General features: G+C 61.4%; 54 protein-coding genes (1 of these 54 only partly in view). 35 read left to right on the top strand and 19 right to left on the bottom strand.

The window, feature by feature from the left end; translation table 11 throughout:
* Positions 1-168: 168 nt before the first annotated feature.
* Positions 169-465, bottom strand: a complete 297-nt coding sequence (gene groES / locus BN1800_RS13245; RefSeq protein ID WP_004675403.1) for a co-chaperone GroES — start codon at positions 463-465, stop codon at positions 169-171.
* Between the two features lie 350 nt (positions 466-815).
* Between groES and BN1800_RS13240 the strand changes: the two genes are divergently transcribed.
* The 4 genes from BN1800_RS13240 (at position 816) to BN1800_RS13225 (ending at position 6569) form a co-directional block, all read left to right on the top strand.
* Positions 816-1664 carry a TIGR01459 family HAD-type hydrolase gene (locus BN1800_RS13240; RefSeq protein WP_086998084.1) on the top strand — a complete coding sequence of 283 codons (849 nt, stop codon included), beginning with the start codon at positions 816-818 and terminating at the stop codon, positions 1662-1664.
* Positions 1665-1678: 14 nt separating this feature from the next.
* Positions 1679-2662: a bifunctional riboflavin kinase/FAD synthetase gene (locus BN1800_RS13235; protein ID WP_086998081.1), complete on the top strand. Its 984-nt coding sequence runs from the start codon at positions 1679-1681 to the stop codon at positions 2660-2662.
* A 243-nt stretch (positions 2663-2905) separates the two neighbouring features.
* Positions 2906-5806, top strand: a complete 2901-nt coding sequence (ileS, locus tag BN1800_RS13230) for an isoleucine--tRNA ligase (RefSeq protein ID WP_027507821.1) — start codon at positions 2906-2908, stop codon at positions 5804-5806.
* A gap of 139 nt (positions 5807-5945) precedes the next feature.
* Positions 5946-6569, top strand: a complete 624-nt coding sequence (locus tag BN1800_RS13225) for a hypothetical protein (protein WP_086998078.1) — start codon at positions 5946-5948, stop codon at positions 6567-6569.
* 313 nt (positions 6570-6882) lie between these two features.
* Here BN1800_RS13225 and BN1800_RS13215 read toward each other — a convergent pair whose 3' ends face one another.
* Positions 6883-7320, bottom strand: a complete 438-nt coding sequence (locus tag BN1800_RS13215) for a nucleoside deaminase (protein ID WP_027507819.1) — start codon at positions 7318-7320, stop codon at positions 6883-6885.
* A 91-nt stretch (positions 7321-7411) separates the two neighbouring features.
* Here BN1800_RS13215 and BN1800_RS13210 point away from each other — a divergent pair, with 91 nt between their 5' ends.
* The 3 genes from BN1800_RS13210 to BN1800_RS13200 are packed head-to-tail and all read left to right on the top strand — an operon-like array spanning position 7412 to position 10750.
* A complete protein-coding gene (locus BN1800_RS13210; protein ID WP_027507818.1) occupies positions 7412-9301 on the top strand; it encodes a pseudouridine synthase in 1890 nt (629 codons plus the stop codon).
* A complete protein-coding gene (gene rsmD, locus BN1800_RS13205; protein WP_027507817.1) occupies positions 9282-9842 on the top strand; it encodes a 16S rRNA (guanine(966)-N(2))-methyltransferase RsmD in 561 nt (186 codons plus the stop codon). Before BN1800_RS13210 ends, rsmD begins: the two co-directional genes overlap by 20 nt.
* Before the next feature lie 26 nt (positions 9843-9868).
* Positions 9869-10750, top strand: coding sequence for a patatin-like phospholipase family protein (locus tag BN1800_RS13200; protein WP_027507816.1), 882 nt, complete (start codon positions 9869-9871; stop codon positions 10748-10750).
* Here BN1800_RS13200 and BN1800_RS13195 read toward each other — a convergent pair.
* Positions 10747-12555 carry a monovalent cation:proton antiporter-2 (CPA2) family protein gene (locus tag BN1800_RS13195; RefSeq protein ID WP_027507815.1) on the bottom strand — a complete coding sequence of 603 codons (1809 nt, stop codon included), beginning with the start codon at positions 12553-12555 and terminating at the stop codon, positions 10747-10749. The two genes, BN1800_RS13200 and BN1800_RS13195, sit on opposite strands and share 4 nt — an antisense overlap.
* A gap of 119 nt (positions 12556-12674) precedes the next feature.
* Between BN1800_RS13195 and BN1800_RS13190 the strand changes: the two genes are divergently transcribed.
* The 6 genes from BN1800_RS13190 (at position 12675) to lpxK (ending at position 18537) form a co-directional block, all read left to right on the top strand.
* The gene (locus BN1800_RS13190; RefSeq protein ID WP_086998071.1) at positions 12675-14021 is read left to right on the top strand and encodes a TldD/PmbA family protein; all 1347 of its coding nucleotides are present in this window, start codon (positions 12675-12677) and stop codon (positions 14019-14021) included.
* Positions 14022-14050: 29 nt separating this feature from the next.
* Complete coding sequence (locus BN1800_RS13185) at positions 14051-14860, top strand: 3'(2'),5'-bisphosphate nucleotidase CysQ (protein ID WP_027507813.1); 810 nt, start codon at positions 14051-14053, stop codon at positions 14858-14860.
* 61 nt (positions 14861-14921) lie between these two features.
* Entirely contained in the window at positions 14922-15170 is a 249-nt protein-coding gene (locus tag BN1800_RS13180) for a DUF4170 domain-containing protein (RefSeq protein WP_027507812.1), read from the top strand.
* Positions 15171-15342: 172 nt separating this feature from the next.
* Entirely contained in the window at positions 15343-16662 is a 1320-nt protein-coding gene (gene waaA, locus BN1800_RS13175; protein WP_086998068.1) for a lipid IV(A) 3-deoxy-D-manno-octulosonic acid transferase, read from the top strand.
* Positions 16663-16670: 8 nt separating this feature from the next.
* A complete protein-coding gene (locus BN1800_RS13170; protein ID WP_027507810.1) occupies positions 16671-17390 on the top strand; it encodes an HAD family hydrolase in 720 nt (239 codons plus the stop codon).
* A 103-nt stretch (positions 17391-17493) separates the two neighbouring features.
* Complete coding sequence (gene lpxK, locus BN1800_RS13165) at positions 17494-18537, top strand: tetraacyldisaccharide 4'-kinase (RefSeq protein WP_086998065.1); 1044 nt, start codon at positions 17494-17496, stop codon at positions 18535-18537.
* 2 nt (positions 18538-18539) lie between these two features.
* Here the strand turns inward: lpxK and BN1800_RS13160 are convergent, their stop codons facing one another.
* From BN1800_RS13160 to mutL, 3 genes are all read right to left on the bottom strand, one after another.
* On the bottom strand, positions 18540-18818 hold the full coding sequence (locus BN1800_RS13160) for a GNAT family N-acetyltransferase (protein ID WP_086998062.1): 279 nt from the start codon (positions 18816-18818) through the stop codon (positions 18540-18542).
* A gap of 136 nt (positions 18819-18954) precedes the next feature.
* Positions 18955-19185 (bottom strand): DUF2093 domain-containing protein, encoded by a 231-nt coding sequence (locus BN1800_RS13155; RefSeq protein ID WP_022716573.1) that lies wholly within the window; start codon positions 19183-19185, stop codon positions 18955-18957.
* A 64-nt stretch (positions 19186-19249) separates the two neighbouring features.
* Positions 19250-21091, bottom strand: coding sequence for a DNA mismatch repair endonuclease MutL (gene mutL / locus BN1800_RS13150; RefSeq protein ID WP_086998059.1), 1842 nt, complete (start codon positions 21089-21091; stop codon positions 19250-19252).
* A gap of 179 nt (positions 21092-21270) precedes the next feature.
* On the opposite strand from mutL, the gene BN1800_RS13145 reads away from it, so the two are divergent.
* Together BN1800_RS13145 and BN1800_RS13140 are read left to right on the top strand one after the other, a co-directional pair.
* Entirely contained in the window at positions 21271-22995 is a 1725-nt protein-coding gene (locus tag BN1800_RS13145) for a response regulator (RefSeq protein WP_086998056.1), read from the top strand.
* A 116-nt stretch (positions 22996-23111) separates the two neighbouring features.
* Positions 23112-24473: a putative bifunctional diguanylate cyclase/phosphodiesterase gene (locus BN1800_RS13140; protein WP_086998053.1), complete on the top strand. Its 1362-nt coding sequence runs from the start codon at positions 23112-23114 to the stop codon at positions 24471-24473.
* Positions 24474-24640: 167 nt separating this feature from the next.
* Here the strand turns inward: BN1800_RS13140 and BN1800_RS13135 are convergent, their stop codons facing one another.
* The 5 genes from BN1800_RS13135 to BN1800_RS13115 all read right to left on the bottom strand — a co-directional run bounded on the left by BN1800_RS13135 (position 24641) and on the right by BN1800_RS13115 (position 28721).
* Positions 24641-25252 (bottom strand): PRC-barrel domain-containing protein, encoded by a 612-nt coding sequence (locus BN1800_RS13135; protein WP_027507805.1) that lies wholly within the window; start codon positions 25250-25252, stop codon positions 24641-24643.
* A gap of 243 nt (positions 25253-25495) precedes the next feature.
* The gene (locus BN1800_RS13130) at positions 25496-26383 is read right to left on the bottom strand and encodes an SMP-30/gluconolactonase/LRE family protein (RefSeq protein WP_027507804.1); all 888 of its coding nucleotides are present in this window, start codon (positions 26381-26383) and stop codon (positions 25496-25498) included.
* Positions 26384-26387: 4 nt separating this feature from the next.
* Entirely contained in the window at positions 26388-27020 is a 633-nt protein-coding gene (locus tag BN1800_RS13125) for a 2-dehydro-3-deoxy-6-phosphogalactonate aldolase (RefSeq protein ID WP_086998130.1), read from the bottom strand.
* 13 nt (positions 27021-27033) lie between these two features.
* Complete coding sequence (locus BN1800_RS13120) at positions 27034-27951, bottom strand: 2-dehydro-3-deoxygalactonokinase (protein WP_086998050.1); 918 nt, start codon at positions 27949-27951, stop codon at positions 27034-27036.
* A complete protein-coding gene (locus tag BN1800_RS13115) occupies positions 27951-28721 on the bottom strand; it encodes an SDR family NAD(P)-dependent oxidoreductase (protein ID WP_086998048.1) in 771 nt (256 codons plus the stop codon). Before BN1800_RS13115 ends, BN1800_RS13120 begins: the two co-directional genes overlap by 1 nt.
* A gap of 97 nt (positions 28722-28818) precedes the next feature.
* Between BN1800_RS13115 and BN1800_RS13110 the strand changes: the two genes are divergently transcribed.
* Complete coding sequence (locus BN1800_RS13110) at positions 28819-29613, top strand: IclR family transcriptional regulator (protein WP_027507800.1); 795 nt, start codon at positions 28819-28821, stop codon at positions 29611-29613.
* A gap of 233 nt (positions 29614-29846) precedes the next feature.
* The gene (locus BN1800_RS13105) at positions 29847-30578 is read left to right on the top strand and encodes a helix-turn-helix transcriptional regulator (protein ID WP_086998045.1); all 732 of its coding nucleotides are present in this window, start codon (positions 29847-29849) and stop codon (positions 30576-30578) included.
* 63 nt (positions 30579-30641) lie between these two features.
* Here the strand turns inward: BN1800_RS13105 and BN1800_RS13100 are convergent, their stop codons facing one another.
* On the bottom strand, positions 30642-31616 hold the full coding sequence (locus BN1800_RS13100) for a small ribosomal subunit Rsm22 family protein (protein WP_086998042.1): 975 nt from the start codon (positions 31614-31616) through the stop codon (positions 30642-30644).
* Between the two features lie 512 nt (positions 31617-32128).
* On the opposite strand from BN1800_RS13100, the gene apbC reads away from it, so the two are divergent.
* From apbC to BN1800_RS13040, 11 genes are all read left to right on the top strand, one after another.
* Entirely contained in the window at positions 32129-33289 is a 1161-nt protein-coding gene (gene apbC, locus BN1800_RS13095) for an iron-sulfur cluster carrier protein ApbC (protein ID WP_086998039.1), read from the top strand.
* 410 nt (positions 33290-33699) lie between these two features.
* Positions 33700-34677, top strand: coding sequence for a magnesium transporter CorA family protein (locus BN1800_RS13085; protein ID WP_086998036.1), 978 nt, complete (start codon positions 33700-33702; stop codon positions 34675-34677).
* A 17-nt stretch (positions 34678-34694) separates the two neighbouring features.
* Positions 34695-36593 (top strand): potassium transporter Kup, encoded by a 1899-nt coding sequence (locus tag BN1800_RS13080; RefSeq protein WP_027507795.1) that lies wholly within the window; start codon positions 34695-34697, stop codon positions 36591-36593.
* Positions 36594-36741: 148 nt separating this feature from the next.
* Positions 36742-37920: a cell wall hydrolase gene (locus BN1800_RS13075; protein ID WP_086998033.1), complete on the top strand. Its 1179-nt coding sequence runs from the start codon at positions 36742-36744 to the stop codon at positions 37918-37920.
* A 282-nt stretch (positions 37921-38202) separates the two neighbouring features.
* Positions 38203-38547, top strand: coding sequence for an AtpZ/AtpI family protein (locus BN1800_RS13070; RefSeq protein ID WP_027507793.1), 345 nt, complete (start codon positions 38203-38205; stop codon positions 38545-38547).
* Positions 38548-38617: 70 nt separating this feature from the next.
* Positions 38618-39370, top strand: coding sequence for a F0F1 ATP synthase subunit A (locus BN1800_RS13065; RefSeq protein ID WP_027507792.1), 753 nt, complete (start codon positions 38618-38620; stop codon positions 39368-39370).
* Positions 39371-39438: 68 nt separating this feature from the next.
* On the top strand, positions 39439-39666 hold the full coding sequence (locus BN1800_RS13060) for a F0F1 ATP synthase subunit C (RefSeq protein WP_027507791.1): 228 nt from the start codon (positions 39439-39441) through the stop codon (positions 39664-39666).
* A 79-nt stretch (positions 39667-39745) separates the two neighbouring features.
* The gene (locus BN1800_RS13055; protein ID WP_027507790.1) at positions 39746-40390 is read left to right on the top strand and encodes a F0F1 ATP synthase subunit B; all 645 of its coding nucleotides are present in this window, start codon (positions 39746-39748) and stop codon (positions 40388-40390) included.
* 3 nt (positions 40391-40393) lie between these two features.
* Positions 40394-40885: a F0F1 ATP synthase subunit B gene (locus BN1800_RS13050; protein ID WP_027507789.1), complete on the top strand. Its 492-nt coding sequence runs from the start codon at positions 40394-40396 to the stop codon at positions 40883-40885.
* Between the two features lie 82 nt (positions 40886-40967).
* Positions 40968-41729 carry an aminoglycoside phosphotransferase family protein gene (locus tag BN1800_RS13045; protein ID WP_086998030.1) on the top strand — a complete coding sequence of 254 codons (762 nt, stop codon included), beginning with the start codon at positions 40968-40970 and terminating at the stop codon, positions 41727-41729.
* Positions 41730-41907: 178 nt separating this feature from the next.
* Positions 41908-42351 carry a DUF4168 domain-containing protein gene (locus BN1800_RS13040; protein ID WP_037140688.1) on the top strand — a complete coding sequence of 148 codons (444 nt, stop codon included), beginning with the start codon at positions 41908-41910 and terminating at the stop codon, positions 42349-42351.
* Between the two features lie 154 nt (positions 42352-42505).
* On the opposite strand, the gene BN1800_RS13035 is transcribed toward BN1800_RS13040, so the two are convergent.
* The gene (locus tag BN1800_RS13035; protein WP_027507786.1) at positions 42506-43198 is read right to left on the bottom strand and encodes a ribonuclease HII; all 693 of its coding nucleotides are present in this window, start codon (positions 43196-43198) and stop codon (positions 42506-42508) included.
* Between the two features lie 188 nt (positions 43199-43386).
* Positions 43387-44544, bottom strand: coding sequence for a PA0069 family radical SAM protein (locus tag BN1800_RS13030; protein WP_086998027.1), 1158 nt, complete (start codon positions 44542-44544; stop codon positions 43387-43389).
* Positions 44545-44682: 138 nt separating this feature from the next.
* On the opposite strand from BN1800_RS13030, the gene BN1800_RS13025 reads away from it, so the two are divergent.
* Both BN1800_RS13025 and BN1800_RS13020 read left to right on the top strand, forming a co-directional pair.
* On the top strand, positions 44683-45201 hold the full coding sequence (locus BN1800_RS13025; RefSeq protein ID WP_027507784.1) for a glycosyltransferase family 2 protein: 519 nt from the start codon (positions 44683-44685) through the stop codon (positions 45199-45201).
* 185 nt (positions 45202-45386) lie between these two features.
* A complete protein-coding gene (locus tag BN1800_RS13020) occupies positions 45387-45701 on the top strand; it encodes a hypothetical protein (RefSeq protein WP_027507783.1) in 315 nt (104 codons plus the stop codon).
* Positions 45702-45745: 44 nt separating this feature from the next.
* Here BN1800_RS13020 and moaB read toward each other — a convergent pair whose 3' ends face one another.
* From moaB to BN1800_RS13000, 4 genes are all read right to left on the bottom strand, one after another.
* Entirely contained in the window at positions 45746-46297 is a 552-nt protein-coding gene (gene moaB / locus BN1800_RS13015) for a molybdenum cofactor biosynthesis protein B (protein WP_086998024.1), read from the bottom strand.
* Positions 46297-47184, bottom strand: a complete 888-nt coding sequence (locus BN1800_RS13010; RefSeq protein WP_027507781.1) for a 4-(cytidine 5'-diphospho)-2-C-methyl-D-erythritol kinase — start codon at positions 47182-47184, stop codon at positions 46297-46299. The genes moaB and BN1800_RS13010 overlap by 1 nt, the downstream gene beginning before the upstream one ends.
* A 6-nt stretch (positions 47185-47190) precedes the next feature.
* Positions 47191-49023 carry a tetratricopeptide repeat protein gene (locus BN1800_RS13005; RefSeq protein WP_086998021.1) on the bottom strand — a complete coding sequence of 611 codons (1833 nt, stop codon included), beginning with the start codon at positions 49021-49023 and terminating at the stop codon, positions 47191-47193.
* A gap of 132 nt (positions 49024-49155) precedes the next feature.
* Positions 49156-50172 (bottom strand): polyprenyl synthetase family protein, encoded by a 1017-nt coding sequence (locus BN1800_RS13000; protein ID WP_027507779.1) that lies wholly within the window; start codon positions 50170-50172, stop codon positions 49156-49158.
* Between the two features lie 108 nt (positions 50173-50280).
* On the opposite strand from BN1800_RS13000, the gene BN1800_RS12995 reads away from it, so the two are divergent.
* Both BN1800_RS12995 and BN1800_RS12990 read left to right on the top strand, forming a co-directional pair.
* Positions 50281-50508, top strand: coding sequence for a putative signal transducing protein (locus BN1800_RS12995; RefSeq protein ID WP_086998018.1), 228 nt, complete (start codon positions 50281-50283; stop codon positions 50506-50508).
* A gap of 7 nt (positions 50509-50515) precedes the next feature.
* A complete protein-coding gene (locus BN1800_RS12990; RefSeq protein ID WP_027507777.1) occupies positions 50516-51307 on the top strand; it encodes a tRNA1(Val) (adenine(37)-N6)-methyltransferase in 792 nt (263 codons plus the stop codon).
* Here BN1800_RS12990 and BN1800_RS12985 read toward each other — a convergent pair.
* Positions 51285-52625, bottom strand: a complete 1341-nt coding sequence (locus BN1800_RS12985) for an Nramp family divalent metal transporter (protein WP_086998015.1) — start codon at positions 52623-52625, stop codon at positions 51285-51287. The genes BN1800_RS12990 and BN1800_RS12985 overlap by 23 nt on opposite strands.
* 163 nt (positions 52626-52788) lie before the next feature.
* On the opposite strand from BN1800_RS12985, the gene BN1800_RS12980 reads away from it, so the two are divergent.
* The 3 genes from BN1800_RS12980 to BN1800_RS12970 all read left to right on the top strand — a co-directional run.
* Positions 52789-53649 carry a S49 family peptidase gene (locus BN1800_RS12980; protein WP_027507775.1) on the top strand — a complete coding sequence of 287 codons (861 nt, stop codon included), beginning with the start codon at positions 52789-52791 and terminating at the stop codon, positions 53647-53649.
* A gap of 18 nt (positions 53650-53667) precedes the next feature.
* A complete protein-coding gene (locus BN1800_RS12975; RefSeq protein WP_027507774.1) occupies positions 53668-53859 on the top strand; it encodes a membrane protein in 192 nt (63 codons plus the stop codon).
* Between the two features lie 95 nt (positions 53860-53954).
* Positions 53955-54264 carry the beginning of a glycine--tRNA ligase subunit alpha gene (locus tag BN1800_RS12970; RefSeq protein ID WP_086998011.1) on the top strand. It continues 650 nt past the right edge of the window, so only the first 310 of its 960 coding nucleotides appear in the window; the start codon lies at positions 53955-53957; its stop codon lies off the right edge, out of view.

Below are 54264 nucleotides of genomic sequence, written 5' to 3'. Positions count from 1 at the left end.
GCGGTGCGGCCGAATTTAATTTCTTTAGCTGCCATTTTGAAAACTCCAGAATAGGGTTGTCAGCAATTTCGGGAAAAAGCGATCGGCTGGATCAGCCGATGATGCCCATGATGTCGGCTTCCTTCATGATCAGCAGATCTTCGCCGTTGATNAAAGCGATCGGCTGGATCAGCCGATGATGCCCATGATGTCGGCTTCCTTCATGATCAGCAGATCTTCGCCGTTGATCTTGACTTCGGTGCCGGACCACTTGCCGAACAGAACGCGGTCGCCAGCCTTGACGTCGAGAGCGACGACCTTGCCGGACTCGTCGCGAGCGCCGGAACCGACGGCGACGATTTCGCCTTCCTGCGGCTTTTCCTTGGCGGTGTCGGGAATGATGATGCCGCCTTTAGTCTTTTCTTCGGATTCAACGCGGCGAACGACGACGCGGTCGTGAAGGGGGCGGAAGTTGGTGCTTGCCATTGTCTAATCCCTCGATCAAATGACATTCGCAGGCCGGGCGGCCCACATGGATGAGTGCTAGCACTCTCCGTTGAGGAGTGCTAACGCCGAGCATTTAGGGATGGCTCCAGAAGGAGTCAAGAAGACCCATCACGGAATTTTGTGCCGGAATTGTGAAGAGCGTGGGAATTGTCTGAAGCATTGGCCGATTCGATGCCTTTGACTGCCTGAGCTTCGGCGGGCTTGCGGAAGCCGTCGCGTTTCTCTGGCAATCCTCCCGCGGTTTTTGCCGGCGATCGTCTGAAAATCCCTTGCCATCGCCGCATGCCTTTGCAATGTCACGCCTGACTGAAAGCAAATCGGGAAATCGGATGGCCAAGCGGATTGGAAGTTTTGCGGAGATCACCAGTCAGTATGATGCGGTGTTCTGCGATGTCTGGGGTGTGCTTCACAATGGCGTCGATCCTTTCCCGAAGGCCGCCGCCGCACTGGAGGCCGCACGCGGCGAGGGGCTAGCTGTCATCCTCATCACCAATTCCCCGCGCATCGCCCCGCAGGTGGTCGCCCAGCTTCGCCAGATCGGCATCCAAGACGGTGCCTATGACCGGATCGTCACCTCCGGCGATGTTACCCGGCGCCTGATTGCCGAAGGCCCGAAAAAGGTCTTCCTGCTCGGCCCTGACCGCGATCTGGCCCTCATCGAAGGCCTCGGTGTTGAGCGCGTCGATGCGAAGGAGGCTGAAGCCGTGGTCTGCACTGGCTTCTTCGACGACGAGACGGAAAAGCCGGAAGACTATACGGAGATGCTCAAGTATTTTCAGGCGCGCAACGTGCCGATGATCTGCGCCAATCCCGATCTCGTCGTCGAGCGCGGCCATCGCATCATACCTTGCGCCGGCGCCATGGCTGCCTACTACCACCAGCTTGGCGGCGAGATCCGCATTGCAGGCAAGCCGCACGCGCCGATCTACGACGCCGTGCTGGCAACCGCGCACGAACTCCATGGCGATTTCCCGAAGAGCCGCATTCTCGCCATCGGCGACGGCATGCCGACGGATGTGCGCGGCGCTCTCGATTACGGCCTCGATCTTCTCTATATCAGCGGCGGTATCCACGCGAAAGAATACACGTTGAACGGCGAGACCGACGAGGCGATCCTGCATGCCTATCTAGAACGCGAGAGGGCCGCGCCCAAGTGGTGGATGCCGCGCCTCGCATAAGAAGAAGCCCGCCGATGACCGTTTTCCACCGCAATGAAACCCGCGAACCCTTGCCCGCTCATCTGAAGGGCGGGGTGATTGCCATCGGCAATTTCGACGGCGTGCATCGCGGCCATCAATCGGTGCTGAACCGCGCACTGGAAATCGCCAAGGAGCGTGGCATCCCGGCGCTAGTGCTGACCTTCGAGCCGCATCCCCGCACCGTCTTCAGGCCGGAAACGCCGGTTTTCCGTCTTACGCCGGCGCCGTTGAAAGCTCGCATCCTGGAGACGCTCGGCTTCAACGCCGTCATCGAATATCCCTTCGACCGCGAATTCTCGCAGCGCTCGCCGGACGATTTCATCCACGGCATCCTGAAGGATTGGCTCGGCGCCTCCGAAGTCGTCACCGGCTTCGATTTCCATTTCGGCAAGAACCGCGAGGGCGGCCCGGCCTTCCTCATGGATGCCGGTCACAAATACGGCTTCGGCGTCACGCTGATCGACGCCTTCCGCGACGAGAATGCCGAGGTCGTCTCCTCAAGCTATATCCGCACGCTCCTGAAGGATGGCAATGTCAGCGAAGCCGCAGCGGAGCTTGGCTACCGCTACACAGTGGAGGCGGAGGTGATCGGCGGCGAAAAGCTTGGCCGCCAGCTTGGTTTCCCAACCGCCAACATGCAGCTTCCGCCGGAGGCCGAACTTGCCGCCGGCATCTATGCAGTTCGCTTCCGCCTGGACGACGGCAGGCTTTACGATGGGGTTGGGAGCTACGGCCGCCGCCCGACGGTGATCGAAAACGGAACGCCGCTACTGGAGACCTACCTCTTCGATTTCGGTGGCGACCTCTACGGCCGGACCTGTTCCGTCTCCTTCTTCGGCTACCTGCGGCCCGAACTGAAGTTCGAGGGGTTGGAGCCGCTCGTTGAGCAGATCAAGCGCGACGAGCAGGAGGCGAGGGCGCTGCTTGCGGGTGTCCGGCCGCTTGGCGAACTCGACCTCAAGCTTTGTTTCGTCTGATGCCGCGACGCTGGTTCGCGCGGGCTCAAATCCCTCTTCCTTTTCCCGGTAAAAACGCCTATGAACCGGCGCTATGAATAACGTCCGGCTGCCGAGTGCGATGCGAATTATCGGCCCGGCCTTCCGCGCGCGCTAAGCCGCCGGAAGGTCCGGGTTTTTGGCGCTTGGGCAAACGAGCGCTTCCGTCACCAGACATTTTTGAAGCCGTCGCGCCTTGAAGGCGCCTAGAAACGATTGCTGAACATGACCGACACAGCCGAAAAGATCGACTACTCGAAGACTCTCTACCTGCCCGAAACCGACTTCCCGATGCGTGCCGGCCTGCCGCAGAAGGAGCCGGAAATCGTCGCCCGCTGGCAGCAGATGGGCCTCTACAAGAAGCTGCGCGCATCTGCCGCCGGGCGCGAAAAATTCGTCCTCCACGACGGCCCGCCCTATGCCAACGGCAACATCCATATCGGCCACGCGCTGAACAAGATCCTCAAGGACGTCATTAACCGCTCGTTCCAGATGCGCGGCTTTGACGCCAACTATGTTCCCGGCTGGGACTGCCACGGCCTTCCGATCGAATGGAAGATCGAGGAGAAGTACCGCGAGAGGGGCAAGAACAAGGACGAGGTCCCGGTCAACGAATTCCGCAAGGAATGCCGCGACTTCGCCGCCGGCTGGATCAAGGTGCAGTCCGAGGAGTTCAAGCGCCTCGGAATCGAAGGCGACTTCGACAATCCCTATACGACGATGAACTTCCACGCGGAGTCCCGCATCGCCGGCGAGCTTCTGAAGATCGCGAGAAGCGGCCAGCTCTACCGCGGCTCCAAGCCCGTCATGTGGTCAGTCGTCGAGCGCACGGCGCTGGCGGAAGCCGAGGTCGAATATGCCGATGTCGAAAGCGACATGATCTGGGTGAAGTTTCCGGTCGCGGAAGGCCCTGCCGCCCTGGCCGGCGCCTTCGTGGTCATCTGGACGACGACTCCCTGGACGATCCCCGGGAACCGCGCGATCGCGTTCTCGTCGCGCTACCCCTACGGTCTCTATGAAGTTGCGACCGCCGAGAACGACTTCGGTCCGCAGCCGGGCGAGAAGCTGATCTTTGCCAAGCGCTTGGCTGAGGAATCCGCAGCCAAGGCGAAGGTGACCTTCAATTTCGTTCGCGATATCAAAGCGGATGAACTTGCCGCCGTAACCTGCGCGCACCCGCTGCATGGCCTGGGCGGCGGCTATGATTTCCATGTGCCGCTGCTTGATGGCGAGCATGTGACCGATGATGCCGGCACCGGTTTCGTCCATACGGCCCCCAGCCACGGCCGCGAAGACTTCGATGCCTGGATGGACAATGTACGGGAGCTCGAAGCACGCGGCATCTCCTCCACGATCCCGTTCCCGGTCGACGACGCGGGCTTCTTCACCGTCGATGCGCCAGGATTTGGTCCGGATGCGGAAGGCGGCGCGGCGCGCGTCATCGACGACAGCGGCAAGAAGGGCGATGCCAACGAGCGCGTCATCAAGGCGTTGATCGCCCGTCACGCGCTCTTCGCGCGCGGCCGCCTCAAACATTCCTATCCGCATTCGTGGCGCTCGAAGAAGCCGGTCATCTTCCGCAACACGCCGCAGTGGTTCGTCTATATGGACAAGGAACTCGGCGACGGCACGACGCTGCGCTCCCGCGCGCTGAACGCGATCGACGAAACCCGCTTCGTGCCGGCCGCCGGCCAGAACCGCCTGCGCGCCATGATCGAACAGCGCCCCGACTGGGTGCTTTCGCGTCAGCGCGCCTGGGGCGTGCCGATCTGCGTCTTCGTCGATGAGCAGGGCCAGATCCTGCAGGACGACGAGGTCAACGCCCGCATCCTCGAAGCCTTCGAAAAGGAAGGTGCCGACGCCTGGTTCGCCGAAGGCGCGCGTGAGCGCTTCCTCGGAAAGAAGGCGAACGAGCCGTGGAAGCAGGTCATGGATATCCTCGACGTCTGGTTCGACTCGGGCTCGACGCATACCTTCACGCTGGAAGACCGACCGGACCTCAAGTGGCCGGCCGACCTCTACCTTGAAGGCTCGGACCAGCATCGCGGCTGGTTCCACTCCTCACTCTTGGAATCGGCCGCCACCCGCGGCCGCGCGCCCTACAATGCCGTCCTCACCCATGGCTTCACCATGGACGAGAAGGGCGAGAAGATGTCGAAGTCCAAGGGCAACGTGACTGCGCCGCAGGAAGTCATGAAGGATGCAGGTGCGGATATCCTCCGCCTCTGGGTCATGACCTCCGACTATGCGGACGACCTGCGCGTCGGCAAGACGATCATCCAGACGAACGTCGATGCCTACCGCAAGCTCCGCAACACGATCCGCTGGATGCTCGGCACGCTTGCCCACGACAAGGGCGAGGTGATCGCGCTCGCCGACCTGCCGGAGCTGGAGCAGCTAATGCTCCACCGCCTGGCGGAACTCGACGAGCTCGTCCGCGAAAATTACGATGCCTTCGACTTCAAGAAGATCGCCCGCGCGCTGATCGACTTCGCCAATGTCGAACTCTCGGCCTTCTACTTCGACATCCGCAAGGACGCGCTCTACTGCGACGCGCCGTCGAGCCTGCGCCGCCGTGCGGCCCTCCATGTCATCCGCAACATCTTCGATTGCATGGTGACCTGGATGGCGCCGATGCTGCCCTTCACGATGGAAGAGGCATGGCTATCGCGCGATCCATCGGCGGTCTCGGTTCATCTCGAACAGTTCCCGGCAATCCCGGCGGAATGGAGGAACGAGGCGCTGGCTGCCAAGTGGAAGAAGGTCCGTGCGATCCGTTCGGTTGTCACCGGCGCTCTGGAGATCGAGCGCAAGGACAAGCGGATAGGCTCGTCGCTGGAAGCGGCACCCGTCGTGCATGTCACTGACGGCGCGCTTCGTGCCGCTCTCGGCGGCCTGGATTTCTCGGAAATCTGCATCACCTCGGACATCGGCGTTGACGGCGGCGAAGGTCCGGTTGAAGCCTTCCGGCTACCGGAAGTTCCAGGCGTCAGTGTCGAGCCAAAGCTTGCCGAGGGCACCAAATGCGCCCGTTCCTGGCGTATCACCAAGGATGTCGGCTCCGATCCGCAGTATCCGGATGTATCGGCACGCGATGCTGCTGCATTGCGTGAACTCGGATTGTGATACGGAAGAAAATTGCCGGATGAATTGCTCTTTTGCAGTTCATCCGGTAGAAGCTGCCTGAAAATGGCCGGATTTTTACGTCAGGGGGACGATTATCCGGTAGGGCGATGATTGCACCGGCATGGCTGGAAGGGTTTTCATGTTCGCAACGCGTTGGTTCCGTGTAGGCGCTTGCCTGACTGTTGTTGTGGCGGCTGGCTCGATAGCGTCCGGCTGCAGCCCGACCTACGGCACCGGCACGACGGCGATGTCGCAGCTCGGCGACGATCTCGGCCAGTCCGTGTCCTTGGCTCCCCGGGAGCCGAAGAACAAGGGCGTCAAGTACACGCCGCGCCCGACGCTGGTCCTGCCGGCCCAAGCGTCGAAGGAAACGCTGGTCGAGCCGCAGCAGACGATCGCCAGCAAGGAAAATCCTCAGTGGGTCGAGTCGCCGGAAGAAACCCGTGCGCGCCTCGTTAAGGAAGCGGACGACAACGAGGACAAGTACACCTACGTCTCGCCGCTCGCCAAGAACGGTGTGGAAGGCGGCCGCCAGACGACGGAAGCGCAGACCAAGGCCTATCGCGAAGCCCGCGCCCTGCAGAAGGGTGCCTATCTCGATCAGCGCCGCTACATTTCCGATCCGCCGACGGCCTATCGTCAGGTTGACGATCCCGCCAAGCTGGAAGATCTCGGCGAGCCCGAACTCAAGAAGGCGAAGCAGCGCAAGAAGGATGCCGCCGTCGCCGGTACCGGCAAGAAGTGGTGGAACTTCCTTCAGTAAGTTCAGGCCATCTCAGGTTTGCCGCGCCGCGGACCAGCGGCGCACGAGTACGATGTGCAGCAACTGACATCCGAAGAGAATGCAGGCGGGGATCAGAAGTGCATTTGCGCCGATCAGGCCGCTCGCAGTTATTGGGATGCTAATGGCGATGGCGAGCACCGGCACAAAGCCGAAAGCGATAAGCCGCGGCGCCGACCAATTCACATTGCCCCGCAAAGACCATTGCATCGGGATTTTTCGGCACCCGGCGCGACGCCCCAGTAAGCCCAGGCAGCGGGCGCAATCATGGCGGCGAGGACAAGGATGGCCGGTGTCATGGCAGCTGCCTCTTTTCGGCGAAGAACGTCCTGAGAATATCTGCTGATTCCGTTTCGTTCAAACCGGAATAGACCTCCGGCGCATGATGGCATGTTGGCTGTGCGTAGAACCGCACGCCGTTGTCGACCGCCCCGCCCTTCGGATCTTCTGCGCCGTAGTAAAGCCTGCGGATGCGCGCGAACGAGATGGCCGCCGCGCACATGGTGCAAGGTTCCAGCGACACATAGAGATCGGCTCCAACCAGACGCTCCTGCCCTAGGGCCTCGCAGGCCATCCGGATCGCAACGACCTCGGCATGCGCCGTGACATCGTTGAGTTCCCGCGTCCGGTTGCCCGCGCGCGCGACGACGGCGCCATCAAGCACCACCACGGCGCCGATAGGCACTTCGCCGCGCTCGCCCGCCGCCCGCGCTTCGTCGAGCGCCATCTCCATAAACCAATTTGTCTTCACGATCCGGCAAATTCCCACTTAACCGCAGGGGCGCGACCTGATAGACAGGCCCCAAAAGGCAGGCAAACAACAAATGACATTCAAAGACAAGCCAAAACGGCCGGGCGGCAAGCCCTTCGAGCGCGATGCGCGGCCGAAAACCGAAGGCAAACCGGCAAGAAGCGTGCCCACGAAGGCTGCAGCCGTAGAGGCCGAAGGCGAGACCAAGGCGGAACGCATCTCCAAGGTCATGGCGCGCGCAGGCGTTGCCTCGCGCCGCGACATCGAGCGCATGATCATGGAAGGCCGCGTCACGCTGAATGGCAAGACGCTCGACACGCCAGTCGTCAACGTGACGCTCGCCGACAAGATCGAAGTGGACGGCGTTCCGATCCGCGGCATCGAGCGCACGCGCCTCTGGCTCTACCACAAGCCGGCCGGCCTCGTGACCACCAATTCCGACCCGGAAGGCCGTCCGACGGTTTTCGACAATCTTCCGGAAGAGCTGCCGCGCGTCATGTCGATCGGCCGGCTCGACATCAATACCGAAGGTTTGCTGCTGCTGACCAATGACGGCGGTCTTGCCCGCGCGCTCGAACTGCCGACCACCGGCTGGCTGCGCCGCTACCGCGTCCGTGCCCACGGTGAGATCGATCAGGAGGCGCTCGACAAGCTGAAGGACGGCATTGCCGTCGACGGTGTGCTTTACGGCGCGATCGAAGCGACGCTCGACCGTACGCAAGGTTCGAATGTCTGGCTGACGATGGGCCTGCGCGAAGGCAAGAATCGCGAAATCAAGAACGTTCTCGGCGCGCTCGGCCTCGACGTAAACCGCCTCATTCGCATTTCCTACGGCCCGTTCCAGCTCGGCGACCTGCCCGAGCGCGAGGTTGTCGAAGTGCGCGGACGCACCCTCCGCGACCAGCTTGGTCCGCGCCTGATCGAGGACGCCAAGGCGAATTTCGACGCGCCGATCTACAATAGCCCCGCTGTTGCTGCCGAAGAAGAGGCCGAAGCAAGACCGGAGCGCCGCGAACGTTCGTGGAAGCCGGAAGACAAGCGCGAGCGTGCACTGAGCCGCCTCGACACCAAGCGTGACGATCGGCGCGACGATCGCCGGGATGACCGTCGTGAAGGCGGCCGCGATGGTGGCAGAAAGGAAGACGACCGGCCCAAGCGCCCCCCAGTTGGCAGCCGCAGGAACGCCAACGTGTGGATGGCACCCGGCGCCCGTCCGCTCGGCGAAAAGGCGGCCGCCAAGGCTGCGAAGAATGCCGAGACCGCCCGCAAGCGTGGCGAGAAGCCGGGCGGCAGTAAGCCGCAGCCCTCCAGCTACGGCGACGACCGGCCACGTGTGCAGATCAACCGCGCCCGCGACGAAGAAGGCGAGTGGATCCGCTCCAGCGAAGTTTCGCCGAAGTCCAAGGATGACGGGGAGGGTTTTGGCCGCAAGCGCTCATTCGGCGATCGTCCTGCACGCCCGGATCGCGGTTTTGGCGACCGCCCGGCTCGTGGCGACCGCCCGTCCGGTGACCGTCCTCCGCGTGGGGCTCGGCCTTTCGGCGACAAGCCTCGCGGCGATCGCCGACCACGTGCTGAGGGTGACGAACGTCCCCGTTCTTTCGGTGACCGTCCCGCGCGTGGTGACCGTCCTTTTGGCGACAAGCCCCGTGTTGACCGCAGACCACGCGAAGAGGGTGAGGAGCGTCCCCGTTCCTTCGGCGATCGTCCGCGCACTGCCCGCAGCGCTCCCGGCGAGGGTCGCTCCGAACGTCCGCGCGGCGAAAGGCCGTTTGGCGATAAACCTGCGGGCGACAAACCGCGTGGCAAGAGCTTCGGCGGCAAGCCGGGCGGCGGCTCCAAGAATTTCTCCGGCAAGCCCAAGGGCGATCGGCCGGGCGGTGGCGGCAAGCCTTCGGGTGGGCCTTCGCGGGGTGGACCAAAAGGAAAGGGAATGACGCGCGGTGCGGATCGTCGGCGGTGAGTTTCGCGGACGGTCGCTCGCCGTACCGAAGTCGAATGATATCAGGCCGACTGCCGACCGGACGCGGGAGAGCCTATTCAACATCCTGAGTCACGCCTATCCGGAATGCATCGACGGCACCCGGATTCTCGATCTTTTTGCCGGCACCGGCGCCGTTGGCCTTGAAGCCGTCTCGCGCGGCTGCCGTCATGCGCTCTTCGTCGAAAACAGCGTAGAGGGAAGGGGGCTTCTCTGGGAGAATATCGACGCCCTCGGTCTTCACGGCCGCACCCGCATCCTGCGGCGTGACGCCACGGATCTGGGCTCCGTTGGCAATCTCGAGCCGTTCAACATGCTTTTCGCCGATCCGCCCTATGGCAAGGGTCTTGGCGAAAAGGCGATGGCCGCTGCCGCCAAGGGCGGCTGGCTCGCGCCGGGCGCGATCGCCATTCTGGAAGAGCGTTCGGATGTTGCCGTTTCCGCCGATCCTTCCTATCTCTTTCTGGAAGACCGTGTCTTCGGCGATACAAGGGTACATTTCTTCCGCTACCAGCCTCTGTAGGCGGCGGGTCATCCGGAGTTGAGTTCGTGCGGCAGGCGGTTATTGCGAGTAACGACATGCCTGTTCCAAGCGGCATGCCGACCGTGGCCATCGCCTTCGGCGGCGGCGGCGCCCGTGGGCTTGCCCATATACACGTGATTGAGGCGCTGGATGAGCTCGGTATCCGCCCTGTCGCGATTTCCGGCGCGTCGATCGGCGCGATCATGGGTGTCGGCATGGCGGCCGGCATGACGGGCGAAGCGATCCGCGAGCACGCGCTGATGACGGTCGGCAACAAGACAGCTGTCGTCAGCCGCATCTGGGGTCTTCGGCCGCAGACGGTCCGGGATGCCGTCGCAAAGGGCATCCGTATCGGCCAGTTCAATCTCGAGCGCATCCTCAAGGCCTTCTTGCCGGCCGGCCTGCCCGATCGCTTCGAAGATTTGCCTATTCCGATGAACGTCATCACGACCGATTACTACGGCCAGAGCGAAGTCATCATCGGCGAAGGAGCGCTGTTTCCGGCGCTCGCCGCATCGTCTTCCATCCCAGCAGTCTTCATGCCCGTGCGCCTCCACGGCCGGGTGATGATCGATGGCGGCATCAGCAATCCGGTTCCCTACGAGTGCCTGATGGATATCGCCGATATCATCATCGGCGTCGATGTCGTCGGCGCGCCGGAAGGCGACGGCACGCATATTCCAAACCGCATGGAAAGCATTTTCGGTTCCGGCCAGCTGATGATGCAGACGGCAATCACGCTGAAACTCAAGCTTCAGTCGCCGCATATCTTCCTGCGCCCCGCCGTCGGCCGCACCGGCGTCATGGATTTTCTCAAGGCGCGCGAAGTGCTGGCGATGTCGGCGGGCGTCAAGGACGAACTGAAGCGCGCACTCGATCAGGAATTCGAAGCCCGCCTCAGGGCTTAGGCGTCTGCCGTGACCTCCGCCGTGCCCGCCAGCGGGTCTTCGTCGAAATCCATGGCTCGCTTCGGCTTCACCAGCGGCTCCGGCCGGACCGGCTGCGAGAAGAGCATGTCGCGCCCGGCCTGCAGCCCGCCGGTTACCTGAAGCGCCAGCCGCTCCTCATCGCGCTTGCGGATATCCTCGCCGATCTCAAAAGCGGCCGCCTCGTCGACCCCAAGTGCTTCAAGCGTGCGGCGGCCGAACAGCAGGCCGGATTCCAGCGTTTCGCGCAATTCATAATCGACGTTCTTGTTGCGAAGCGCGATCGAATGGACGCGGTCATAGGCGCGCACGAACAGCTTCGCATGCGGATATTCGGCTTGCACGAGGTCCACGACCTTGTCGGTGATTTCCCGCTTCTGCGTGCAGACGATGACGATTTTCGCCCTTTCGATGCCGGCCGAGCGCAGCACGTCCTTTCGTGTCCCGTCGCCGAAGTAGATACGGAAGCCGAAGGACGAAGCTTGGCGGATACGGTCTGCGGAGAAATCGATGACGGTTACGTCCCGCCCGCCCGCGAGCAGGATCTGCGCGGCGATCTGGCCGAAACGCGAGAAGCCGATCATCAGCACATCGGCGCCCGCGCCCTCGAAATCCTCATCGAGCTCCTCCTGCTCGTCGCCTTTCAGCATGCGCTTCGAAAGTGCTGCCCCGAGCGGCGTCAGCGCCATCGAGAGGGTCACGATCGCCACGAGAAGCGATGCGGTGCTAAAGGGCATAAGGCCTGCGGCACCCGCGGTCGTGAACAGCACGAAACCGAACTCGCCTCCCTGCGGCAGCAGGAAAGCAATGCGGATAGCATCGTCGTGCGAAGAGCCGCTCACCCGGCAGAGGCCGTAGATGATCAGCGCCTTGACGGCCATCACGATCGGCACGGCGGCGACGATGAAGAGCGCGTTGTCGATCAGCACCTCAAGTTCCAGCGACAGGCCGACCGCCATGAAGAAGATAGCAAGCAGCACGCCGCGGAAAGGTTCAATATCCGCCTCAAGTTCGTGCCGGTAGGAGGATTCGGCGAGCATGACGCCGGAGAGGAACGCGCCCATGGCCATGGAAAGCCCGGCGAACTGCATCAGACTTGCCGATCCCATAACGACGAAGAGGGCGGCGACGATCATCGCCTCGCGTGCGCCAGTCCTTGCGATCACTTGGAAAAGCGGCGTCAGCAGGTAGCGTCCCATGACGATCATCGCGCCGACCGCGCCGACCGCGATAGCAAAATCCAGAAGCGGCGCATTGCTGCCGGTTTCGCCGTCGAGGATGGTGATCAGCGCGAGCAGCGGAACGATCGCCAGGTCCTGGAAGAGCAGCATCGAAAAGGCGCGCTGCCCGTATTTTGTGTTCACCTCGCCCTCATCGTCGAGAATCTGCATCGCAAAGGCAGTGGAGGAAAGCGCCAGCCCGAAGCCCGCAACGATGCTCCCCCGCCAATCGAGTGCGCCGGAGAGATAAGCAAGCGCCGTCAGTGCCAATCCCGTCAGCATTACCTGAGCGGTGCCGAGACCGAAGATATCCCGGCGCATCTGCCAGAGCCGCGACGGCTTCAGCTCGAGGCCGATGATGAAGAGCAGGAAGACGACACCGAGCTCGGCAACGCTCAAAATCTGTTCGCCGTCGGTAATGCCGTGAAATATCGGGCCGATGACGACGCCCGCGGCAAGATAGCCGAGCACCGTGCCGAGCCCGAGCTTCTTGAAAATGGGCGCGGCGACGACCGCACCGCCGAGCAGCAGGATCGTTTCGGAAAAGAGGGCATTGGAGGCGGACATGTCGCGGAGTTTCTTTCAATGGCAGGATGCGCGCAAGCCGCGCGAAAAAGAATCGGCGGCCGCGGCCTTGATGCTTTCGGAAGTGCACAATAAATGGAAGCCCAAGGAAAGGCCAACTCATGTCCTCAGAAATAGACTCCTCGACACTTCTTTCCCGTGCAAGCCAGTTGATCGATCTCGCCAGAAAGGCTGGTGCCGATGCCGCCGATGCGGTTGTCGTGCGCTCGCGCTCGCAATCCGTCAGCGTCCGCCTCGGCAAAGTCGAAGGCACCGAATCGTCTGAAAGCGACGATTTCTCGCTGCGCGTCTTCGTTGGCAGGAAGGTCGCGAGCGTCTCCGCCAATCCCGGTTTCGATCTGCAGGCGCTCGCCGAACGTGCTGTCGCGATGGCGAAAGTCTCGCCCGAAGATCCCTTCGCCTGCCTTGCGGACGAGCAGCGGCTTGCGAAATCCTATCCCGATCTGGAGCTGTTCGATCCGGCGGAGGTTTCCGCCGGCATGTTGCGCGAGGCAGCCCTTGCGACGGAGGCAGCGGCACTTGAGGTCAAGGGTGTCACCAACTCGTCCGGCGGCGGGGCTTCCGCCGGCTACGGCGGAATGGTCCTCGTCACTTCGCACGGCTTCGAGGGCAGCTATATGGGCTCGCGCTTCGGCCGCTCCGTCAGCGTCATTGCCGGAGAAGGCACCGGCATGGAGCGCGATTACGATTACGACAGCCGTCTTTATTATTCCGAGCTCGACGATGCCGCCGAGATCGGCCGCCGCGCCGGCGAGCGCGTGGTCAAGCGCCTCAATCCGCGCCAGGTCGATACCGGCAAGGACGTTACCGTCGTCTTCGATCCGCGCATCGCTCGCGGTTTTGTCGGCCATATCGCCGGCGCCATCAATGGCGCGTCGGTTGCACGCAAATCCAGCTTCCTGCGCGACAAGATGGGCCAGCAGGTCTTGAAATATGGCCTTTCGATTACCGATGATCCGCTGATCGTCCGCGGCCCATCCTCGCGTCCTTTCGACGGTGAAGGCGTTTCGGGCGAGCGGCTGGTGATGATCGAGGACGGCGTCCTGAATCATTGGTTCCTTTCGACTGCGACGGCGCGTGAAATCGGCATGGAAACCAACGGCCGCGGCGTGCGCAGCGGCAATTCGGTGACGCCCGCTTCGACGAACCTCGCTCTGGAGCCGGGTGATATCTCGCCCGAGGAACTGATCCGGAGCGTCGGGAACGGCTTCTATGTGACAGAGCTGATCGGCCAGGGCGTCAACATGCTCACCGGCGAATACAGCCGTGGCGCGACCGGCTTCTGGGTCGAAAACGGTGAATTGACGTTCCCTGTCTCCGAAGTGACGATCGCTTCGAACCTCAAGGAGATGTTCATGCACGTGACGCCCGCAAACGACATCGACCGCAAGTACGGCGTTGCGTCTCCCACGCTGGCGATCGAGGGTATGACGCTGGCGGGACGCTAAGCGCCCTGACCTTGAATTGGATTGATGCAATGAGTGACGTTCAAACGGCCCGCTGGCGGAGCGATCTCGAATTGATCGCCGATGCCGCGAAGCAGGCAGGTGATGTCGCTCTCGGCTTCTTCAATCAGTCGCCGGAAGTCTGGTGGAAGAATGGGGGGCGCTCGCCCGTCAGCGCTGCCGATTTCGCCGCCAACGAAAAGCTTGAATCCATCCTGCGCCTCGCCAGGCCGGATTACGGCTGGCTCTCAGAAGAGACTGAAGACAGCGCCGCCCGTCTGTCGGCTGAGACGCTTTTCGTCATTGATCCGATCGACGGCACGCGCGCTTTCCTTGGCGGCCTGGATCTCTGGTGTGTCAGCGTCGCCGTCGTCCACCGCGGCCGGCCGGTTGCCGGAGTGCTTTACGCACCCGCCCTAGGCGAGCTTTTCGAGGCGGTCGAAGCCGGTGCCGCGACGAAGAACGGCAAGCCAATAGCGGTATCCGCCAAGGGACCGGATACCGTCAGCCGTTTTGCGATCGGCGAAGACATCCTGAAGGCGTTCCCCGATCCTTTCCGGCGGAAGATCGAAAGGGTGAAGCATGTGCCCTCGCTCGCCTATCGCATCGCGATGGTTGCAGACGGCCGTCTCGAAGGCACCTTCGTCAAGCGCAATTCGCATGATTGGGATCTTGCGGCCGCCGATCTCATCCTCGAACGCGCCGGCGGCCGGCTGACCGATCTCGATGGGCGCGCGGTGCTCTACAACCGTCCTGAGGTCAGTCATGCCGAGCTTTGCGGCGCTGCCGGCCCTCGCGTTGTGGAGTTTCTCGAAGGGCTTGCTGGCATACGAAGCAGTTGACGTTTGCGTCAAAATCCCGCAGATGAAAGCGCGGAGGAGACCAGAAAAGAAAGAGAAGAAAATGACGGAATCTGGCGGCAAAAAGCAGCTCTTGCATCTCGTATTTGGCGGCGAACTGGAAAGCCTGACCGACGTTCAATTCCGCGATCTGAACGATCTCGATATCGTTGGCATTTTCCCGGATTATGCCTCTGCGCTGACGGCCTGGAAGGCCAAGGCGCAGTCGACGGTGGACAACGCGCATATGCGCTATTTCATTGTTCATATGCACCGCTTGCTCGATCCGCAGGATCAGTCCGGAACCAACTGATTTTTAAGCGTTTTATGCATCGATGGCCGCTCTATCGGCAGCGCCGTCCTGCGCATTGCCAGATGCGCGCTATCGATTGACGCATTCTGAACAAATTACTCGGTCATTCCGGCCGCAACAATAATTGGGGAATGGGTTTGATGTCGATCATTGCTGATCGGAGGCATTTTAGATGAGTTCGCCGAGAGCGCGGTTCGCGCTGGGCGTCTACCGGACCGCGGGGGTAGTCGCTTCGCCGCTGGTCGGTGCCTATCTCGCCTACCGGACCGCGAAGGGCAAGGAAGAGCGTGCGCGCCGCACGGAGCGCTTTGGTTATGCTAGCGCAAACCGGCCGCAGGGGCCGCTTGTCTGGTTCCATGCCGCAAGCGTCGGTGAGACCAACGCTGTCATTCCGCTCATCCGCGAAATCCGCCGCCGCGATATTCATGTGATCCTGACGACCGGCACGATAACCTCGGCAAAGCTCGCCGCCGAGCGCATCGGCAACGAGGCGATCCACCAATATGTGCCGCTCGACCTGAAACCTGCCGTCAGCCGCTTCCTGGAATACTGGCAGCCCGATTGCGCCATCATCGCGGAATCCGAGATCTGGCCGGCCACCGTCATGGAGCTCGGCCGCCGCCGCATTCCGCAGATCCTCGTCAATGCGCGCATGTCGGATCGCTCCTTCGCGCGCTGGCAGCGGCGCGTGTCCATTGCCGAAGCGCTCTTTGAAAATCTCGCGCTCGTCATCGCGCAGTCGGATATTGATGCCGAGCGGTTTCGCGATCTCGGCGCCAGGCATGTGACGACCTCCGGCAATCTCAAGGTCGATACCGACGCACCGCCTTATGACGCATCCGTCCTCGCCCGCTACAAGAAGCAGATCGGGGACCGCAAAACCTGGGCCGCGATCTCGACCTTCGAGGGCGAGGAGAATGCCGCGGCAGTCGTCCATCGAACGCTGAAGGAGCGCAACGGCCAGCTGACGATCATCGTGCCGCGCCATCCCGAGCGCTCCGATGAGATCGAGGAAATGCTCGTCAAGCAGGGCCTCAAGGTTGCCCGCCGCACGCGTAACGACGTGCTGTCGCCGGATATCGACATCTTTCTCGGTGATACGATCGGCGAAATGGGTCTTTACCTGCGACTGACGGAAGTTGCCTTCGTCGGCCGTTCGCTCTTTGCCGAAGGCGGGCAAAACCCGCTGGAGCCAGCCATGCTCGGCTGTGCGGTGCTTTCCGGCAGCAACGTCCAGAATTTCCGCGAGACCTATCAGAGGCTCGCCCGCCGCGGCAGCGCCCGCATGGTGCGCGATACCGAGATGCTGGCCAAGGGCGTGCATTATCTGCTTATTAATGACGAGGCGCGGCGCAATATGATCGAGGCTGGTATCATGGCCGTGCAGGAAATGCGCGGCGCGCTGACGGCGACGGTGAAGTCTCTCGAGCCTTACATCAACCCGCTCACGGTGAAGGCAAGACTGCTGCCGAAGACCATGGCAGAGGGCTGAAGGAAAAGATGACGGCTGCGAACATCAAGGGAATTCTCTTCGACAAGGATGGCACGCTGCTCGACTACGATGAAAGCTGGCTGCCGGTGAACCGCGAATTGGCGCGCATCGCCTCGCAAGACGATCCGGCCCTGGCCGACCATCTGCTGAAAGCGACCGGGATGGACCCGGTGAGCGGCCATATCGTACCCGACAGTCTGTTGGCCGCCGGCAACACCAGGCAGATCGCCGAGGGGCTGGTCGCGGCGGGTTCCAGGCTCGATGTCGCGGAAATGACGATCAAGCTCGACGCACTCTTTTCCCATGCTGCAGACTTCTCCGTCCCGGTCACCGATCTTGCCGCCTTCTTCGGGCGCCTGCATCGCCGCGGCTTCAAGCTCGGGGTCGCGTCAAGCGACAACGAGCGTTCCATCCGCCAGACGGCGCAGCGCTTCGGCTTCGCGGAATTCATCGACTACATCGCCGGCTACGACAGTGGTTTCGGTAGCAAGCCGGATGCTGGAATGGTCCTCGGCTTCTGTAAGGCGACGGGGCTTACGCCAGCCCAAGTGGCGGTCGTCGGCGACAACAATCACGATCTGCATATGGGCCACAATGCCGAGGCCGGGCTCAAGGTCGCCGTGCTGACGGGCACAGGCTCGCGGGAATCGCTGGCGGCGGCCGCCGATTATTGCCTCAATGATATCACCGAACTCGAGGCGCTTCTTCCGGACCATCAGCCGGCGTGATTTCACCGAAGCTTGCTTTTTCTGCAATTTTGCCCTTTCTTTCCCGCCAGTCGAGGGGGCAGCCGGTTGCCGGAGGGCACCGGAGGAGCGTAGGGCGGCAAATATGGTATCCGAGGCGCCGCCGTTCTGGTGGACGAAAGCTGATTGGCGGGCATGGGCGCTCTCGCCCTTTTCCTTCCTGTATGGACGGATCGCCGGCTACCGGATGATCCATGCGCGCCGCGCCTCCCTTCCTGTTCCCGTCATCTGCATCGGCAACTTCACCGTCGGCGGTGCCGGAAAGACGCCGACGGCGCTGACGATCGCCCGTGCCGCCAAGGCCAAGGGACTGAAGCCCGGCTTTCTGAGCCGTGGCTATGGCGGCTCTCTGGACGTCACGGTGGTTGTCGATCCCGCCCATCATCGTGCGGTCGCCGTCGGCGACGAGCCGCTGCTGCTTGCCCGCGAGGCGCTGACCGTCGTTTCCCGCCGCCGCGTCGAAGGCGCCGAAAGGCTGGTGAGAGAAGGCGCGGACCTCATTATCATGGATGACGGCTTCCAGAGCGCACGGCTGGAGATCGACTACGCATTGCTCGTCATCGACGCGACGCGCGGCCTCGGCAATGGGCATACGGTGCCGGGTGGCCCAGTGCGCGCTCCGATTTCCGTGCAGATGCGCTATGCCAGCGCGCTCCTGAAGGTGGGGACGGCCAATGCCGCCGACGCGATCGTCCGCATGGCTGCCCGCGCCGCCAAACCCTATTTTACCGCATCGCTGAAGGTTTGCGGCGAGAACGATCTTGCCGGCCGGAAGGTGCTGGCTTTCGCAGGCATTGCCGATCCGGACAAGTTTTTCCGGACGGTGGAGTCGCTCGGCGCCGAAATCGCGATTGGCAGATCCTTCGGCGACCACGAACACCTGAGCGACGATGAGATCACCGATCTGCTGTCGACCGCCGAACGCGAAAACCTGCTGATCGTCACGACTTCGAAGGACTTCGTGCGGCTTGCTGGACACCATGGTAAGGCAGAGGAACTCGCCGCCAAATGCCGCGTCATAGAAGTCGAAATGGCCTTCGAAGATCCGCAGGCGCCCGGTCTCATAATCGATCGTGCGATTGAAGCCTGCCGGGAGCGGCGGCTGAGGAAAGGCCGGAAGTCCGGGTGAGTTTAGGGGCGCCTGCCGCGGATTTCGGAAAGACTGACCTTGGCAATGCCGTCAGAGCCAAAATTGCTCTCGTCGAGCCAGGCTTCGATCACCGCCTTGTGCCCGGGCCACTCTCCTATGAGCATGGAGTGCCAGGCGACATCGCGTTGAAATCGCTTAACGATCACTGCGTTCCGCCAGACGCCCTCGAACACGAAGCCGTAGCGTGCTGCCGCGCGCCGCGATGCGTCGTTGGCTGATAGTCGAACGACGAAGGGGCGTTCGCTGCCGGGCTGCTCCACAGCGCTTCAACATGTGCCTCGCTCAGCCGCTCAAGACTGACGCTCCGGCCTTCGTGAATATTGCGCTCCGGAATGCGCCTCGCGGCATGAATGATCGGGCGGCCGAGCGAGCGCTCTTTCGCCAGCGTTTCCTGGATCAGCGCTTTTGATTCGGCAGAACGCCGGCGCGCTTGTCGGCTTCGAGCGAAGAAACGACGTCGGCATAGGGTTCCTGGCGCGCGACGCTCCAGTAGCGCAACTCGTCGAGCGGGATGTGCTTGCCGGTCATGGCGCAGATCACATAGGAGCCCGGCGACAGGATTTGGAAATCTGCATCGAGATAGCGGATCTTCGCCTCGCGGTTTCCGTTTCCCTCAAACAAGTTCATCCTGCTCCGTTCCCTGTTGCCTTCGACTGCCAATATCGCGCCGAAAGCATTATTGCCAGCCTTTTCAGCTGCGTCCGAACAGGCGCTCGATATCGGCCAGCTTCAGTTCGATATAGGTCGGTCGCCCGTGATTGCACTGGCCGGAGCCCGGCGTCACTTCCATCTGCCGAAGCAGCGCGTTCATTTCCTCCGGCCGGAGCCTGCGGCCGGAGCGCACCGAGCCGTGGCAGGCCATAGTCGCGGCGACGTATTCGAGCTTGGCCGAAAGGCCGGAAGCCGTATCCCATTCGGCAATCTCGTCGGCAAGCTGGCGGATGAGGCCCTGCGCATCGACCTCGCCGAGCATGGCCGGCGTTTCGCGCACGGCAATCGCCCCCGGCCCGAAGCGCTCGATCGCAAGCCCAAGTTCTCCGAGGCCTTCGGCATGCACCATCAGCCGGTCGCAATCTTCTTCCGGAAGGTCGACGATCTCCGGGATTAGCAGCACCTGCGACGGCAGCCGCTTCGAATGCAGCGCCTTGCGCATCGCCTCGAACACCAGCCGCTCATGCGCGGCGTGCTGGTCGACGATGACAAGCCCGTCATCCGTCTGCGCGACGATGTAGTTTTCGTGGATCTGCGCCCGAGCGGCGCCGAGCGGGTAACGCGGCGGCGGCTCTTCGGCCGGTGCGGGCTGCTGCCATGCCTGCGCCTGCGGTTCGGCGCGTGCAGTCGGCATGCTCAGCCCGTCGAAGGACGCCTGCAGCCTTTCGCCAAAATGGCCATTTGGGGTCTGACCAAAACCGCCGTTTGCGGTCTGAAAGGGGCGCGATGGGGAGGTCTCGGCCGACCATGCGGCTTGCTGCGGCCGCTGGTAGTTCGGCTTGAAACCGGGCCTGAAGGAGCAAAGCATGTCGTCCGCGCCGGTCGTCGCCGCCCGGCTTCCATCGCGCGCCAGCGCCTCGCGCACCGCACCGACGATCAGGCCGCGCACAAGGCCCGGATCGCGAAAGCGCACGTCCGACTTCGCCGGATGCACGTTGACATCAACCAGCGCCGGATCGAGCGTCAGCGCCAGGACGGCCACCGGGTAGCGCCCGCCCGGGATCGTCTCGGCATAGGCGCCGCGGATCGCCGAAAGGATCAGCTTGTCCTGGACCGGCCGTCCGTTGACGAAGGCGTATTGATGGGCGGAGTTGCCGCGGTTGAAGGTCGGCACGCCGGCAAAGCCGGTGAGTGTGATGCCTTCGCGCTCCGCATCGAGCTCGATCGCATTGTCACGGAATTCCTTGCCGAGCACCTGCGCCATGCGCGCGAGGTGATCCTCTCCGGTCGCCGGAAATTCAAGCGTGCTGCGATCGGTGCCGGAGAGCACGAAGCGAACGTCGGGAAAGGCGATCGCCATGCGCTTGACGACGTCGGTGATGGCAGCCGCTTCCGCCTTCTCTGTCTTGAGAAATTTCAATCGTGCGGGCGTTGCGAAAAACAGGTCGCGCACTTCGACGATCGTGCCGGGGTTGGCGGCCGAGGGTCTCAGATGCAGCACCTTGCCGCCCGCAACCGCAATCTCGCTGCCGTCCGCACTATCCTTGCGGCGGCTGGAAATGCTGAGCTTCGCCACGGAGCCGATCGAAGGTAGCGCTTCGCCGCGAAAGCCGAGTGTGCGGATGTCGTCGAGCGTCGTGGAAATCTTCGAGGTGCAATGCCGCTTCACGGCAAGTTCGAGATCGGCCGCTTCCATGCCCGAACCGTTGTCGCTGACCCGCAGCAGGCCTTTGCCGCCGCCGGACGTAGCGATCTCGATGCGTGTCGCGCCGGCGTCCAGCGCATTTTCGATCAGCTCCTTCGCCGCGCTTGCCGGGCGTTCGATGACTTCGCCGGCGGCGATCTGGTTGATGAGCGTTTCGGAGAGCTGTCTGATGGCCATGCTTCATTTTCGTGGATTCGCGTGCCCGAGGGAAGGGCGAAAACGCTCCATCCGCAGGGACTGTGTTTCCCCATGAATTGGGGTGCTTAGCGTTAAGCCGCCGTTAGGAGAAAGCTGGCATTTTGATCGCACACAACCAGACAGTGCTATGAAATCGGATAGATGTGGGACGTGAAGGAATGAGTGCCGGCTGCGAAAAGGCGGACGCATCATCCGTGAGCGATGAAATGCCGGCCGAAATCGACCTGCAGGCAGCGCTCTTCGACGCCATTTCGGATGGCCTTTCGGCTGCTCTTATCATCTATGACAAGAACGATCAAATGATCTTCGCGAGCCGTCAGGTGCTCGATTTCTTCCCGATTTCATCCGTGACGCTGAAGCCCGGAACCCGGCTTCGCGATTTTCTCGGCGCCGTCTACGACACCGGCGTGCGCCAGCAATATGCAGCCAGGCAACCGGGCGTGCCGCTCGGACGCGAGGATTGGCTGTCCCAGAAGATTGCGTCCCACTGGCGCGAGCGCTTCGAAATCGTTGAGCGCCATGGCAGCGACCGCTGGATCCGTCTGGTCAAGCGCCGTCTGCCGAGCGGCTATTGCGTATCGATCATTTCCAACATTTCCGAGGAGAAGAAGCGCGAAGAGCAGTGGCGCTCCGACCTCCAACGCGTGCAGCTGACCGAGGATGTCCTCGACAATCTGCCGTTCCCGCTCTTCGTCAAGGATCGCAATCTCACCTATGTCGCGGTCAACATCGCCTTCTGCGAGAAATACCAGACGACCGCCGAGGAAGTGCTCGGCCGTAAGAGCGGCGACCTCTTCTCCCCAGATATCGCCAAACGCTTCGAAGACAGCGACCGGCATGTCCTGGAGACGGGCGAAATGTCGGTCGTGCGTCAGCGGCAGGTCGCCCGCGACGGTTCGGAGCGCGACATTGTCAGCCGCAAGCACCGCATTGGCAAGCCGGGGCGCTATTTCATCGTATCAACGATGCAGGATCTGCCGCGTGATGGCGCCGATCTCGACGAATTCGAGCAGGCAACTTCCGTTACCGCTTCCAGCAGCCAGTCATTTCGCCGCGCTTATGTACCGCTGAACGGCGACAACGAGCGCCGGCCGCCGGCCGCCATGGAGACGATCGTTCCGGAGAATTTCTCCGGCCGCAAGATTCTGGTCGTCACGGGCGACCTCGCTGCCGAAACGGCCGCACTCCGCACCCTTGCGAAATATGGCTTCGAGGCCTGCTCGGTTCGGGGCGATGACGAGGAGGAGCGCTTCCTTGAAATCGCAACCTCGTCCGGCATCTCGCTGGATCTTCTGATCGTCGACAATCAGATGGGCATGCGCTGCCTGGAGCTCGCTGGACATTATGGTATCCCGGCGCTGGTCATGGACGGCTTCCAGCTTGCCAATGAGCTGACCTTCCAGATCGCCCGCCACTTCAACCGTAACAACCGTGCTGCCGCAGCTGTGGGCGAGGCTGACTGGGAAATCAACACCGCTTCCGAGACAGATCTGCTGGAGGTGCTGGTAGCGGAAGACAACGACATCAACCAGATCGTCTTCTCCCAGATCCTGGAGGGATTGGGCTATCGCTACCTGATCGCGCCGAGCGGCGACGAGGCGGTACGTCTCTGGGCGGAACACAGGCCGCAGATCGTGCTGATGGACATTTCGTTGCCGGGATTGAACGGCTTCGAGGCGGCGCGCATGATCCGCCAGATGGAAGATGGCCATCCGAACAGGACGCCAATCATCGGCGTCCTGACGCAAGCATTCGAGCGGGATCGCGCCGAGTGTGCGAAGGCGGGAATGGACGACGTCATCATGAAGCCGGTCAGCCCGGACATATTGGAGACGCTGTTCCAGAAGCATCTTGCCGGCGAGCCGCTGCGGGCACGCCTCTGAGCGGAAACGTTGCCGCTGGCTCATGCCGAGGGCGGCTTCGAGCCGGCTTACTATCGGTTTGTTAAGACTTGCCCGCCATTCTTCCCGAAGGGAGTGACGAAATCTCAGGTTGAACGATGAAGTCGGTGGACATACCCTTCTTGCCTGTGAGCCAGAACGAGCTACAGGCCATGGCTTACACCGATCCGCTGACCGGGCTCGGCAACCGACACCGCATGCGCGACAGGGTCACCCAGATTTCCACCGAACGCGCGAGCGATCCGGCGCCGTTCACCGTCGGCATCGCCAACCTCGATTCTTTCAAGCCGATCAATGACCTCTTCGGTTCTGCAGCCGGCGACGAAATTCTCTGCCAGGTGGCTCATCGCCTGAAGGCATGTATTCCGGACGGTGCACTGGTCACCCGCCACGACGGTGACGAATTCGCTTTTGTGCTGCCGCTGATCTTCGAGCGCGCGAGTGCTGAAAAGTTCGGCCAAATGATCCGCGAGGTCTTGTCTGCGCCCTATGATCTCGGCGACCGCAATGTCCGGCTTTCCTCCTCCTTCGGCTTTGCGATCTACCCTTTTGCCGGCGCAGAATTCGATGAGCTTCTGAAAAGCGCTGAAACCGCTCTCTATCGTTCCAAACGCCGCGGCCGCAGCCAGATTACCGTCTATTCGCGCGAGATCGCGCAGGAGATGAAGCGCGCGACGCAACTCGAGCAGGCGCTCCGAAATGCCATCATCTCGGACGCCATCGATGTGCATTTCCAGCCGATCGTCTCCCTGTCGAATAGTCAGGTCGTCGGTTTTGAGGCCTTGGCACGCTGGAACGATCCTGATCTCGGTTTCGTTTCGCCGGGCGTCTTCGTGCCGCTTGCCGAAGAACGCGGCTTTATCGACGCGCTGTCGGAAACCTTGCTTCGGAAGGCGGCGGAGGCAGCACTCTCCTGGCCCCGCGAACTGTTCCTGTCCTTCAACTTGTCCTCCGCGCAGCTCATGGATCCCGGCACGAGCAGTAACGTGCTCTCCATCCTCGGCCGCGTCGGATTCGATCCGCACCGGCTGGAGCTGGAAATCACCGAAACGGCCGTCATGAGCTCTGCCGACACCGCCCACCGCATCCTTTCCGATCTGCGGCAGGCGGGCGTGCGCATCTCGCTCGACGATTTCGGCACCGGTCAATCGAGCCTCGGGCGCCTGCGCGACTTCATCTTCGACAAGGTGAAGATCGACCGCGCCTTCGTCTCGCGCATCAATTCCGATCGCGCCTCCGAGCATATCATCAAGGCGATCCTGACGATGTGCGAGGGGCTCGATCTCGAAGTGGTTGCCGAGGGCATCGAAGATTATTCGGAGGCCGTGAAGCTGCGGTCGCTCGGTTGCGGCATGGGGCAGGGCTACCATTTCGGCAAGCCTGCAGACGGTATCGCGACGTTGCGCTTCCTCCACGAGAACTATTACGATGCGACCGCGATCGATCGCGTGCCGGCCTGAAACCTGCGCAAGGCATGCAATTCATCCTGCCCGCGCCATGATGCTTGTTCAAGCATCTGACACTGATGTCCATGCGGCAATCTACGACGCCTCGCGCTTTTACTCTCTATAGAAAACGGCGGCGCCCAACTGGGCACCGCCGCCTACGCTATACTCACCGCGCGGGATTACTTATTGGTCGAACCCGTAGCGGTCGGGTCTGACGGCATCGTGCCCGAAGGCGCCGGAGCCCTTTCAGCAGCCAGGGCCTGCAGGGTCTTGAATTCGGGAGCGGCCTTCAGAGAGTCTACCGTTTCGGAGGTCGTCAGCTTAAGGCTGCCGTCCTGAGTGTTCTGGGCAACGGTGATCTTGTCCATCGGCACTGCGACGTTCTTTTCGCCAAGACCAATGAAGCCGCCAACACCAATCACAGCAGCAACCAAGCCGCCATCTTTCTTCATGATCAGGTCGTTGACGCTACCGATGCTTTCGTTCTGGCCGCTATAGACAGACTGGCCAATATAGGAATTGGCGCTGATCTGGTCCGGACCCTGTTCTGTCAGGTATCCGCCAGCACCTGCCTGCGCCGTATCTGTCGTTGGGGCCGGGGCCGGAGCCTGGGCCTCGTTACCAGCCGGAGCGGTTGCATTCGGCATCTTTGGTGCTGCCGGGTCGGCCGGAGCCGTCTGGGTTGCATCGGGGGTGGCCGGCTGCGGTGCAGTCTGCGAGAATGCCGCCGGCGCGAAAGCCGTGGCAAACAAGGCGCCAGCGGCAACGGTCGTCAGAAGTTTGCGTGTCATTTCGAACCTACCTTTGTGTTCCTCGAGTGGGTCTTAAGCGCGGCCGCCGGTTCTGTTCTTGGCGTCTTTTTCCGTGCCGGTTCAAAAGGAAAATGACTGGATAGGCTTTTGGTTCCGGGAATAGACACCGAAAATCGCGCGATCTTCACGGAATTTTTATCGATATGCGTGTGATTTTGGCGGCTGCAACGAATACGGCGCGCTTCCGCCGGAAACGCGCCGTATTCGTTGAAGATTTGCTTTTCAGAGCACGTAGACCGGGTCGAAAACGCCCTTAACCGTCACGCCAAGCTCCAGCAGCGCACCGGCCTGCGGCTGCGATGAGCGCGCGGTGTCGTCGAGCCCTTCCCAGGCGGTCGTCACTGCCAGCCGGTCCGCATTGACGCCGATGAAGGCCGGACAGGAGGGCTGTGCGGCAGGAACCTTGTAGCGGGCGATACGCAGGCCGTCCGGGCTGTACCGGTCGACGACGCCTGCACCCCAGCGTGCATTCCAGATATAGCCGTCCGCGTCGCAGACGGAACCATCGAGGCCGCCGGGATCATCCATGCTGTCGACCATCACGATCGGCTCGCCCGCCGGAAGCCCTGTCTGCGGATCAACCATCACGCGCATGAGGCGGCTGATGCGCGTATCCGTGTAATAGCCGATTGTGCCGTCGGGCGAGAAGCAGATTGAATTAGGAATGCTGATGCCGCTGAAGATCTTCGTCACCTTGCCGCCTGCAACGTGATAGATCGCGCCTGCCTGGCTCTCCGCCCGCTTGCTCATCGTACTGATCCAGAGTGCGCCGGATGGGTGCGTTCGGCCGTCATTCGAGCGGTTTTCCGGGTTGTCGTTTTCAAGCGCGGCATAGAAGGTCAGATTGCCGTTGCCAATATCGCGGACGAAAAGCCCTTCTTCGGTTGCGAGCAACTGGCGCTTGTCGTCGATGCGCGCAAGCACGCTCGCCATCATCGGAAGCGGATGCATCTTCTTTTCTTCAGTGCCGAGGTTCAATTCGTGCAGTTCCTTGCCGAGGATGTTGAACCACCAGACGGTGTCGGTGTCCGGATCGTAGGTCGGGCCTTCGCCAAGTACCGAACTGGTATTGCAAAGCGTTTTGCCCTCGAACTCGTAAATCTCAGTCATATGCCTACGCTCCTACGGCTGCGTCATAGGCGTAAATGGTAGCCTTGGCGCGCTCGGCAACCTCCGCGGCCGTCATTCCGGGCATGTAAATGCTGGTGCCGAGGCCGAAGGCCAGAATGCCCGCTTTCGTGTAGTCCGCGAAATTCTTGTCGGAGACTCCGCCGACCGCCGCAATCACGAGATCGGGCGGCAGAATGGCGCGAATGGCCGTTATGCCCGAAGGTCCAAGCACGCTGGCGGGGAAGAACTTCAGGCCCGTAGCGCCTGCGCGGGCGGCGGCGAGGGCCTCGGTCGGCGTGAAGACGCCCGGCATCGAGACCATCTCGTAGCTGCGCGCGCGGATGATGACGTCAGGCTCGACATTCGGCGTGACGAGCAATTTGCCGCCGGCGTTGTGAAGGCTGTCGACGGCATCGACCGTCAGCACGGTGCCCGCGCCGATCAGGCATCCCGGCGGCGCCATTTTCGCGGCAATTTCGATCGACTTGAAGGCCTCGGGCGAATTCAGCGGGATTTCGATCGCAGTGAGGCCGTTCTCGATCAGCGCGCTGACGACGCTTTCGGTTTCCTCCGGCTTGATGCCGCGCAGAATGGCGATGAGCGGACGCTTCATGGAAGGGAAAGGGATGCGGTTGATCATGAGAAATTCCTCAATTCGGCCAGATGGCTTCGGCAGCGGCCGAAAGCCCGCGGCGCACGGCCGTGTCGGCATCGATGGCGGTGTATTTTACAGATAGGAACTTGAAGGCCGTTTCATAAAGGCCCTGGAGGTGGCCCGAAGCGACGAGCGTGACAGGCGTGTCGTTCGGAGCATCGGAAAGCGCGCCGGCGATTTCGAGACCGATCAGTGTGCCGGAAATCCTTGCCTGCGCACCGGCCGCTGTCAGTCCGTGAAGAAGCTGGCCCGAGCGTGCGGTAAAGAGAAGGTTGGACGCAATGGCAGGCTGCCTAAAAGCGGCCGAAACCGCTGCCTTGAAGGCGGAATTGCCCGCCTGAGCCTCGTCGGCGCCCGCAACGGCATGCGACAGGATCGTATGCTTGCTGATCGCGTCGAAGAGTTCGCCGGTCATGAAGGTCGAAAACCCGATCACTTCGCCATCCTGGACATGAACCCATTTCGAGTGCGTGCCTGGCATGCAGACGGCCTGCAATCCCTTGCTGTCGGGGCCAAGTGCGCCGAGCAATTGCGTTTCCTCTCCGCGCATGACGTCGGGCGATGCCTTGTCGCGCTGGGCAAGGCCGGGGAGGATACGGACATCCCGGCTTTGGCCCGGAACGGAAACGGCGCCGGCGAGGATCGAAGAAATCGAGGCGGGCACGTCGATATAGCCCGCCTCGATCCAGCCCTGCTTGGCGCCGACCATGCCGCAGGCGATGACGGGCACGTTTTCGGGCACCGAGAGTGCGGCGAGATGCGACGCCAGCACATCGGCAAAGCCGGACTTGGCCGCCGTTGTCATGCCTTCGCCGCTGCGGCGCTCGCCAAGAACGCTGCCGTCCTTACCGATCAGCCAGAGCCTGAAACTGCTCGTACCCCAATCCACCGCGACATAAGCGGGATTTGCCATCAGAAAATGCCTCCATCGACAATCAAGGACTGCGCCGTCACCGCGGTCGCGCAGTCGGATGCAAGAAACAGACACGGACCGACGATCGCATCGGCATGCAGGACCTTCTTGAGGCATTGCCGCTTGATAGTCTGCGCAATGCCCTCTTCGGTCAGCCAGAGCTTCATCTGCCGTTCGGTCACGATCATGCCTGGCAGGATGCAGTTGACGCGGATATTGTCCGGGCCAAGTTTGCCCGCCAGGCTCTTGGTGAGACCGATCACGCCGGCCTTGGCAGTGGAATAGGCCGGAAAATCCGGCATGTTCAGGAGAAATGCGATCGATGACATGTTGATGATCGCGCCGCCGCCTGCCGCCCGCATGGAAGGCGCGACAGCCTGGGCGGTGAAGAAGACATGGCGGAGGTTCGTCGCTTGGTTGTTGTCCCAGTATTCTTCGGTGACTGCGTCGAAATCATGCCGGTCGTCCCAAGCCGCATTGTTGACGAGCACAGTGATCGGTCCCGATTGTGCGACCACCGCATCAACGGTCTGCCGGATCGCGCTGATATCGCGAAGGTCGGCCTTGAAGAAATGCACAGGATGCTCGCAATCGCGGGAGAGCCGCATCGCGAGTTCCCGGCTTTCCGTTTCGGCGATGTCGATGAAGGAAACCTTCGCACCCTGCCGGGCGAAGCCCTCCACGATCGCCGCACCGATGCCGGCGCCGCCGCCCGTTACGAGCACGCTACGATCCGTGAATTCCGGAAACTGCGCGACTACACCGCTCACGGTACTCTCCAATGTTCCGGTATTTGGAACTCAATTTGACTATGTGGAATTATCCGATTACGCTGCCAGCTGTGTCAAGGCCGACGGTAGGCAATCAATGGCTCTACGAAAAGATATATCGAGAGAAAATGAAACGGGGACCTTGGGCAAGGCGATAGCGCTACTCGACCTCGTGACGCATGCCGAACGTCCCCTGCGCTTTACCGATATTCTTGCTCTCGCCGGCCAGCCGCGCGGCACGTTGCACCGCCAACTCGGCCATCTCGTCGAAGAAGGGCTCCTGGAATTCGACGCCGACGGACGCTATGCGCCGGGGTTGCGGCTTCTCGATCTCGCATCGCGAAGCTGGGCGAAGAACGAATTCCGGCTGATTACCGAACCGCATCTCAGGCATCTGCAGCAGATGAGCGGCGAGACCGTCCATCTTGGCGTTCTGCGCGGAGCCTCTATCATCTACCTCGACAAGATCGAAGGTCAGCAGTCTGTCCGCATGTATTCGCAGATCGGCAACGCCTCGCCCGTCTATTGCACCGGCGTCGGAAAGGCTGCTCTTTCGGTTTTGCCGGACGATGCGCTGGAAGCGCTGGTGCGAAGGCTCTCCTTCGATAGCTTCACGCCGCAGACCCTAGTTTCGGCCGAGGCATTGCTGGCCGAAGTGACGATAATCCGCAAAACCGGCTTCGCCTTCGACCGCGAGGAGCACGAGCCAGGTATCCGCTGCATCGCGGCGCCAATCGGGATGGAGGATGGAAGCTTTACCGGCGGCGTTTCGATCACCGGTCCGGCCTACAGGCTGACGATCGAGCGTCTCGAGGAATGGGCGATCCCCATAAAGCAGGCTGCGGCATGCATCGCGGATGCCATGCGCGTCCGTCTCGGCCCGCGCCGATAGCAGCCTACGTGACGATGCATTCGGCTGGACGCTTTCACAGAGCACGCTTATGATGCGTGCGATATTGAGATTTGGCTGCGAATCACGCCAACTGCGGTAGTTTGTTAAATCGTATAGTCTCTTCGGCCATTGTATTTCGGCCAGGTTGTTTTTTATTTCATGCGGGCGCGTTTGGCTTGCGGGCACAAATTGATCTGAAACGGCGCCGCCGCTCTTGAGAAGACGAAAAGTAGATGACAGCACTGTCACGGGCATCTTTCGATGCAGATGGATATATTCAGGAAATTGCGGGTCTGAAGACCCAGTTCGACATCTTCCGCTTCATGAAGCGCGTGACGGAAGCTTGCCGGAGCAGGGCGTTCATGGTCCTCAATTTGCCACCGGTCACGTCATTCGAGCTCCAAAGTGCGACGGTGATCACCAGTTGGCCGGCCGAGCTCCTGTCGCTTTACGATCAGGAAAACCTGCTGGCGAACAGCCCTGTCATACGCCGTCTGCGCACGTCGTCGGTTCCCTTTTTCGTCGACGTCACCAAGGGCCATCGGCGGGACGACGGCAAGACTTCAATGGCCGTGACGCTTTTCGAGCGCTTCAAGATGATGCGTTGCGCGTTTTTCCCGACACACGAGCCATCAGGCATGCGGGGTGCAGTCTCGTTCGCGGGCGATCGCGAACCCTTCGCGCCCGAGGAGATGCGGGACCTTTTCTATATCTCTATCCATGTCTTCGACAGGCTCGCCGAAATCCGCAGTCTCGATACGCGCATGACGGATGCGCTGACGGATCGCGAAATCGATTGCCTGAACTGGACGGCGGCAGGAAAGACCAGTGCGGAAATCGCCGATATCCTCAATCTCTCGGAGCATACCGTCAATCACTACCTGAATCGCGCGACGAAGAAGCTCGACACGGTCAACCGGACGCAGGCCGTCGCCAAGGCGCTGCGCATCGGCATCATCAAGTGACCCTGCTGAAAATATTGGCAGTTTGGGTCAAAAGATGAGCAGGGTTGCTTCCTTCATCCGTTGCTATTCTCGGTCGCTTTCCAGCGCGTCGCCCCAATTCGCCCGTCGCGCCCATTTGAAGGTGGCGCCATCGCGTTTGGAGAAGGTGCGCTCGCCGGCCGTTCCGTCGCTTTGACAGAGCTTCAGTCTGATCACCCCGCCCGGGCCCTGAGGCGGCGCGATGATGCGGGCCTGGGGAGCCTCGTCTGCCAAACGGCTTGCGGCGATGAAGATATATTTTTCGTCCTCCCACGGCACGTCCGCATCCTTGACCAGCCGGTGCATTTTCGAACGGGCGACGCGGCGTGAAAAATGACACCAATCCGGCCGCGTGAGAGGACAGTCCGTCGCATGCGGGCAGGGTGCTATCAGGTGCGCCCCTTTTGAGAGCAGCAGATCACGCGCGGTGAGAATACGGTCCCAGCCGGCCGGTGTTCCGGGTTCAATGATGACGAGCGTGCCTAGCGTCAGCGCCCAGAGCTTGTCGATCGACGCGGCGATCTGATGCGGCTCTATCTCATCGAGCACATAGGCGATGGTGACAAGATCGGCGGGCGCGATTTTCGGCAACGCCTTGATAAGATTGCCATCCAGCCAATCTGTCTGAAGGTCGAGCCTCTCCGAGAGTCTTCTGCCGACGTCGCGGATTGCGTCGCTTGCCTCCACCATCACGGCGCTTTTGATCTCAGGCCAGCAGCCAGCGGCGGCCCAGAGTGCCGAGCCTGGACCAGCCCCGACATCCACGAAATGCTCAGGCGCGAAATCGGGCCGGGCTTCCGAAATCATTTCATAGGCGGCGCGGATCGCGGCATATGTGGCGGGCAGCCGTGCGGCGAGATAAGCCTTGGCTGCAAGACCGTCGCTGATGTGGAAGCTGCCGTCGCGCAGTTCCTGGCGATAACGGCTGGAAAGGCGTGCTGCGGCGCGCTTCAGCCCGTCGAGCGGCTGGCCCTCCAGCATCTCCTCCACCTGTTCGCGCAATATTCTTGGCAATTCCATCGCTGTCGCCCGTGTTGATCGATCACCCCATACAGCCGGGTAACTGCCATGCCAAGCGGCATATGAAGCGCTTGCCTATCATCATCTGGCACGAGCCTTGCTTCCTAGTCTGCAGAGGTCCAGAGGGGACTTTGGAAGAGCGCCAAAAAAGAACGGCGCCATCGGCAACCCGCCGTCCGGCAGCGTTGATGCATGTCTCCTGCAGCCGTTGCCGGCGGCGGTTGTTGCCTTTTTGTAACGACCCTCCCATGATGTCGCTCCACCCCGTGTTTTGGGGTGATTTTCCCTCTGGTTATTTCCGGACATTGTTCTACTTCGGCCTGCGTTGCGCCGGGTATCGGGCAGACCGTTGCGGCCATCGGGGCGAAAGCCCGGCGGACCAGATGGCCGCAACGGATTTCGCCACGAACTTGATCGCGCGCGATTTCCGTCGCCCTTGATGCCGATTTCGTTTGGCGAAGCCACAGCCCTCCACTATCTACCTCTTTTCAAAGACTGTGCGTGAGGGTGGAATGACGGACGTCACCAAGGAACAGATTCTCGAAACGCTGAAGACCGTGCGTGGTCCCGATCTCGAACATAATATCGTCGAGCTCGGCATGGTATCCGACGTCTTCATTTCGGACGGCAAGGTCTATTTCTCGATCACCGTTCCGGCCGAGCGCGCCAAAGAGCTCGAGCCGCTGCGTCTGGCCGCCGAGCGCGTCATCAAGGAACTGCCGGGCGTGAAGGGTGCGCTCGTGGCACTGACCGCCGACAAGAAGGCGGCCCCCGCATCCGCACCCGCCGCGCGTCCCGCAGCAGCTCATGCCAGCCACGGCCATGAGGGTCATGCACATGCCCCGCAGCAACAGCCGCCGCGCGCCGGCAAGATCGGCGTGCCCGGCATCAATGCGATCATAGCGGTTGCCTCCGGCAAGGGCGGCGTCGGCAAGTCGACGACAGCCGTCAATCTCGCGCTCGGCCTGCAAGCGAACGGACTTCGCGTCGGCATTCTCGACGCCGATATCTACGGCCCCTCTATGCCGCGTCTTCTGAAGATTTCCGGCCGCCCGACGCAGATCGACGGCCGCATCATCAATCCGATGGAAAATTACGGCCTCAAGGTCATGTCGATGGGTTTCCTCGTCGATGAGGAGACGGCGATGATCTGGCGTGGCCCGATGGTGCAGTCGGCAATCATGCAGATGCTGCGTGAAGTCGCCTGGGGCGAACTGGACGTACTGGTCGTCGATATGCCGCCCGGCACGGGCGATGCGCAGCTGACGATGGCCCAGCAGGTGCCGCTTGCGGGCGCTGTCATCGTCTCCACGCCGCAGGATCTGGCGCTTGTCGATGCCCGCAAGGGGCTTAATATGTTCCGCAAAGTGGAAGTCCCGGTTCTCGGCATCATCGAGAACATGAGCTATTTCATCGCGCCGGATACCGGTACGCGTTACGACATTTTCGGCCATGGCGGTGCGCGCAAGGAAGCCGAGCGCATTGGCGTGCCCTTCCTTGGCGAGGTTCCGCTGACGATCAATATCCGCGAAACCTCAGATGCAGGCACGCCGCTCGTCGCCTCGGAGCCGAACGGCATTGTGGCGGGCATTTATCGCAATATCGCTTCGAAGGTCTGTGAACAGCTTGGCGGTCAGCCGCAGCGTCAGGCGCCGACGATCGTTTTCGAGTAGCTGTTTCAGTCCGCCGCATACCCAAATTATGGGGGAAATGTGGTGAAATTGCCCGGTTCACGTAAGATGACTTGATTATTTCACAGCTTTCCGTCATATGGCCCGCCGTCGCCATGATGGCGGTTTCTGCGGATGCTCGATGATGGCCGCCCTGCTTGAAAAGTTTCGGCCAGCCTGCATGTTCGGAGTTATCTTGTCGATCGAAGGATTGGTGACTGCGATGCGGTTGAGCAGAATGCACGGCCGGGTTGTGACCGGATGCAGCTGGAGTTGTATGAACGTTTTTCCGCGTCCGGCAAGATCGAAGACTGTTAGCCCGTACGGCGCCGTGACGGCGGCCGTTCCAGTGAAAGGCTTTCGATGAAAAGCGCAGGCATTGCAAGGCATGCCGGCGGCTGGAGCAACGCCCGGTGATCACTGCTTATTGTTCAAATTGCAAGTCGGTCGAAATCCGCGATCTGTCGCACGGCGCGGAGTTTCCGGACGATGTGGTGTGGATCGATCTGCTAGAACCGACCCGGGAGGAGGAGCTCCACGTCGAAAAGATCGTCGGTATCGAGGTTCCGACCCGCGACGACCTGAAGGATATCGAACCGTCGGCACGCCTCTACACTGAAAATGGTGCTACGTTCATGACGGCTTCGCTGGTCTGGAAGGCCGAGACCGAGGCGCCGACGCTGACGGATGTCGCTTTTATCCTTATCGGAAATCGGCTGATCACTATTCGTTACGCCCATCCGAAATCCTTTGGGCTGTTTATTGCAGCCCTTCATCGGGTGCCGGAGGAGTGGCGAAGCGGCGCTGCCCTGCTTGCCAAGCTGCTTGAGACGATCACAGACCGGACCGCGGAAATCCTCGAGGTCTCGGTTGCCCGCATCGACATCCTTTCGATGCACGTCTTCGGCGACCGCGCCAAGAAGGTTCGCAAACCCTCGAACTATCTCGAGGTAAAGCTCCGCGACATCGCCGGCCACCAGCGCCTTGTCAGCAAGGTGCGAGACAGCCTGGCCTCGCTCGCGCGCCTCATGACCTTCTTCTACACGATCGCCGCGGTTCAGAAGGATCAGGCGACGAAGGAACTATCGCGCACCGTCTCGCGCGATATCCAGTCGCTGACGGAGCACGCCTCTTACGTCGCCGGAAACATCACCTTCCTGCTCGACGCCTCGCTCGGCCTCATCAATATCGAGCAGAACTCGATCATCAAGATCTTCTCGATCGCATCCGTCGTGTTCTTGCCGCCCACACTTGTCGCATCGATTTATGGTATGAATTTCGAATTCATGCCGGAACTGCAATGGGCCGCAGGTTACCCCTCTTCGCTGGGCCTGATGGTGCTATCCGCGGTCATTCCGTTCCTCTTTTTCCGATGGAAAGGCTGGCTCTAAGGAGCCTGTTGTCACTAATGTCCAACGAAAGCCATTCGCACGATCGCCACATGACGCCGCGCAAACTCTTCTATCTTGCGCTCGGCTCCGTCGGTGTCGTCTATGGAGATATCGGCACCAGCCCGCTCTACGCATTCCGCGAAGCGCTGAAACCGGTCGCGCATGATGGTCTCACCCGTTTCGAGATCATCAGCCTTATCTCGCTGATGCTCTGGGCGCTGACGATCATCGTCACCCTCAAATATGTCCTGCTGCTGCTGCGCGCCGATAACGAAGGCGAGGGCGGTACGCTCTCCCTGCTTGCTCTGTTGATGAAGACGGCGAACGGGCACACCGCGTTGCTGCTTACGCTCGGCATGGCGGGTGCGGCCCTGTTCCTCGGCGACGCGATGATCACGCCGGCGCTGTCGGTTCTGTCTGCCGTTGAAGGCGTCAAGCTGATGGCCCCGAGCCTGTCGGCTTACATAGTGCCGATTTCGGCCGCCATTCTTGTCTTGCTCTTCGTTTTCCAATCGCACGGTACCGGCGCCATGGGCCGTTTTTTCGGACCGATCACCGCACTCTGGTTCATCGTCCTAGCGATTGCCGGCGTCTCGCACATCTCCGACGACTACGGCATCCTGGCAGCCTTCAATCCGTATTATGCCGTCAGCTTCCTGCTCGACGAAGGATTCTACGGCATCGTCGTTCTGGGCGCGGTCTTCCTGACGGTTACCGGCGCCGAAGCGCTCTATGCCGACCTTGGCCATTTCGGCCGCCGCCCGATCCAGTGGGCCTGGTTCGTACTGGTCTTTCCTGCGCTCGCGCTGAACTATCTCGGCCAGGGCGCGCTCGTCCTCGGCAATCCGGAGGCGATGTCCGACCCCTTCTATCTGATGTTCCCGAAGTGGGCGCTGCCTTTCGCTGTCATTCTGGCGACGGCCGCAACGATCATCGCCAGCCAGGCGGTAATCACGGGCGCCTTCTCGCTTGTGCGCCAAGGCATCAACCTCGGTTTCCTGCCGCGCATGGAGATCCTCTTCACCTCGGAGACCAATACCGGGCAGATATTCTTGCCGACCGTCAACACCGTGCTCTTTCTGGGCGTCATGTTCCTGGTTATCACGTTCCAGACGTCAGAAGCTCTTGCAACGGCCTATGGTATCTCGGTCACTGGCGCGATGGTCGTCACCACGATCATGGCTTTCGAGTTCGTGCGGACGCGCTGGAACTGGTCGATTCCGGTGGCTGCCATCGTTCTTGTGCCGCTGCTTGTGCTGGAGCTGATCTTCCTCGGTGCCAATCTGCTCAAGATCCATGACGGCGGCTATATCCCGATCCTGATCGCCACCGCCTTCATCGTTGTCATGTGGACCTGGCGCCGCGGCACGGCGCTGCTCATGGAAAAGACCCGGCACACCGACATCCCGCTGCCGTCATTCGTCAGCTCTATCGAACGCAAGAGCGATCATTCGCCCGCCCATGTCCCCGGTACTGCGATTTTCCTCACCAGCGATCCGGAGTCGGCGCCTGCCGCCCTGCTTCACAATCTGAAGCACAACCACGTCCTGCATGACCGCAACGTCATCCTGACGATCCGCACGGTCAACAAGCCGCGCGTTGCGAACTCTGAACGCTACAAGGTCGATCAGGTTTCCGAGCGCTTCTCGCGTGTCGAACTGCTCTTCGGCTTCATGGAAACGCAGAACGTCTCCCAAGCGCTCGCGGCACTCAGAAAGACCGGGTTGAAGTTCGACATCATGACGACCTCCTTCTATCTCGGCCGGCGCAAGCTAGTGCCGGATGCGAAGTCCGGAATGCCCTATTGGCAAGACCGGCTCTATATCGCGCTCGCCAACGCAGCGGCGAACCCCTCCGACTACTTCCGCCTTCCGGCGAATCGCGTGGTCGAACTCGGCTCGCACGTCATCATCTGACATTCCTTCCAAACATTCTTCTCCCCGCCAGGGGAGAAGCCGAAAAACCGCTCACGGATGAATTCTGGGACACCGCATTAACCAAGCATCAAGGTTAATGGGTGATTTTCGTCTGACTGTTGAAGCGTCCCGTGTCCGGAGTCTGGCGTTGCGTCGAAATCGCGTTGTTCGCAGCAAGCTGCGTTCCCTCCCTCAGAGCTGGATTTCACCCGCCATCTTCGGCATTTGCGGGTGGCTCGCATTCCCCACCGTCGCATCGCATGCCGATCTCGCCGCCATGCTCGCGGGGCTTGATCAAAGCCGTGACAACTGGCGCATGGTGATGACCAATTCGCCCGCCGGCTCCATTCATCAGGCCGAACTCGCTTTCGCAGATCCGATCGTGACGGGAACGATAGCGGCCGGCGCGGGCATGGTTCTTCCGGATGGCCGCAAGGTCGCCTTCGTCGCGAAGGGCAAGGGCCACGAGGCGACGCCCGATGAGGAGCGCGTCAACCGCGGGACCAAGAAGGGCCGCATCGTGGCCGTCGAGAAGATGCAGCCGCCGAAGGATTTCTCCGCAGGCTCCATTCTCCAGCGCACGCAGCTCCTGTTCCAGCCGAGCTTCGATCTCAAGGACAAGTCCGCCTTCGTGAAGCCGAAGATCGTGGGCAAGGAAATCGAAATCGCCACCAATTTCTACAGGAAGCAGCCGGTCATGCCGGCGCCTGGTGTTTCGGCGATGCTTGCAAGCCTTGTTACAAACGACAAGGCGGACGTGTTGGCGACCGCCTATGCGCCGGCAGCCCCGGACTACGCCCGTCAATCGCCCTTCGATTCGATCCTTGCCGATCAGGCAAATGACGGCCGTTTCGTTCCCCAGATACGCGCCGGCGATCATGCCTGGGCGGCGAGCATCCTGCCCGCCAGCGTGTTTTCGGCGCGCGAGCAGCAGTGCCTTGCGTCCGGCATCTATTTCGAAGCTCGCGGCGAACCGGTAAAGGGGCAGGCGGCGGTTGCGCAGGTCATCCTCAACCGCGTCAGGAACCCGGCCTATCCGAAAACCATCTGCGGCGTGGTCTACCAGAACGAAGACTGGCGGAACCGCTGCCAGTTTTCCTTTGCCTGCGACAATATCCGCGACCGCGTGAACTCCGAAAATCACTGGCGCGTTGCCCGCGACGTCGCCATGGCAGTCACGGCCGGCAAGATCTGGCTTCCGCAGGTCGGGTCCGCCACCCATTACCATGCCGTTTATGTCCGGCCGAAATGGGCAAGGACCATGGAAAAGGTCGGCCGCATCGGCCTGCACGTCTTCTATCGCACCTACGGCGGCGGGTGGAGCTGACGAAAAGTCGGTCCGGCAGCGGATTTCACCGCCGATCATCGGCTTCGAAAGCGGATTCTTTCGCTCGAATTTTCAAGGTGGCCAAAAGTTCGGATCAAATCATTGATTCCGAACGATAATTTTATGGCTGGACATAAGCTTCCTACGCCTTGACTATGGTTTCCCCTAAAACTATGTTGCGCGCGACTTCAGAACGGGCCGAAAGGTTTTCACACCTTGTGTCCGTTGTCCTGAAAACCGGGGTAGCGGGGATCGCGGACAGCGGAAGACGAGGAGGAAGCCATGACGGATGACCGCGAGGAAAGTCTTGAAAAGCGCCGTGCGCAGCTGGGAGCGAAGCTCAAAGCCAAGCGCATAGATGCGGGAGAGGACGAGGCGAACGAAGCCCGCGCCGAGGTAAGCCGCAAAGGCTATGCTGAGGCGATGAAGCTTTCGAGCGAGTTCATTTCCGCGATCGTCGTCGGTGCCCTTCTTGGCTATCTTTTGGACCGTTTTGTCGGCACGGCGCCTTGGGGAATGATTGTTCTTCTGCTTCTCGGATTCTGTGCCGGTGTTTTGAACGTTCTTCGTTCTGCAGGCAAGGTTGCGAAACCGGGGCCTGGAGAGGCCGAAAACGGCAAGAAATAGGGCAGGGCGGCAGGCGCCTTGCCCAGTGTGATGATCCCGCAATCGCGGGCCAAAGAAGAGAGAACAAGCGGTGGCTAACGATCCGACCCATCAGTTCCTGATCCAGAAGATTGTGCCGATCGAAATCGGCGGAATTGATTTCTCGTTCACCAACGCTTCTCTCTTCATGGCGGCATCCGCTGCCGTTGCCGCAGGCTTCCTTTATTTCTCGACGTCTAACCGTGCGATCGTTCCCGGCCGCTCACAGTCGGTCGCGGAAATGTCCTACGAGTTCATCGCCGGAATGCTGAAGGAAGGTGCAGGAACCAAGGGGATGCAGTTCTTCCCGCTGGTCTTCTCGCTCTTCATGTTCGTGCTGACGGCGAACCTGCTTGGCATGTTCCCGTATTTCTTCACGGTGACGAGCCAGATCATCGTCACCTTCGCCTTGGCGCTGCTCGTCATCGGCACGGTTCTCGTCTACGGCTTCTACAAGCACGGCTTCCATTTCCTGAATGTCTTCGTGCCCTCGGGCGTTCCGGGCATTCTTCTGCCGTTGGTGGTGACGATCGAAATCATCTCCTTCTTGTCCCGCCCCATTTCACTCTCTGTTCGTCTTTTCGCCAACATGCTCGCCGGTCACATCACGCTGAAAGTGTTCGCAGGCTTCGTCGCCTCGCTTGGAGCCTTCGGTGCACTCGGTGTTGGCGGCGCCATCCTTCCCCTCATCATGACGGTCGCCCTGACCGGTCTCGAGTTCCTCGTCGCCTTCCTCCAGGCTTACGTTTTTGCGGTGTTGACTTGTATGTACCTCAACGACGCAATTCACCCGGGTGGCCACTAAGGATACCGACATTGACGTCAAAGGGCGTCAGTCAATTCGCCGCAACAACCATTTCAAAGGAGTTCAACATGGAAGCGGAAGCAGCAAAGTTCATCGGTGCAGGTCTGGCTTGCTTTGGTATGGCCGGTACGGCTCTCGGCCTTGGCAACATCTTCGGCAACTACCTCGCCGGCGCTCTGCGCAACCCGTCTGCTGCTGACAGCCAGTTCGGCCGTCTGGTTTTCGGCTTCGCCGTTACGGAAGCTCTGGGCATCTTCTCGCTGCTCGTCGCTCTCCTTCTGCTCTTCGCCGTCTAATATTGGCGGGATTGAGGGATCACGGCCTGCGACCAGCAAGCCGTGATCCTTTGTATTTGCAGTACACCTGGAGGTGAGCATGTTTTTTGTGACCCCGGCCTATGCTCAAGAAGCTCCGGCGGGAACGGCAGAACCGGGTGCAGCGCCCGCGACGGACCCGCATGCCGCTCCGGCGCCCGGCTCGGTCCATACCGAGACCGGCGTTCCCAGTGGCGAGCATGGCGGCGGCGGCGTTTTCCCGCCTTTCGATTCGTCGACTTACGCGTCCCAGCTTCTCTGGTTGGCGATCACCTTCGCCATTTTCTTCTTGCTCATGCAAAAGGTCATCACGCCGCGCATCGGCGGTATCCTGGAGCAGCGCCACAAGCGCATCTCGCAGGATCTCGACGAGGCAAGCCGCCTGAAGGCGGAAGCCGATGCGGATGTTGCAGCCTATGAAGCTGAACTCGCTGCGGCCCGGGCCAAGGCGAACTCGATCGGCTCGGCCGCTCGCGACGCCGCCAAGGCTAAGGCCGAAGACGATCGCCGCGCCGTCGAAGCCAGCCTCTCCGAGAAGCTGAAGGCTGCCGAAGGCCGCATCGGCGAGATCAAGGCCAAGGCCTTTGCAGACGTCGGCGCAATTGCCGAGGATACGGCCGCTGCCGTTATCGAACAGCTGATCGGCGGCACAACCGCCAAGACCGATGTTGCTGCTGCTGTCGCAGCCGCCAAGAAGGAGGCTTGATCGATGGAATTTGCTTTTGATGCAACTTTCTTCGCCTTTGTCGGCCTCGTCCTGTTCCTGGCCCTCGTCGTCTACCTGAAGGTTCCGGGCATGATGGCAAAGTCGCTCGACGACCGCGCCGATCAGATCCGTAACGAGTTGGCCGAAGCCAAGCGTCTGCGCGAGGAGGCCCAGCATCTGCTGGCCGAATACCAGCGCAAGCGCAAGGAAGCCGAAGCGGAGGCTGCGCATATCGTCGCCGCCGCCGAGCGCGAAGCCGAGATGCTGACCGCCGAAGCGAAGAAGAAGACGGAGGAGTTCGTCGTCAACCGCACGGCCCTTTCGGAACAGAAGATCAAGCAGGCGGAAGTCGATGCGATGAAGGCTGTCCGTTCGGCCGCCGTCGATCTGGCGATTGCCGCGGCCGAAACGGTCCTCGCGAAGAAGGCCGACGGCAAGGTCCAGGCCGACCTCTTCAAGGGCGCCGTCGGCGAAGTGAAGACACGCTTGAACTAAGCACTCTTTTCATGTTGATCTGGAAAAGCCCCGGCAACGGGGCTTTTTTATTGGCGGCGGTGCAGCTGCCAGGGAGTTGCCGATGCCGACGGATGAGACGGGTCCCGGACCGATCTTGCGTGACGGGCTTGTATGGCGTGCCACGCGTCCATGGACTACGAATGTGCACGCTTTGCTTGAGCACGTGAAGCAGGGCGGCTTCGATGCTGCGCCCCGATCGGCGGGCTATGACGAGAATTTCGAGCGCGTGACTTTTATCGAGGGTGAGAGCGGCGACCTCGATAATCTCCAAATGCGTTCGGTCACGGTACTGACTTCTGCGGCGCGATTGCTGCGCATCTACCACGATTGCTCGGCGTCCTTTCAGCCGCTCGCCGAAGGCATCTGGCAGCTGAAGCCGCAGCCGCCGTTTGAAGTCATCTGTCACGGCGATTTTGCACCGTACAACGTTGTCATACATGCTGGCAAAGCGATAGGCATCATCGATTTCGAGGCTGCACATCCCGGCCCAAGAACCTGGGATATCGCTTATGCCGTCTATCGGTGGGCGCCTCTGTCGAGACATATCGCGGCAGAGCGCATCGTCACGATAGAAGAGCAGATCAGCCGGGCGCGGGACTTCCTCGACACTTACGGCCTACCAGCCGATCAGCGCGCCGCTTTGCCCGATCTTGTCATTGCGCGTTTGAAGGGGCTCGTCGCTTTCATGGAAGCGGAGGCAGCGCAGGGATCGGAAAAATACCGTAGGGATATCGAGCAGGGCCATCATCGGCTTTATCGCGATGATGTCGGCTACATCCGCGTGCATCGGGATCAAATCGCGGCCGGACTCATGGCCACTTGATTGGGCGGGCAGCAAGCCGAATCGGCAAAGCCTGCCATAAAGCTGCCGCTCGATGGTCGGCAGATCGCCTTGCTATTGCCACACCGAAAACGTCTGAGAGTCACACTGTCGCCGGATCGTTCCTCAACCCTAACCGGCGGCCAAGGCAGTATGCCGTCGTCCACGCCATCACAGAGGAATGAATATGATCACTCGATATACCCCTGTTGCATCGTTGACCGCTGCAGCTCTCAGCTTGATGTTTCTCAGCAACCCTGCCTCCGCACAGCAGGCTGCTCCGGAGCAGCCGGCCCAACAAGGACAAACAGGAAGCCAAGGTGCACCCGCGGCCGTCAGCGATCAGAAGATCGAGGCCTTTGCGGTCGCCTATCTCCAGGTCGACAAGGTTCGGCAGGAATACTCGGCCAAGATCGGAGCAACACAGGACACGGCAGCGAAGCAACAGCTGCAGACCGAGGCCAGCAAGCAAATGGTTCAGGCCGTGGAAGCCTCCCCGATATCACTGGATGAATATAACTCAATTCTAACCGCCGCGCAGAAGGATCCGGCGCTCGTGAAGAGAGTTCAGGATAAGCTTCAGGAATCCGCGCCCGCACAGCAGCCGCCCGCGACGCAGCAGTAAGCTGTGCGCCGGGACTGCACCTGAGTCGTGCGGTTACTGGTTCCATTGAAGCGGCCTGAATGGCCGCTTCAATCATCATGTGTGAGCGGAAGATGCCGCTTCTTTGAAGCCGGACGCAGGTTTCTGTCGCAAGCCAGTTCCGCACTGGCAGCAGTTACTCCTCCAACATTTCGTCCATCATGGCGCCTTCGGTGCCGTTCTTCTTCAACGGCCGGAAGCTCATGCGGTGCAGCGAGCAGGGGCCATGCTGCTCGATCCCGGCGCGGTGCTGCGCCGTGCCATAGCCTACATGCGCGGCAAAGCCGTAGTCGGGAAAGACGAGATGTACGCGCGCCATCATCCGGTCACGCGTCACCTTGGCAACGATCGAGGCCGCGGCGATCGAGACCGAGCGCGCGTCGCCCTTGACGACGGCCTGCCCTGGGCACTCGAGGCCCGGCGGCACGTCGAGGCCGTCGGTCAGCACATAGCTTGCGGGGATAGCAAGGCCGCAGATCGCCCGGCGCATGGCGTCTAGGCTCGCCTTGCGGATATCCGTGAGGTCGATGCGGGTGGAGCTGGACGACGCGATGGAAACCGTCGCGGTTGCGAGGATCTGGACGAAGAGCTCTTCACGCCGCTGCGCCGAAAGCTGCTTGGAATCGTTCAGCCCGTCCGGGATACGCCTGGGATCGAGGATGACGGCGGCGGCGACGACAGGCCCGGCCAGAGGGCCGCGCCCTGCTTCATCGGCGCCTGCGACCGGCCAGTGGCCGGCCTTTCGCGCCTTCAATTCCAGCTTGAAGTCCGGAACGAGCGGCACCTCTTCGAAAAGCAGAGGAGAATCGGGTGGCGTGCGAGGTTTCATGCGGCTGAACCTCGCACACCAACCCGATTTCCTGCAAGCCCCCGGATCAGGGCGGCGTACCGGGGGCTTAGACCGCAAACGGGCAGGGGAGCCGTTCGCGGCTGCAAGAGGCCAGGGCGGCGGCCTCCTGCGGGGGGTAACTCGTTATGCTGGGCGATCTGAGGGAACGCCGGCGCTCGGACGGGCGGCTAAAGCAGCGAAAGCTGCACGCCGCTGCCGTCCGGTGGTACGAAGAGATCGTCGCGAAGCGGCATGCTGCGCCTCGTCATGCCGAGCCTTTTCGTCGCCATCTCGAAGCGCCGGGCGATCTGCCAGGCATAGGGGCCGACGCCTTTCATGCGCTTGCCGAAGTCCGCGTCATAGTCCTTGCCGCCGCGCATTGAGCGCACCAGCGACATGACGTGCCGGTAGCGGTCCGGATAGTTCTGTAGCAGCCAATCACGGAAGAGCGGAGCGACTTCCAGCGGCAGACGCAGGATGACGTAGCCCGCCTCCAGCGCACCGGCAGCTTTCGCCGCGTCGAGAATGCGTTCCAGCTCGTGATCGTTGAGCGCGGGGATCATGGGGGCGGCCATCACCGAGGTCGGGATGCCCGCTTCGCTCAGGGCCTGGATTGCCTCCAGGCGCCGCGGCGGCGTTGCTGCGCGCGGTTCCATCGTGCGCGCGAGCTTGCGGTCGAGCGTGGTCAGTGAAAGTGATGCGCGCACAAGGCCTTTGGCAGCCATCTCCTTGAGAATATCGATGTCTCGCAGGATCAGCGCCGACTTTGTGACGATCGAGACTGGATGATTCGCCTTGTTCAGCACCTCGAGGATCTGCCGCATGATGCGCCATTCCTTCTCGATCGGCTGATATGGATCGGTATTGGTGCCGATCGCGATCACCCGCGGCTTGTAGCCAGGCTTCGCAAGCTCCCGCTCCAGAAGCTTGGGCGCATCCGGCTTGGCGAACAGCCTGGCTTCGAAATCAAGGCCCGCCGAAAGGCCCATATAGGCGTGCGTCGGCCGGGCGAAGCAGTAAATGCAGCCATGCTCGCAGCCGCGATAGGGATTGATCGAACGGTCGAAGGGAATGTCCGGCGACTCATTGCGAGTAATTGCCGTGCGCGGCTTTTCGATCTGCACTTCGGTCTTGAACGGCGGCAGTTCTTCCAGCGTTTGCCAGCCGTCGTCGAAAGTCTCGCGGCGCGTCGGCTCGAAGCGCCCACTGGGGTTCAGTCCGGCCGCACGGCCGCGGCGCCGGTCGACCTCGATGCGAAGGCCGGAAGAGGTGATCATCGCTTCGGCAACATCCGCCGTATTGGCAGGCGCAAACGCGGCCTGCCCTGCAAGGGACTGTTTGTTCATCGGATTCTCCCGCGACCAAGGCCATTGCCTTCGTCCGTCTCGATGATTAAATTCCTATCGTGGAAAGGAGAACAATGCAAGAACAAAATGAGGAACGTGGCGCTGGCAAATTTTTGTGCGGCGCTTTATAAACAGGCAATGTTGACGGTCGTTCTTGAGTGCCAGGATCAGGAACCCGAGCTGGCGCAGACTTTATCGGTGCTGGTGGCGGGTGCAGTCGAAGGGCTTGTAAGCGACGTGGTCGTGCTCGACCACGGCTCGCGCGATGGCACGTCCAGCGTGGCCGATGCGGCTGGATGCCGGTTCCATTCACAGTGGGATATCAAAGACATATTGCGCTCGGCCCGCGGCGAGTGGCTGCTTTTCGTGGAGCCCGGCGCGCGGCCGCAGACCGGCTGGATAGATGAGATCGCCGAATATGTCGCCCTGAACAAGGTGCCGGCGCGCTTCACCGCCTCGCGCGGATACAGACGCCCGTTCTTTCAGCGGGTCGGCCGTTCGCCGCCGCCTCTGGAACTCGGTCTTCTCCTGCCGAAGAAGCAGGCGATCGCCGCCGCAAGAAGCGGAATGCGCCTTTCGGAATTCGCAACGGGACAGAAGCTGCGCAAGCTTTCCAGCGAGCTGATTCCTTCCTGGGTCGCCCGCGCCGCACGGTAGTCATTGCCGTTTCGATGAATGCGCAAAAAAATGGCGCCCGATACGATTTCGCGCTATAATTTGCTCGTGGCGCCGCCCGAGCGCCCCGCTTTATGGCGGTCGACCATGGAATGCCGGTAGACGGCAGAACAGGTCACAGCGGAAGTCTCCTCTTCTGCCGGTTTTCCGGCGGTAGGAGGTGCGTCATGAAACGCAATATGATCCGCGGCCCGCTCGCCCTCATATTGACGACATTGATCATCGCGCATCCGCATTCGGCAGCATCGCAGATGATGCGCAGTTGCGCAGGCCGATCCGAAGTCGTCAGTTTCCTGGACAAGAACTTTGCCGAAAAGCTCACGGCAGTCGGTCTGATCAACCAGAACGCCATTCTTGAAGTCTATGCCGCCGAAAGCGGTACCTGGACGCTCATCATAACGGACGTTCACGGCGTCAGCTGCTTGCTGCTGTCGGGTGATAGCTGGGAAACGATACCCGCTCTGCCGGGCCTGCATACATAGCGAACGCAAGTGTTGCCCTTGGCGCGGCGAGGGCAATGCTTTTTCTATTTCGCCGCACCGCGCCTCAGATGCTCATCGAGCCGCGACATGATCTCCACGAAATTACAGGGCATGTGGCGGTAGTCCAACTGCGCCTTCAAGATGCCGTCCCAGGCATCCTTGCAGGCGCCGGGCGAGCCGGGCAGTACGAAGATGAAGGTCGCCTTGGCGACCCCCGCCGTCGCCCGCGATTGGATCGTCGAGGTACCGATCTTGTCATAGGAAATGCGGTGGAAGACCTCCGAGAAGCCGTCCATGCGCTTCTCGAACAGCGGCTCCAGCGCTTCGGGCGTCACGTCGCGGCCCGTGAAGCCGGTGCCGCCGGTGGTGATCACGACGTCGATGCCGTCGGTCTCCGTCCAGGCGTTGACCCGGGCCGCGATGGCTGCCTTGTCGTCGCGCACGATGGCGCGGTCCATCAGCCTGTGGCCGGCCGCGGCGATCCGCGCCACAAGCGTGTCGCCGGATTTGTCGTTCTCCAGCGTGCGCGTGTCCGAAACGGTCAGCACGGCAATGCCGACAGGAATGAACGGCCGCTGTTCATCGATACCTGCCATCACCTGCCTCCCGAGAGCGTTTCCGTCGCCTGGAAATACCAGTCCGGCCGTTCGCTGTGAAGCTTTGCCGCGGCAGCCTCAGCCGCTTTAGTTGAGCCGAAAATGCCGAAGCACGTCGCACCGGAGCCGGACATGCGGACAAGTCTTGCGCCTGCGCTCTTCAATGCCGCTGAGACGTCTTCGATCTCGGGAACAAGTTCGCGGGCCGGCGGCTCGAGATCGTTCCGGCTGGCCTCGATCGCCGCCAGCCAGTCGCCGCCGCGCAGAGCAAGCGGCGGATTGTTCTTCGCCGTCAGCAGCCGGAATATTTCGGGCGTCGAGACCGCCTTCAGCGGATTGGCAAGCACGATCGCCAAGGAGGGCAGCGAAACGGGTTCGATCTCTTCGCCGATCCCGCGCGCAATCAGCGGCCGGTTTGCAAGGCACATGGGAACGTCGGCGCCGAGCCCAAGAGCGATGGCCGACAGCCTACCGCCGGGCAGGCGGAGGTTCCAAAGCCGCATGAGGCCGCGAAGGGCGGCTGCCGCATCCGCGGAGCCGCCGCCGATACCGGAGGCGATCGGCAGGTTCTTTTCGAGATGGATATGAACCGGCGGTGCATGGTCGCCCTGCGCCAGCGCTGCCTGCCGAAGCATGTCGCGTGCCTTGAGCACCAGATTGCTGCGCGAATCGATGCCGAGAGCGGAACCGAACCGTCCGCTGATCGTGAATCCGTCCGACGGCGAAGTGCAAAAGCCCAGCCTGTCACCATGGCCGGCAAAGGTCACCAGCATGTCCAGCAGGTGATAGCCATCGGCTCTCTGGCCCGTCACATGCAGGGCCAGATTGATTTTCGCAAGAGCATCTTCGGTAACCGCGAAGCCGGTGCTCATGCCCGCATCAGGCATGGCTCGTCAGGACTTCTTATCGGCCGGCGGCGGCGTAACAGGCGCCGGATCCGGCTGCTTCTTGTCCGCAGCCTTGGCGTCGTCGTTTTGCGTCGTCAGGCCGTTGGCGATCTTGTCCTTGATCCTCGGAATCTCGCTCTCTTCCGGCTCCGAGCCCAGCGCCCGGTTCCACTGATAGACGGCCTCGAGCTTGCGTCCAACGCGCCAGTAGGCGTCGCCCAAATGGTCGTTGATCGTCGCGTCGCCAGCCTTGATCTCGGCGGCCTTCTCCAGTTCGGCAACGGCATCGTCGTAGCGGTTCAGGCGGTAATAGGCCCAGCCGAGCGAGTCGATGATGTAGCCGTCGTCCGGACGCAGGTCGACGGCCTTCTTGATCATCGTCAGGCCTTCGTCGAGGTTGCGGTTCATGTCGATCCAGGAATAGCCGAGATAGTTCAGAACCTGCGGCTGATCCGGGTTGAGGTCGAGCGCTTTGCGGAAGTTCGGCTCCGCCTGGTCCCACTTCTTCAGGCGTTCATAGGCGATGCCGCGCTGGAAGAAGACCGTCCAGTCGGCGCGGCGCGGCAGCGGGCCGATCACCTCCACCGCCTTGTCGTAGTTCTCCGCCATTTCCGCGTAGTCCTTGGCGTCGGAAAGCACGCTGCCATAAGCGAGATAGGAGCGGACGTCTTTCGGGTCGGAATCGATCAGCGCCTTGAGATGCTTGCGGGCCTCGTCCGTCTTGCCGCCCTGTGCCAAGGCAAGGCCGAGCTGAAGCTCCGAGATGCGGCGCATCGGCGAGTTTTCCGGCACGCGCCTGTAGAATTCGATTGCGCGGTCCGTCTGCTCCTGTTTTTCGGCGATGCCGCCGAGGAGGACCAGCGTATCGGCGCTTTTCGGGTCAAGCGTATTGGCGGTCTGCAGATAGAGCGAGACGATGTCCTCGGCGCCGTCGCGGTTCAGCGCGCTGCCGATAGAGAAAAGCACGGCGGCAGCACCCTGGGCTGCGGTGCGCACCTGCTGTTCCGGCTTTTCGCCCTTCTCGATGCTCTGGCGCAGCGCATTCAGCGGAGCATAGTTGGGCAGCATGTTGTCGCCGACCGAGATCGCGTCGAGTGCCTTCTGCTTGTTGCCCTGCGATGCTTCGAGGCGGGCAAGCGCCATGACCGAGCGCATGAAGGTATCGGGCGCGGTCGCGCCGCCGTCCTTGTCCAGAACCGCGTCGTTCAGATGCTTGCGCGCGGCCGTCACATTGCCGGTCACAATCGCAATCGCGCCCGCATGATAGTTCTGGAAGATGCCGAACCATTCCGGGCCCTTCATCTTCTCGACCATCGACAGCGCTTCCTTGTTCCGGCCGGCGCCGGCGCGCGCCCAGGCGAGCAACAGGTCGTTCATCATGCGGTCGAGGTCGTTCGGGCCGTCATATTTCAGGATCGCTTCGGCGGTCTTGAACTCGCCGCGGCGCATCGCATCCATGCTGCGCACGACGGTGGTGATGCGCTCGACGGACGGGTCCTTCTTCAGGTCGTTGGCATATTTCACGCCATCTTCGATGTTGCCGTTCAAAAGCAGCGAGATCATCAGGCGCTGGCGGATCTCCGGGTTGCCCGGTTCGATCTGCAGGGCCTTCTTGTAGAGCTCGATCGCCGTCTTGTAATCATGGTCGACATCGGCCGTGCGGGCAGCGAGGAATGCGCCTGCGAAAGTACCGACCGTATCCGGGTCGAAGATCACGTTCTTGCTGGCATCATCCGTCTTGGCCGCTTCTTCGGCATTCACGCCGCCAAGCGCGCCGAGCGAAAGGACCGCTGCAAGGGCTGCGCTCGAAAGAAGACGGATGGCATATCTCTGCCGCATTAGAAAACCTTTCATCAGGGCAGCCGATTCATCCGGCCGGCTGCGAAATCAGTTGTTATGACTGATTCACAATAGGATGGCTTTTTTGAAGCGGCCCCGCAAGAAAATCAGCCCGCGATCAAGGACCTTTGATCAGTTGACCCGCTCGATGCAGAAGTCGATCACTTCCATGAGGGCCGATTTCCAGGCTGTTTCGGGAAGCGGCGCCAATGCGTCGCGGGCGATCGTGCCATAATGGACCGCCCGGGCAATCGTGTCGCTCAGCGTGCCGTATTTAGTAATGAGGCCGAGGGCTTTTTCCAGGTTGGCATCCGTGCTGTCGCCGCCCTCGATTGCATCGCGCCAAAAGGCCCGCTCGACCTGCGTTCCACGGCGATAGGCAAGGATGACTGGAAGCGTGATCTTGCCTTCGCGGAAGTCGTCGCCGACATTCTTGCCGAGATCCGCAGCCTTGCCGCCATAGTCCAGCGCGTCATCGACGAGCTGGAAGGCAAGGCCGAGGTTCATGCCGTAGGATTTCATCGCGTTGCGGCCGGATTTGCCGGCGTCCGCGACGATCGGACCGACTTCGGCAGCAGCGGCAAACAGTGCTGCCGTCTTGGCGCGGATGACGGAAAGATAGTCGTCCTCCGTCGTCTCCATGTTCTTGGCGACGGAAAGCTGCAGCACCTCGCCTTCTGCGATGACGCAGGCGGCGGACGAAAGGACGTCGAGCGCATCCAGCGAGCCGACATCCACCATCATGCGGAAGGCTTGGCCGAGCAGGAAGTCGCCGACGAGAACGCTTGCCTGGTTGCCCCAGATCGTGCGCGCTGTCGATTTGCCGCGGCGAAGATCGCTTTCATCAACGACGTCGTCATGCAGCAGCGTTGCCGTGTGCATGAACTCGACGCTGGTTGCGAGCTTGACGTGGTTCTCGCCCCTGTAGTCGAAGAGACAGGCCGAGGCGAGCGTCAGCATCGGGCGCAGGCGCTTGCCGCCGGAAGAGATCAGGTGGTTTGCGACCTCCGGGATCATCTGCACGTTGGAACCGGCCTTCGAAAGGATAAGCTGGTTGACCCGCTCCATGTCCGCCCGGGTCAAATCGACTAGGGGCTTGACGGATGCCAGTTTGTTTTTGCTTTCTTCAAGCGGTATGACCACGCCCAACGACCCGGACTCCTGTTCATTCTTTGGGATTGACAATAGAAAGGGGCGATTGAAGCGGCAAGGGGTGAATTGTCGCGCAACACAGAATTGAAATGGAAATGACCGCAAATGCATGAACTTATCCGCGCCAATGACCCTGTTCTATTGTCCTATGCGCAGAGTCTGCTGGAGGATGCGGGGATTCATTGCTTTGTCGCGGATCAGGGAATGAGCATTCTCGAAGGCTCGCTCGGCATGCTGCCGCGCCGTCTGCTTGTCGGGGAGGAGCGGGCCGATCAGGCCCGCCGCATCCTGACGGATGCCGGCCTCGCCGGTGAACTCCGCACGTCGAAATGACGCGGCCATGAACGGCGCTTCCGACACGATCGATGCCTTCCATCGCGGCCGCTTCCACGTCGTCCAGCCGAAGGGCAGGGGGCACCGTTCGGGCATGGATGCCATGCTGCTGGCCGCCCTCGTCGCCGACGACCGCTCGATAAAGGTCGCCGATCTCGGTGCTGGCGCCGGTGCTGCAGGGTTGGCCGTGCTCTCCCGGCTGCCGAAGGCGGAAGCTGTGCTGTTCGAGCGCTCTGCGGAAATGGCCGATTACGCCCGGCGCAGCATTGCCTTACCCGAAAACGCCCATATGGCAGGCCGCGTTTCGGTCGTCGAGGCAGATGTCACCTTGACGGCGAAGGCGCGAAACGATGCGGGCCTTGCCGATGAGGTCTTCCATCACGTCATCATGAACCCGCCTTTCAACGACGCAGGCGACCGGCGGACGCCGGATGCCCTGAAGGCCGAGGCGCACGCGATGACGGATGATCTTTTCGAAGGCTGGATTCGTACCGCCTGCGCGATCATGATCCCTGGAGGGCAATTGTCGCTGATTGCGCGGCCGCAATCGATCGCCGAGGTCATCACCGCCTGCGGCCGGCGATTCGGCGGCATAGAGATTACCGCCATCCACCCGCGCGAGGGCGAGAATGCCGTCCGAATCCTGGTGACGGCGATCAAGGGCTCGCGGGCGCGGCTTTCATTGCGCACACCGCTCATCATGCACGAAGAGGGAACACATAAGTTCTCCCCCTTCGTCGATGATCTGAACAATGGCCGCGCGGCCTATGCGAGGCTTAGCCGGTCACGAAATCGATAAGCAGCTTGATATTCAGTCCAGCGATGACGATTGCAATCACGTAGGCAATGGCGCTCAGCCAGCGGGGCGCGACGAGTTCGCCCATCTTTGCCTTGCTGGCGGTGAACATCACCAGCGGGAAGACGGCGAAAGAAAGCTGCAGGCTGAGTACGACCTGCGTCAGGATCAGCAATTGTGCCGTGCCCTGATTGCCGTACCAGATCGTCACGATGGCTGCCGGCACGATCGCGATGGCGCGGGTGATCAGACGACGAACCCATGGCTGGAGTTTGATCTTCAGGAAGCCTTCCATGACGATCTGGCCCGCAAGCGTTGCCGTCACGGTCGAATTCAGGCCGCAGCAGAGCAGCGCGATACCGAAAAGCGTCGGCGCGATCGCAAGCCCAAGCAGCGGTGAGAGCAGCGAATGCGCCTCGCCGAGTTCGACAATATCCGTCCGGCCGTGGGCGTTGAACGCGGCTGCCGCCAGGATCAGGATCGAGGCGTTGATCAGCAGGGCAAAGCAGAGCGCGAAGGTCGAGTCGATCGTCGCATACGTGAGCGCCTCCCGCTTTTCCGGCACGGTATGACCGTAGGCGCGGGTCTGCACGATGCCGGAATGCAGGTAGAGATTATGCGGCATCACGGTCGCGCCGAGAATGCCGAGCGCCAGATAAAGCATTTCCGGATTGCTGATGATTTCCGTCGTCGGGAAGAAGCCCTTGATGACAGCGCCCCACTGCGGATCAGCCAGGAATATCTGCACGCCGAAGCAAAGCGCAATGACGCCGAGCAGCGTGATGATGAAGGCTTCGATCCAGCGGAAGCCGAGCTTTTGCAGATAGAGAATGAGGAAAACGTCGAGTGCCGTGATCAGCACGCCGAGTTCCAGCGGGACCCCGAAAATTAGGTTGAGGCCGATCGCCGTGCCGATCACCTCGGCGATGTCGGTCGCGATGATCGCGATTTCCGCAAAAGCCCAGAGCGGCACGGAAACGAATTTTGGGAAAGCGTCCCGGCAGGCCTGCGCCAGATCGCGGCCGGAGGCGATGGCAAGCCGGGCGCAAAGCGATTGCAGCACGATCGCCATGAGGTTCGAAAGCAACGCGACCGTGAGTAGCGTATAGCCGAATTTCGAGCCGCCGGCGAGTGACGTCGCCCAGTTTCCGGGATCCATATAGCCGACCGCGACCATGTAGCCGGGGCCGGCAAAGGCGGCAATCCGCCGGAGTTTCGATCCCGGGCGGCCTGTTCCTATCGTGCGATAAACGTCTGAAAGCGAGGCTTCTTCGCGGTCGTGCCGCCAACCGCCTTTTGGAGTACGCTTCAAAACATCCATGTGATTTCCGCTTTGGTACCAATGTCCGCAATATGCCCGATTAGCATGATAATGCAAGTCATTCGCAAAATGAAAAATCGGATGCACCTTGGAAAGGGGGCCATTGCGTTTGCCGTTCCATTGCATACATGGATTGCGACCTCGAGAGCGAGAAGGATTTGAAATGGCCGGATTTTTGAGAAGACTGGTGCCGAAGCGTTTCCGCAAGGAAGGGGTGGTTATCCCGGTCGTCAGGCTCCAGGGTGCAATCATGAGCGGCGGCGGCCAGTTCCGCCCGATGCTCAATCTCGCCAATGTCGCGCCTGTGCTGGAAAAAGCCTTCTCTGACAAGGATGCTCCTGCTGTCGCCATCGCCGTCAATTCGCCTGGCGGCTCGCCGGTCCAGTCGCGGCTCATCTTCACGCGCATCCGCGAGCTTGCCCGTGAGAAGCAGAAGAAGGTGCTGGTCTTCATCGAAGATGTGGCGGCCTCTGGAGGTTATATGATTGCCCTTGCCGGCGATGAAATCATTGCCGACCCAACCTCTATCGTCGGTTCGATCGGCGTTGTCTCCGGCGGCTTCGGGTTTCCCGAACTCCTCAAGAAGATCGGCGTCGAGCGCCGCGTCTATACCGCCGGTGAAAACAAGGTGATCCTCGATCCCTTCCAGCCTGAAAAGGAGAAGGACATCGAATATCTGAAAAGCCTTCAGCTCGAGATCCACGAGGTCTTCATCGCCATGGTGCGCGAACGCCGCGCCGGCAAATTGAAGGGTGACGAAACCGTCTTTTCCGGCCTATTCTGGAGCGGTACGCGCGGGCTTGAACTCGGCCTCGTCGACAGCCTGGGCGACATGCGCCAGGAGTTGAAAAGGCGCTACGGCCCGAAGACTAGGTTGCAGCTCGTCACCGCCGCCCGCAGCCTTTTTGGCCGGCGAGTGCCAGGTGTATCGCCCATCTCGTTTGATGGCGTGGCAACAGGTTTCGCAGCAGGACTTGTCGAAGCGGCGGAAGAAAGAGCATTGTGGGGCCGCTACGGGCTCTGAGAGGAGAAGCGAAGGGAGATGGCGCAGCTTATAACAATCATAATACTGGTCGGCGCCGCCTGGTGGCTCTACCGCCGCTTCATCTCCGATGCCAAGCGCCTGCAGGAAAAATCCCGCCGTGCCGAAAAGGAACGCCAGACTGGCGCCGTCGGCACGCTCGTCAAAGACCCGGCGACCGGCGAGTATCGTGTGAAGCGGGAGGATGAGTAGGCTTGGCGTCACGGGCATTTCCGCAAAAGCCTTGACCCCTATCGCCTGCCGTGGCACCTGTCCGCGCACTTTTCGTACGAATTCGGAAGCCGTCCATGTCTGCATCGATCCCCGACCATATGAACCCGAAGCGCTCGTTCCAGGCGCTGATCCTGACGCTTCATAACTACTGGGCGGACAAGGGTTGTGCGGTCCTGCAGCCTTACGACATGGAAGTCGGCGCCGGTACGTTCCATCCGGCGACGACGCTGCGCGCTCTCGGCCCGAAGCCGTGGAAGGCTGCCTATGTCCAGCCGTCGCGCCGCCCTTCGGATGGCCGCTATGGCGAGAACCCGAACCGTCTGCAGCACTATTATCAGTATCAGGTCATCCTGAAGCCGAACCCGCCGAATCTGCAGGAACTCT

It is taken from the genome of Rhizobium sullae (assembly GCF_900169785.1).
GTDB classification, from domain to species: Bacteria; Pseudomonadota; Alphaproteobacteria; order Rhizobiales; family Rhizobiaceae; genus Rhizobium; species Rhizobium sullae.
The sequence above is the reverse complement of the archived record's forward strand: the minus strand, read 5'-3'. Positions and strand labels throughout refer to the sequence as shown.

Coding starts and splice junctions, on each gene's coding strand:
- groES (WP_004675403.1), bottom strand. CDS start 465: ATGGCAAGCACCAACTTCCGCCCCCTTCACGACCGCGTCGTCGTTCGC.
- BN1800_RS13240 (WP_086998084.1), top strand. CDS start 816: ATGGCCAAGCGGATTGGAAGTTTTGCGGAGATCACCAGTCAGTATGAT.
- BN1800_RS13235 (WP_086998081.1), top strand. CDS start 1,679: ATGACCGTTTTCCACCGCAATGAAACCCGCGAACCCTTGCCCGCTCAT.
- ileS (WP_027507821.1), top strand. CDS start 2,906: ATGACCGACACAGCCGAAAAGATCGACTACTCGAAGACTCTCTACCTG.
- BN1800_RS13225 (WP_086998078.1), top strand. CDS start 5,946: ATGTTCGCAACGCGTTGGTTCCGTGTAGGCGCTTGCCTGACTGTTGTT.
- BN1800_RS13215 (WP_027507819.1), bottom strand. CDS start 7,320: ATGGAGATGGCGCTCGACGAAGCGCGGGCGGCGGGCGAGCGCGGCGAA.
- BN1800_RS13210 (WP_027507818.1), top strand. CDS start 7,412: ATGACATTCAAAGACAAGCCAAAACGGCCGGGCGGCAAGCCCTTCGAG.
- BN1800_RS13195 (WP_027507815.1), bottom strand. CDS start 12,555: ATGTCCGCCTCCAATGCCCTCTTTTCCGAAACGATCCTGCTGCTCGGC.
- BN1800_RS13190 (WP_086998071.1), top strand. CDS start 12,675: ATGTCCTCAGAAATAGACTCCTCGACACTTCTTTCCCGTGCAAGCCAG.
- BN1800_RS13185 (WP_027507813.1), top strand. CDS start 14,051: ATGAGTGACGTTCAAACGGCCCGCTGGCGGAGCGATCTCGAATTGATC.
- BN1800_RS13180 (WP_027507812.1), top strand. CDS start 14,922: ATGACGGAATCTGGCGGCAAAAAGCAGCTCTTGCATCTCGTATTTGGC.
- waaA (WP_086998068.1), top strand. CDS start 15,343: ATGAGTTCGCCGAGAGCGCGGTTCGCGCTGGGCGTCTACCGGACCGCG.
- BN1800_RS13170 (WP_027507810.1), top strand. CDS start 16,671: ATGACGGCTGCGAACATCAAGGGAATTCTCTTCGACAAGGATGGCACG.
- lpxK (WP_086998065.1), top strand. CDS start 17,494: ATGGTATCCGAGGCGCCGCCGTTCTGGTGGACGAAAGCTGATTGGCGG.
- BN1800_RS13155 (WP_022716573.1), bottom strand. CDS start 19,185: ATGAACTTGTTTGAGGGAAACGGAAACCGCGAGGCGAAGATCCGCTAT.
- mutL (WP_086998059.1), bottom strand. CDS start 21,091: ATGGCCATCAGACAGCTCTCCGAAACGCTCATCAACCAGATCGCCGCC.
- BN1800_RS13145 (WP_086998056.1), top strand. CDS start 21,271: ATGAGTGCCGGCTGCGAAAAGGCGGACGCATCATCCGTGAGCGATGAA.
- BN1800_RS13140 (WP_086998053.1), top strand. CDS start 23,112: ATGAAGTCGGTGGACATACCCTTCTTGCCTGTGAGCCAGAACGAGCTA.
- BN1800_RS13135 (WP_027507805.1), bottom strand. CDS start 25,252: ATGACACGCAAACTTCTGACGACCGTTGCCGCTGGCGCCTTGTTTGCC.
- BN1800_RS13130 (WP_027507804.1), bottom strand. CDS start 26,383: ATGACTGAGATTTACGAGTTCGAGGGCAAAACGCTTTGCAATACCAGT.
- BN1800_RS13120 (WP_086998050.1), bottom strand. CDS start 27,951: ATGGCAAATCCCGCTTATGTCGCGGTGGATTGGGGTACGAGCAGTTTC.
- BN1800_RS13110 (WP_027507800.1), top strand. CDS start 28,819: ATGGCTCTACGAAAAGATATATCGAGAGAAAATGAAACGGGGACCTTG.
- BN1800_RS13105 (WP_086998045.1), top strand. CDS start 29,847: ATGACAGCACTGTCACGGGCATCTTTCGATGCAGATGGATATATTCAG.
- BN1800_RS13100 (WP_086998042.1), bottom strand. CDS start 31,616: ATGGAATTGCCAAGAATATTGCGCGAACAGGTGGAGGAGATGCTGGAG.
- apbC (WP_086998039.1), top strand. CDS start 32,129: ATGACGGACGTCACCAAGGAACAGATTCTCGAAACGCTGAAGACCGTG.
- BN1800_RS13080 (WP_027507795.1), top strand. CDS start 34,695: ATGTCCAACGAAAGCCATTCGCACGATCGCCACATGACGCCGCGCAAA.
- BN1800_RS13070 (WP_027507793.1), top strand. CDS start 38,203: ATGACGGATGACCGCGAGGAAAGTCTTGAAAAGCGCCGTGCGCAGCTG.
- BN1800_RS13060 (WP_027507791.1), top strand. CDS start 39,439: ATGGAAGCGGAAGCAGCAAAGTTCATCGGTGCAGGTCTGGCTTGCTTT.
- BN1800_RS13055 (WP_027507790.1), top strand. CDS start 39,746: ATGTTTTTTGTGACCCCGGCCTATGCTCAAGAAGCTCCGGCGGGAACG.
- BN1800_RS13050 (WP_027507789.1), top strand. CDS start 40,394: ATGGAATTTGCTTTTGATGCAACTTTCTTCGCCTTTGTCGGCCTCGTC.
- BN1800_RS13045 (WP_086998030.1), top strand. CDS start 40,968: ATGCCGACGGATGAGACGGGTCCCGGACCGATCTTGCGTGACGGGCTT.
- BN1800_RS13040 (WP_037140688.1), top strand. CDS start 41,908: ATGAATATGATCACTCGATATACCCCTGTTGCATCGTTGACCGCTGCA.
- BN1800_RS13035 (WP_027507786.1), bottom strand. CDS start 43,198: ATGAAACCTCGCACGCCACCCGATTCTCCTCTGCTTTTCGAAGAGGTG.
- BN1800_RS13030 (WP_086998027.1), bottom strand. CDS start 44,544: ATGAACAAACAGTCCCTTGCAGGGCAGGCCGCGTTTGCGCCTGCCAAT.
- BN1800_RS13025 (WP_027507784.1), top strand. CDS start 44,683: ATGTTGACGGTCGTTCTTGAGTGCCAGGATCAGGAACCCGAGCTGGCG.
- BN1800_RS13020 (WP_027507783.1), top strand. CDS start 45,387: ATGAAACGCAATATGATCCGCGGCCCGCTCGCCCTCATATTGACGACA.
- moaB (WP_086998024.1), bottom strand. CDS start 46,297: ATGGCAGGTATCGATGAACAGCGGCCGTTCATTCCTGTCGGCATTGCC.
- BN1800_RS13010 (WP_027507781.1), bottom strand. CDS start 47,184: ATGCCTGATGCGGGCATGAGCACCGGCTTCGCGGTTACCGAAGATGCT.
- BN1800_RS13005 (WP_086998021.1), bottom strand. CDS start 49,023: ATGCGGCAGAGATATGCCATCCGTCTTCTTTCGAGCGCAGCCCTTGCA.
- BN1800_RS12995 (WP_086998018.1), top strand. CDS start 50,281: ATGCATGAACTTATCCGCGCCAATGACCCTGTTCTATTGTCCTATGCG.
- BN1800_RS12990 (WP_027507777.1), top strand. CDS start 50,516: ATGAACGGCGCTTCCGACACGATCGATGCCTTCCATCGCGGCCGCTTC.
- BN1800_RS12985 (WP_086998015.1), bottom strand. CDS start 52,625: ATGGATGTTTTGAAGCGTACTCCAAAAGGCGGTTGGCGGCACGACCGC.
- BN1800_RS12980 (WP_027507775.1), top strand. CDS start 52,789: ATGGCCGGATTTTTGAGAAGACTGGTGCCGAAGCGTTTCCGCAAGGAA.
- BN1800_RS12975 (WP_027507774.1), top strand. CDS start 53,668: ATGGCGCAGCTTATAACAATCATAATACTGGTCGGCGCCGCCTGGTGG.